Genomic DNA, 55779 nt, shown 5'->3' with positions numbered 1-55779 from the left:
CCGCCAGCGGGCCCGCGCCACCTCGTAGACGAACCCGAAGTCGAACGCCTCCACGACCCGGCGCCACAGCTCCACGTCGAGCCGCCCGTGCACGCGATGCCACTCGGCCTCCACCCGCACCGCCCAGGCCAGCCCCTCGGGCCCCAGATGGCCGGGCTCGCCGGTGGGCCCGGACTCGACGGCGAGGCGGGCGCGGGCGCGCAGCTCGTCGGCGCCCTCGGTGGTGCCGAGCTCGGCCAGCGCCCACAGCCCGATGGCGGCCAGCCGCAGGATCCACGCGTAGCCGTCGACCATCGGCGCCAGGACCGCCCGCACGTGGTCGAGCGCCGCCGCGGGGTCGCCGTGCCAGAGCGCGTGCTCGGCGGCCAGGCCACGGGAGATGTATCCGGCCAGCTCGTCGTACCAGAACGGTCGCACCCAGCTCAGCCGCGCCTCGACCGCGGGCAGATCCCGCGCCACCTCGATGAACAGCGCGAACGACGACAGCGTCGCCTCCGGCAGCGTGCCCACCCGGGTGCCGAAGCCGGACGCGACGGCCTCGGCCTGGTCCCACTCGCCGGCCGCGTAGTGGATCAGGAACCGCAGGAAGCGCAGGTCGGTGCCGTAGGTGCTCCACTTGAGCCCGGTCTCGGACGCCACGCGGACGCCGGTGTCGGCCACCTTGGCGGCCTTGGCCAGCATCCCCTGCTCGTAATGGAGGCGGGCGTGCAGGAAGTGGGCGCGCAGGTCCATCGCCAGGTCGCCGGAGCTCTCGGCGGAGGCGCTCTCGACCAGCTCGTGGGCCCTGGCCACATCGCCCTGGTGCTCCACGTAGGCGGCCAGCGTGAGGAGGGCGCCCACCTCGGCGTCCCTGGCACCGGCCGCGCGCGCGGTCTCCAGCGCCCGCGCGGTCAGGGCCTCGACCTCGCGGTGGCGGGGGCTCCACAGCAGGGAGCGGGCATGCGTGGCCAGGGCGCGGGCGAGCGCGGGCTGATCCTCTGCGCTCTCCACCGCGCGCTCCGCCGCCGCGATGGCGCCCGGCTGGTCGTCGGCTTCGTAGAGGTAATAGGCCAGGCGTTCGCTGACCTCGGACGTCTGCGGCAGGGCCTTGAGCTGGGTGATCGCACGATGCTTGTCGCCGCTGTCGGCCGCCGACACGGCGCTGCGGAGCGCCAGCGCGAACCGGCCCTCCCCGGCCAGCTCCGCCGCGCCCTCGACCCGGTCCCACAGACCGAGCACCTGGTCGTAGTGGCTGTGCGCCTCGGCCGGAGCCCCGAGCCGCTCGGCCAGGCGCCCCGCCTCGGCGGAGGCCGCCAGCGCCCCGGCCAGGTCGTGACCGGCGAGGTAGTGGTGGGCCAGCTCGGCGGGTGAGGTCAGCAGCTTGGCGAAGGCGGCGTGCAGCCGCGTGCGCTCGCCGGGCAGCAGGTCGGTGTAGACCGCCTCCTGCAGCAGGGCGTGGCGGAAGGTGTAGCCGTAGCCGTCGACCCTGAGCAGCCCGCGCGAGACGATCTCCCTGACCGCCTCCTCGAACTCCACCAGCGGCAGCCCCGACACCTCCCGCAGCAGCTCGTCCTCCACCCGGCGGCCCGCCACGGCGGCGGCCCGCAGCACCCGCTGCCCGGCCTCCGACAGCAGCTCGACCCTGGACATCAGCAGGCTGGCCAGCCCGTCGGGCAGGCTGTCGCCCTCGGCCATCGCCGCGAACAGCTCCTCGGCGTAGAACGGGTTGCCGTCGGCGCGGGACACGATGAGGCCGAGCGCCTGGGCGCCCACCTCACCCATGGTGGCGACATAGTCGGACATGTCGCCGGAGCCCAGCGGCTTCAGCTCCACGCCCATCACCGTGGGCAGCCGCCGCAGCTCGGCCAGCACGGACCGGAGCGGGTGGCGGCGGTGGAGGTCGTCGGTGCGGTAGGTGCCGACCACGCAGACCCGCTCGCTCTGCACCATGCGGCTGAGGAAGACCAGCAGGTCACGGGTGGACCGGTCGGCCCAGTGCAGGTCCTCGATCACGAACAGCACCGGCTGCACGTCGGCCAGCAACCCCAGCAGCGAGCCGAACAGCCGCTGCTGCGTGAGCCCCGCCGAGGGGGCGCTCTCCACGCCCGGCAGCAGCTGGCCCAGCATGGGATGGGCGGCGGCGGCCTCGCGCACGGCCGGCTCGGCACCGCGCAGCGCGTCGGCCAGCGGCAGGTAGGGCAGCGCGTCGCCCAGCTCGGCGCACTGGCCGACCAGCACGTGGAAACCGCGCTCGCGGGCCTCTGACACCAGCTCCGAGATCAGCCGGGTCTTGCCGATGCCCGCGTCTCCGCCGACGAGCGCCACCCCGGCCGTGCCCTCGGCTGCCGACTGCAGCACCCGCACCAGTCCGGACAGCTCTGCAGAGCGCCCGACGAGAAGACCGTTCACGCCAGAAACTATGCCACGCCCCACTGACATCCCATTGGTCCAGGAAATTGGACCAAGATTGGCCCTCATCTACATACCAAAGGCATTTTACGCTGCTGTTTCGTGATTCAGCCAACGACTTTCGCCCTCTTCATCACGGCCTCGCTCGCCCTGGTGCTCATCCCCGGCCCGAACCACCTCTACATCACCGCCAGGGGCCTCGCCCAGGGCCGGGCGGCGGGCCTGGCCAGCGCGTTCGGCGTGGAGACCGGCACGCTCGTGCACATCGCGGCCGCCGCCGCGGGCCTGTCGTACGTGATCTCGCAGTCGGCGACGCTGTTCGCGGTCGTCAAGTGGGCCGGCGTCGCGTACCTCGTCTATCTCGGCATCCGCGCGTTCACCGGCAAGGAGACGGAGGGCGTGGCGCCGCCGCCCCAGCCGCTGCGCAAGGTCTTCCTCGAAGGCGTGCTGGTCAACGTGCTGAACCCCAAGGTGGCGCTGTTCTTCCTGGCGTTCCTGCCGCACTTCGTGCGCCCGGAGGCGGGCTCGCCCGCGCTCCAGGTGGTGCTGTTCGGACTGACGCTGCTGCTCCTGGGGCTGATCTCCGACGTCGTGTACGCCTGCACCGCCGGCGCCCTCGGCACCCGGCTCGCCGCCCGGGCCAGGACCCTCCGGTACGTCAGCGGCTTCGTCTACCTGGGACTGGGAGTGGCCACGGCCTTCGCCGGGAGAAAATGACCCTATGGCGCCGAGGAAACAGCAGGAGATCTTCGATGCGACGTTGCGGCTGGTGGCGGAGAAGGGCTACGACGGGCTGACCGTCGAAGGGGTCGCCGAGCACTCGGGCGTCAACAAGACGACGATCTACCGCTGGTGGCCGTCCAAGGCCGCGCTGCTGGGGGCGGCGCTGGTGGAGGCCGACGTGCTGGGTTTCGAGGCGCCGGACACGGGGAGCCTGCGCGGTGACCTGGTCGCGCTGGTCGAGGGGGTGCGGCGGCTGCTCACCGAGCCGCCGTCCAGCGACATCGCCGTAGCCGCGCTGGCCGCCGCCGTCCGCCATCCCGAGCTGGACGCGCGCCGCTTCTTCGCCGACCGCTTCGCGCGGGAGCGGGAGATCTTCGAGCGTGCGGTACGGCGGGGCGAGCTGAAGGGGTCGGTGGACCCGATGCTGATCGTCGACCTGCTGGCCGGGGCCGTGTGGATGCGGGCGGTCTTCCGGGGCCTGCCCGTCGCCGACGACTTCCCCACGGCGACCGTCTCGGCCCTCCTGGACGGGCTACAACGCTTCTGAGAGCGCGGCCGGGATGCGGTCCAGCACGGGGTGGGGCACCAGCCCGTACGCGTAGAAGTCCACGGCGAGCGCGCCCGCCGCCTTCGCACCCCGGGCCTTGGCCACCAGCCGGTCCGTCGAGTCGCTGTCCGGGTAGCCGGGCCGCAGCACCGCCCGCACCTCCCGGTCCTTGCCCACCGACCGCAGGTAGGCGCCCACGTCGTCGGCCACCCGAGCCGCGTCCCGCGCGTACGCCAGCACCCCGAAGGCCGGGACGAGGTCACCCAGCGCCACCAGGTCGACCCCGAGCTGCCAGGCGTCGTGCGCCGCGAGCCCGGGTGTGGGCAGCCCGTCCGTGTAGCCCTTGACCGCGCCGGTCGAGTCGATGAACACCAGCTTGGAGCCCTCGTCGGACACCGCCGAGGCCACCTCGGACACCAGCGTGGTGACGGTCTCGGACCGGGCCCGCGCGTAGGCCACGACGTCGGGCCCCGCGTAGGCGGTGAGCGCGGCCCGGGTCACCTCCCCCTGCGCGGGCGGGTCGCCGTCGAACACGCCGCCCACGATCCTGGCGCACTCGTCGCGCGCCACCTCGGCGTTCACGCCCAGGTCGGTGGCGCGGCGCATGCAGTAGTCGCAGAAGCAGAGCGCGAACAGGTACGCGTCCATCGGCCCCAGCGGCACGAACGAGCGCTGCGGCTTGAGCGGCCTGAAGTGCAGCGACTCCGCCACCACGCTGTCGACCCCGAGCCTGGCCACCGCCCGGGCCAGCGCGACCGCGTATTCGCGCACGTCGGGGTGGGCGGGGCACAGGTCGGTGAGGGAGCCGCGGTCGCCGAAGCAGTCGCGTACGGTCACGTCCGGATGCTTCGTGCCGAGCGTGGCGTTGCGCAGGAAGACCGTCCATCCGTGGAGCTTCATGGACCGCTTCGCACAAGCCTCGCGAAGACCGTCGAGGGCGTTCAGATAGCCGGGCACGGGAGACAGGCGGAGCCCGGCGAACAGATCGGACGGCGGGGGGAAGTGCGCCCCGTCGTGGCGGATGGTCAGCCGGGACAGTCCGTGCGGGGTGACGTCGCGGGAGGCGTGGTGCACGGCGCCGACGGTGATGCCGCTCACGCCGTACGCGCTGATCCTGTCGAGCACCCGCTCGACGCCCTCGCCGCGCAGGTCCTCGACGAAGACGTACACCGAACTGTCCACAAGCAGACCTTAAGCGCTCTTGTGAGCGACGAAGTCGATCTCCACCAGGATGCCCAACAGCTGGGATCCTACGGTGGTGCGCACGGGGAACGGCTGGCTGAAATAGGACTTGTAAACCTCGTTGTAGGCGGCGAAGTCGCGCTCGAGGTGCTGCAGGTGGACCGTGGACTTGATCACGTCGTCGAAGCCGAGACCGTGGGCGGCCAGGATGGCGCCGAGGTTGCGCATGACCTGGTGCGTCTGGGTGGCCACGTCGTCGCCGACGATCTCACCGGTCTGCGGGTCGAGCGGGCCCATGCCGGAGGTGTAGACGAAGTCCCCCACCACGAGACCCTGCGAGTAGGCGCCGATCGGGGCGGCGCCTTCGGTGGTCCTGAGCTCCTTTTTCACCGTGTCTCCCTAGAAATTGGTGGTTATCTGGCCAACGACACGGTAGTCCTGGTCCACCAGGGGCAGCACGCGCCACTTGTCGAACGCGGTGCAGGGATGGGAGATGCCGAAGGCCAGCAGGTCACCGGGCTTGAGACCGTCGGCGCGCACGACCGTCTGCTGGTCCTGCATCTTCACGATCGTGACGCCGTCGCGGCGCGGGATGGGCAACCCCTCGTCGTAGGGCGCGTCGCGCTTGCCCATGCCCACGATCGCCAGCCCGGGCTCGGGCGTGGACAGCACGTGCGCCCAGACCTCCAGCGCCGGGCGCAGCTCCCCTTCGATGCGGTTGAACGGGGTGCGCTCGCGGTAGTAGCCGTCGTCGTGGGTGACGTACGCGCCGCTGCGCAGCAGGATCCTGGCCTGGGTGGTGACGAGCTCGCGGCCGATCACGTCGAACCACTGGCTGCCGCCCACGGTCAGGATCGGGTTCTTGAGGCGGACATACTCGACGGCCTCCTGCAGCAAGTACAGATATTTCCGGACCTCGTCGGCGGTCTTCAGCGCGCCCTCGTACCCGGCGACCCCGGCCAGCTCGACGCCTGGGACCCCCTGCACGTACGACACCAGGCTCAGCAGCTGCTCCAGGGACCGGCACCCGGCTCGTCCGCCTTCGTGCCCCAGCTCCACCAACACCCGGAACGGCCGGGACGCGGCATGCCGAGCGAGAATGTCCACTCCGGCCTCGGAGTCCACGAAGCTCAGGAGCTCGAACGCGGGATCCCGCTCCAGCTCGCCCGCGGCCCAGTCGAGCCCCGCCGGGTCCACGAGCTGGTTGGCCACCAGGATCCGGCCCACCCCGAACCCGCGGACCACCCGCGCCTGGCGCGGCGTCGCGACGGTGAGCCCCCAGGCGCCCGCTTCGAGCTGAAGCGCGGCGATCTCAGCGGACATGTGCGTCTTGGCGTGCGGCGCCAGCTCCATGCCATGATCGCGGACGAAGGCCGCCATCGTCTCGATGTTGTGCTCCAGCGCGTCCCGGTGCACGACCATGAGGGGGAGTTCGAGTCCACCCGCGAAGACCTGCTGCCCGAGCACAATGCCCCTTTCGTCCGCGTCCGACCCTATCTCAGACCTTCGCCGCAATCATGGACGGAGCGCACGCCCCGGAGTGGCGCCGGTCAGCTCTCCCCCGGCCAGTACGCGTACCCCCGACACGAGCACGTCGTCGACTCCGGCCGCGAGCGTGCGCGGCGCCTCGTAGGTCGCCCGGTCGCCCACCGCCGCCGGGTCGAACACCACCACGTCGGCCGCGAACCCGCCCCGCACCAGCCCCCGGTCCGTCAGCCCGAAGCGCCTGGCCGGGTGGGAGGCCAGGTGCACCACGGCCTGCTCCCAGGTCCAGTCGGACAGCTCCCGCACGTGCCGGCCGAGGAACCTGGCGAACGCCCCGAAACCCCGCGGATGCGGATGGCCGCCCACATAGATGCCGTCGGAGCCGCCGGTGTGCGAGGGGTGCCGGAGCATCCTGCGTACCGACTCCTCCCCTTCCGGGCCCTCGTCGGGGCGGGCGGACACGACGCCCGCCTCCAGCCGCGTCTCCGTCAGGAGACGGCGGCAGAACTCGGCGGGCGCCGACCCGTCCCGTTCGGCCGCCGCCACGATGGTCAGGCCCTCGGCCCACTCCATCCCCGGGGCATGCGAGACGGTCAGCCGCGGCCAGACGGCGTCGAGCGTCGGCCACCAGCCGTCCAGCTCGTCGGACGCGATCATCTCCAGCGCCCGGTCGGTCTCGGCGCCCGGCACGGAGCCGGGCAGCACGACCATCGCCAGGATCGTGTTGCCGCGCAGGTAGGGATAGGTGTCGAAGGTGAGGTCCACGCCCTTGCCGAGCGCCTCCTCGACCAGCGGCAGCAGCACGTCCGCGGGGCCGTGCAGGTGGGAGACGTGCACGGCGGCGCCGGAGCGCTCGGCGATGTCGATGACCTCGGTCATGCCCACGCCGGCCTGAGGGCCGTACGCGCGCATGTGGGTGACGTACGGGAGGCCGCCGAGCGGGGCGCACAGGGCGGCCAGCTCCTCGGCGGTGGCGTAGCGGCCGGGGAGGTATTCGAGGCCGGTCGACAGGCCCACCGCCCCCTCCGACAGGCCCCGCTCGACGTGCCCCAGCATGGCCGCCAGGTGGTCGCGGGAGGGCGGCTCGGGCGAGGGCCCCATGACGTCGTAGCGGATGGTGCCGTGCGGGAGGAGGTACGCGGTGTTCAGCGCCACGGCGCGGTCGTAGCCGCCGAGCAGCTCGCCGACCGTCAGCGGCCCATCGGCGGCGAGCGGGCCGTCGAGCGGCCCGTTGACGGCGGCGAAGTAGCGGGAGGCGTAGGCGACGGTGGCGGCCGAGCCCGGGGCGAAGGACAGGCCGTCCTGCCCCAGCACGAACGTGGTCACCCCCTGCCGCAGCGCCGCCCGCTGGACCGCCGGGTCGAACACGGCCGCGTCGCCGTGGGCGTGACAGTCGACGAAGCCGGGCGCGACGAACCGCCCCGTCGCGTCGATCACGGTCTCCGCCCCGGCGCCGCCCAGCCTCCCGATCGCCGCGATCTTGCCGTCCGCGACCGCGACGTCCGCCCGGTACGGCGGGGCGCCCGTCCCGTCGAGCACCCGGCCGCCGTTGATGACTACGTCGAACCTCACACCAAGATTCAATCAGAGCCGCGCGAATACGCCGGAGGGCATTCCACGGACTTGACGATCGGCCGGGCGGCCAGCACGGCGCGAGCCCGGGCCCGGTCGAGGTTCCAGCCGTTCCAGGGGTCGGGGCGGGACAGGCCGTTGGCCGCGACCACGTCGGCCAGCACGCAGCTGCGCTGCGGCTCCGGCAGCTTGTCCAGCGCCGGTACGGCCTCCGCGCCGAGGTCGCCCAGGTAGTCGGAGTCCAGCTTGGTCACGCCGCGCACCTCGACCTGCGTGTGGGCGACCTGGAGATCGGGGTTCACGATGGCGAACGCGCCCAGGCCCAGCCCGGTGACCAGCACGACCGTACGCGGCAGCCAGCCGGAGCCGCGGCCCAGGAGCCGAGCCGCCCCCGCCAGCAGCACCAGCGCGAACAGCGTTCCCAGCCACCACACCGTGGCCTGCACGGACAGGCGCAACCTGGACAGGCCGTACGCCTCGGTGTAGAGGTTCATGCGGTGCAGGGCGGAGGCCAGCACCACCATGGTCAGCCCGCACAGCACGCCGAGCAGCACGGCCAGCAGCCAGCGTTCGCGCCGCTCGACCTTGAGCATCCCGCTGGCGACCGCCACGATGCCCAGCACGAACACGCTGACCACCACGAGCTGGAAGAACCCCTGCCTGGCGTACTCGGCATAGGTGAGCCCGGCCGTCTTCAGCACCCAGGTGTTGCCGCCGAACAGCGCCGTGATCTGCACCGCCACGAACGAGGCGAACAGCAGGTTCACCGCCGTGAGAGGCACGATCCAGACACTCCTGCTCACCGTGAACTTCGGCTCCGGCCCCACGGGGTCGACCACCGGCCTGAGCGCGACCAGCACCACGGCGGCCAGCAGGACGGCGAACAGCCCGAACAGGAAGATCCGCACCGGCGCCGACTCCGCCCAGTCCGGCGCGGTCGTCAGCCGTTCCAGGAAGGAGGCGAACACCGCGTCCGCCGAGGCGAACAGCAGCCCGAACACCAGGAGCAGCACCGCCGTGATGCCCAGCGCGGCCAGCATCGGCATGAAGCGCCGCCTGGCGGTCAGCTTCTTCAGCGGCTGGGCCAGGAACCACGGCACCGGGCCGAGCGCCAGCATCACGGACACGCCGCCCCGGATCACGCCGAGCCACCCGGCCCCGGCTCCCGACACGGCCAGCGCGCCCAGACCGGCCCCCGCCACGAGCAGGAGCGCGACCAGCCAGTCCGCGTCGCGCACCGCCGCCATCGAGATCAGGAAGTACGCCGTCAGCCCGAACGCCACCGTCCACGGCGTCATCCGCCGCAACACGGCAGGCAGCGCGGCCGCGCCCAGAACCATGGCGACCAGCACGATCCCCAGCCCGACCTGCGCCTCGGGCAACGCCACCGCCGCGAACACCCCGGCCCCGGCCGCCGCGGGCAGCAGCCAGCGGGGCGAGTCGGGCAGCTCGGGCCTGGGGAAGAGGGGCGGCGGCACGTAGGGCGGCGGCGGCCCTCCCTGACTCCGGTGCGGCGCCGCAACCTGCGGGCTCCCCTGGCCCGCCGCCGACTGGGCCGCCGACTGGGCCGCCGACTGGTACGCCGCGACCTGCGCCGACTGGTAGGCCGCCACGGCCGCCCGGCGTCCGGACCCGGCCCCCATCCCCGCGCCGACCGCGCCCATGAGCGCGGTGCACATGACGAGCGTGACGAGGGCCATCCCGTCGCTGACGGTCACACTGACGAGCACGGCGGCGAACAGGCCGATCAGGAACCCGACCAGCACCCCGATGACCGCACTCCCGATCATCCTGACGAACGCGCTGCCCGCCGGCACCCCGGCACCACGCCCAGTGCCCCCCGCGACAACGCCACCACCGGACGCACCCACACCCGCCGCGAGCCCAGCACCCCCGCCACCGGCGAACGCGCCCGCACCCGTTGCGAACCCCGTGGACGCGCCCGCACCCACCGCGAACCCCGCGGACGCGCCCGCTCCGGTTGCGAACCCTGAGGGCACCCCCACCCCTGCCGCCGGCCCAGGCGCGACGACGGCGCCCGTCTCGCTCTCGGCGGCGGGGCGGCCGGGCGTAGCGACCGTGGCCAGGGCTACGAGAGCCGCGACTCCGGCGGCGTCACGGGACCCTTCACCTGAAGCCGCACCGCCCTCGACCGCGTCGGCCGCCGGGCCCACCACCTCGGCGCCGTCCCCAGCCGAGGCGGTGACCCCAGCCGAGGCGGTGACCACCAACTCCGCGGCGCGATCGCGGGTCTCGGGACCCGCCGTCGTCGGGGCAGCGGCGTCCAGAGCCTCCGGCAGCTGCTCGGTCCCCGTGCCCCGCTCACCGCCCTCCAGCGGCACATCCGCCATCGTCGTCCTCCCTGGTAAATCGACCACCATGCGGCATCCCGCACAGTCGTCGATGCGAATGGAGCCCCCGTGCAGCTCGACGATCTCCTTCACGATGGCCAGCCCCAGCCCGGCGCCCCCGGAGTCGGCCGCCCGCCCGGCGTCGAGCCGGGAGAAGCGCTCGAACACGCGTCCCCTGGCCGCGACCGGGATCCCCGGCCCCTGGTCGGCGACGGCCAGCAGCACCCCGGCCCCCTTCGCCGCGACGGTCACGGTCACCACCCCGTCCGAGGGGCTGTGCCGTACCGCGTTGTCGAGGAGGTTCGCCAGGACCTGCGCGAGCAGGTCGGGGTCGGCGCGCACCACCAGGTCGGCGGGGACCGACGCCCGGATCGCGACGTCGTCGCGGGCCAGCGCCCCCTCGCGCACCGCCTGCTCGACCAGCGGCGCCAGTTCGACGGCCTCGGGCTCGATCAGGCGTACGCCGGAGTCCAGCCGCGACAGGTCCAGGAGCTGGGCCACGAGGCGGCCGAGGCGTTCGGTCTGGGCGAGCGCGGTCCGCATGGTGACGGGGTCGGGGGCGGAGACGCCGTCCACGACGTTCTCCAGGACCGCGCGCAGGCCGGTGATGGGGGTGCGGAGCTCGTGGCTGACGTTCGCGATGAGCTCGCGCCGCTGCCGGTCCACCTCGCCGAGGTCGGCGGCCATCGCGTTGAACGCCCTGGCCAGCTCCCCGACCTCGTCACGCGACGTGGCGGTCACGCGCAGCCCGTACAGGCCCTTGGCGATCGTCTGGGCGGCGCTGGCCATCTGGCGCAGCGGCTTGGTCATCCCCGTGGCCAGCAGCTGCACCATGATCAACGCCAGGACCACGGCGACCGCGATGCGTAACTCGCGGGACAGGCCCGAGTTGAGCCCGACCTCGTTCACCACGAACGCGGTCCCCACAGCCAGCACGATCACGATGCCGAGCTTGACCTTGATGCGGCCGAGGAAGTCGAGCGGCCTCATCGCCGCACCAGGGCGTAGCCGACGCCGTGCACCGTGCGCACCACGTCGGAGCCCAGCTTGCGGCGCAGCGCCCGGACGTGGCTGTCGACGGTCCTGGTCGCCGCCGCCTCCGAGAAGCCCCACACGTCCGACAGCAGCCGGTCCCGCTCGAACACCTGTCCGGGGCGCTCCGCCAACCGGCGCAGCAGGTCGAACTCCGTCCTGGTGAGCTGCGCCTCCGCGCCCCCGACGAACACCCGGCGGGCCGCGGTGTCGATCTCGACCTCGCCGACCCTGATCACCGTGTCCTCGGCCGCGAGCTGGGCCGCCCGCTCGACCCTGCGCAGCAGCGCGTGGATCCTGGCAACGAGCTCGCGCATGCTGAACGGCTTGGCCAGGTAGTCGTCCGCCCCCACGCCGAGCCCGACCAGGACGTCGGTCTCCTCGCCGAGCGCGGTCAGCATGAGCACGGGCACCGGCCTGGCCGCCTGCATCCGGCGGCACACCTCCAACCCGTCGAGCCCCGGCAGCAGCCGGTCGAGGATCACCAGGTCCGGTTCCGCCTTGCCGTACTGGATCAGGGCATCCTGCCCGTCGCCGGCCACCCTGACGTCGAAGCCCTCGGCGGCCAGCCGGTTCCGTACGGCCAGCGCGATCGTCTGATCGTCCTCGACCACGAGGATGCGTCGCTGCTCTGCCACGTACGAAAGCCTAGAAGCGGCCTGTGCAGACGACACTCCTAAATTTGTGCACATACAGTGCAGACTTGGCTGGTGAACACAGCCGGATACCTCCGCCGCATCGGCCTGCCCAGCCTCCTCAACGCCCCCACCAGCGCAGATAACCTGCGGGCGCTCCACACCGCGCACCTCGAGAAGGTGCCGTACGAGGCGCTGGAGATCTGGCTCGATCGCCCCACCACCGTCGATCCCGTCGAGTCCGCCGAGCGCATCATCGGAGGGCGCGGCGGCTACTGCTACCACCTCAACGGCGCGTTCTCCGAGCTGATCAGGTCGCTGGGGTACGACGTGACCAGGCACGTCGGCGGGGTCCAGAACCGCGGCGACGAGCCCGGCATCACCGCCAACCACCTGGTGCTCACCGTGCGCGGCCTGCCGTCGCAGGACAATCCGGGCGGTGCGTGGCTGACCGACCTCGGGCTCGGGGACGGGTTCCACGAGCCGCTGCCGCTGGTCGAGGGCACGTACGAGCAGGGGCCGTTCACGTACGTCCTGCGCCCGTCGGAGGTCGCTCCGGGCGGCTGGCGGTTCGAGCACGATCCGAGCGGCTCGTTCGAGGGCATGGACTTCGGCCCGGCCCCGACGGACATGTCGGCGTTCGTCGATATGCACCGGCATTTGACGACGTCGCCGACGTCCGGGTTCGTGCGCATCGCGACCGTCCAGCGACGGGACGCGTACGGCGTGGACAGCCTGCGCGGGCTCCAGCTGAAGCGCATCGGCGGCCGGACGCTCTCGGTGACCTTGGACAACGCCCGCGACTACTACGCGGCGCTGGCGGACATCTTCCTGCTCCCGCTCACCGACGTGAGCGGGCCGGAGAAGGAGAAGCTCTGGCGCAGACTGTACGAGGCGCATGAGGCCTGGCTGGCCAGTGACGCGACGTGACGGCCTTGCGCTATCGTGCACCTCGACATGGGTGAGACCCGGAAGCTGGCCGGTCGCTACCGGCTGCTGAATCCCCTGGCCGCGGGCTCTGTCCGGCTGGCCTTCGACGAGTCGGAGCACCGCGATGTCACGGTCAGGGAGCTGCGGGTCCCGGCCGAGCTGCGCGACGCCGCCCTGGAGGAGGCCCGCCGGGCATCCGGGCTCCGGCACGCCTCGATCGTGCGGGTGCTCGACGTGGTGATCGAGGACCAGACGCCGTGGCTGGTCATGGAGTTCGTGTCGGGGGCGTCGCTGGAGCAGACCGTACGCGCCCGCCGCCCGCTGCCGGTCGCGCAGGCGGCCAGGGTCGGCGTCTGCGTCCTGTCCGCCCTGACGACGGCTCACGAGGCGGGGATCGTGCACGGGCGCGTTGAGCCCGGCAACGTCCTGCTCACCCCGACGGGCCGGGCGGTGCTCACCGGCTTCGGCTTCCCCAGCCTCAGCATGCTGCCCTCCGCGGACCTGTGGGCCCTGGCCGCCACGCTGCATTTCGCGGTGGAGGGCCGCCCGCCGGGGCAGGTGCCCGCGGAGGGCGCGGACCCGCTCAGGACGCTGATCAGAGCCATGCTCCACCCGGCGGGAGCGCCGGCGACGGACGTGATCCGCGAGACCCTGGAGCTCCTGGCCGTGAGCCGCCCGCTGGACGTGATCATCGGGTTGTTCGGGCCGCTGCCGATCCCCGTGGTGGCCGCGATGGGGCTCGCGCTGATCGAGCAGCTCCAGGCCGGGGAGGCGTTCCACGGCGGGATCCAGCCCGGCAACGTTCTCATCGACGACCGGGGCCGGGCCCACCTGACCCCGCTGCTGAGGTCGGGAACGCTCCCGGCCTACACGGCCCCGGAGGCCTCCGCCACCCTGGCCGCCGATCTGTGGTCCCTGGGCGCCACGCTCTTCACCGCCGTCGAGGGCGTGCCGCCCTCGCCCGGCGCGCCGCTGACCAGAGCGGGGGCGCTGGGTCAGGTGTTGTTCCGTCTTTTGTCAGGTAATCCGTTGGAACGTCCCACTCCGGATGAGCTCCGCCGCGACCTCCGGTTGGTACGACGCACCCGTTGAGATACATCGCGATTGGAACCAAGCGATGGGCTCACTCGTTGGACAGGGGACGCAGAATGTAGGAGAGGCGGGGCACGCGCTCCGTGTTCGGAAGCAGCTCGGAGGAAGTTGAGTATGTCGCCAATCCAGAAGTACGCCATTGGCGCAGGCGCCGCGGTTCTGCTCTCGCTGATCTTCTTCGGGACCGGATGGATCACCCTGCTGGTCATCCTCGGCGTGATCGCCGCCCCTGTGGTCGGTTACCTGATGCTGGACCCGTCGCAGCGCGAGCGGCTCAAGAGGGCCCGCAGGCGCGGCATCGGCCGCTGAACTCCGCGCGGCGGGGGCCGTGACACGGCCTCCACCGCGCGCTCAGGCGTCCGCTGCGGGCTCAGGCGTCCGCCGCGCGCTCAGGCCTCCGCCGTCGCCGCCGCCTGCTCCGTCTGCACGCGCTGGGTCACCCGGCGCTCGATGTAGAACGACAGGAACGGCACCGTGCCCCCGACCATGACGCCGAGCATGTACTGCCACGTCCAGCGCGCCTTCATACCCAGGTTCATGACCGCGACCAGGTAGAGCATGTAGAGCCCGCCGTGGATGGGCGCGATGACCTTCGACAGCGTCGGGTCGCCGAAGCCGTAACGCACCACCATGGCCACGCAGAGCACGAGCAGCATGCAGCCGACCACGTACGCGAGCACCCGGAAGGGCTTCAGAGCCGATTCCACGATTAACCTTCCAGAGCCATCTCAGGGGACTTGGCACGGTCCCGATCGCTTCGTACGGCATCGCGTACGAAGTGGAACCACATGAATACGGCGAATCCTGCGAAGATCCACCAGTTGGCGGCATATGCCAGGTTACGCCAGGTCAGCGTGCCTCCCACCACCGGCGGCTGGATCTCGACCTGCGCCAGCGAGCCGGACGGCGGCTGCGCCACGACGAAGCCGGCGCGTACCTGCTGACCGCTCCACAGGTTGACCAGCTCGCCCGTGGACACCGTCTGCACCTGACCGGCGGGCAGACCCTCCGCGCGCCGCTGCACGCTGTCGGTGCCCTGCTGCGGCCGCAGCCGCCCGGCCACCGTGACCTTGCCCTGCGGCACCGCGGAGACCGCCGGGTCGTCCGCCTTGGCGGTCCAGCCCCGTACCACCGGCATCAGCGTGCCGTCGTCGAGCCGGAGCGGCGTGAGCACCCAGTAGCCGCGATCGCGCGAGACGTTGCCGCCGGGGGCGTCGACGTCGGCCCGCCGGTCGGCGACCAGGAGTTGGCGGCCCGCCTCGTAGACCCCCTCCGCCGTGACCTTGCGGCCCACGTGCTCACCGCTCAGCTGCGGGCCCACCTGGGCGAGCGTGCCGACCGCGACGGGCCCGGGATCGGTGGAGGCGTGCGGCTTTCCCGAATCCTGGAAAACGCCGAGCTGCCAGCGCCCGAGCAGGATGAACGCGACGAGGACCCCGATCGTGAGCAGGTGCAACCCCATGAGACGGGGGGAGAACAGGGTCCGCAGCATGTTTCAAAGCTATCCGCCGGGTGGGGTGGTCCCCTAATCAGCCCATGCCTACCGATACCAACAAACAGTGCAAACGACACAGGCGCTCACGCTAGGCTGCTGGCCATGTCTGACCAGCATATCGACCCTTCGGGCAACACTCAGCAGTTCAAGGCTTTCGCTCAGCGCCGCGAGCAGGAAGCCGCCGCCACCCCCAAGAAGTCCCCCGTCGTGCCGATCATCGCGGTCGTCGTCGCGATCGTGATCGTCGGCGTCGCCGCCTTCCTCCTGCTGAAGTAACCCCAGATCTGATCGAACCGCCGCGGGGGCCGTGGCGGTTTCTCGCCGTTCACGCAACCATCCCTTCGGCCCGCCCAACGACGCGCGGGCCCTCGGCCACCCCGCCTCCCCTGCCGACGCCAATCCGGCCCGCGAGGTGGATGCCTCCCAAGGACCTCTGCCGAGGCGCAGCACCCCACAGGCAAGAGCCGCCACGCCACGTGCCCGCCCGCGCAGGAACGCGCCACGGCCACCGAACAAGCGAACGGCCGCTTGGGGGCGGTGAGGCTGGAGACGCCCAGGGGGCGGGATAGCGGCAAGGACCAGAGCGGGCGTACGAGCGGTGGGGCACGCGAGCGGAGCCGAGCGGGCGCGGGGGGCTGGGAGTGCGCCGAGGGCCGGGAAGCGCGCTGCGGGTGCGGATGGCGGGACGGGCGCGGGTAGCGGGGTGAAGGGCGGAGGGCGTGAGAGGGGGTCGCTCTGGACCTCGGTGAGGCGGGTTATTACATTGGATTGAGCGTCCAATAAGCGCCACCCCGGGAGGTCAGATGCCAGGGTTAGCGATCATCGGGTCCGGGTTCGCCGGGATCGGCATGGCCATCAAGCTCAAAGAGGCGGGGTATCACGACTTCGTCATCCTGGAGAAGGCCGCCGACCTGGGCGGCACCTGGCGGGACAACACCTACCCCGGCTGCGCGTGCGACGTCCCCTCGCACATGTACTCCTACTCGTACGAGCTGAACCCGGGCTGGTCCCGCATGTTCTCCCCACAGGAGGAGATCTGGGACTATATGCGCTCGTGCGCCGACAAGTACGGCGTGACCCCGCACATCCGGTACGGCAAGCGCGTCGTCGCGCTCGAGTACGACGACGGCCGGCGCGATTGGTCGGTCACCACGGATGACGGGGCGACGTTGCGGGTGAACGCGGTCGTGTCGGCCATCGGCGCCCTACATATACCGAAATTTCCCGAAATTTCGGGGTGCGAGTCCTTCGCCGGACCCGCCTTCCACTCCGCCGAGTGGGACCACTCGATCGACCTGACCGGCAAGCGCGTGGCCGTCATCGGCACCGGCGCCTCCGCCATCCAGTTCGTCCCCCAGATCGCGCCTGCCGCGAGCCACCTGACGGTCTTCCAGCGCACTCCCCCATGGATCCACCCCAAGCCGGACTTCGCCATCACCCCCGCCACCCGCCGGATCCTCGGCCTGCCCGGCCTGGCCAGGACCATGCGCAACGCCATCTACTGGGCCCTGGAGACGCGGGCGCTCGGCTTCACCGTCGACCCGCGCCTGATGAAGGCCCACGAGAAGCTGGCCCTCAGGCATCTCGAAGCCCAGGTCCCCGACCCGGACCTGCGCCGCAGGCTCACCCCCGGCTACCTGATCGGCTGCAAGCGCATCCTCATCTCCAGCGACTACTATCCCGCCCTCACCAGGGACAACGTCGAGCTGGTGACCCACGGCATCACCGAGATCAGGCCGCGCTCGATCGTGGACTCCTCCGGCGCCGAGCACGAGGTCGACGCGATCGTCTACGGCACCGGCTTCAAGGTCGTGGACGCGCTGCAGGAGCAGCACATCGTCGGCAAGGGCGGCCGCAAGCTCCAGGACGCCTGGCAGGACGGCATCGAGACCTACTACGGCATCGCCACGTCCGGCTTCCCGAACCTGTTCTTCCTGCTCGGCCCCAACACGGGCCTCGGGCACAACTCGGTCGTGTTCATGATCGAGTCGCAGGTCCGCTACATCATCGACTGCCTGCGCCTGCTGTCGAGGACGCAGGCCAGGGCCGTGGACGTCAAGCCGGGCGCCCAGCGGGCGTTCGCCCGCCGCCTGCGCGAACGGCTCGACCCCCTCGTCTGGAACGCGGGCGGCTGCGACTCCTGGTATCTGGACGAGCACGGAGTGAACCGGACGATCTGGCCGGGCTTCACCTTCGAGTACTGGGCGCGCACGAGAAGGGTCAAACCCAGCGCGTACGAGCTCATCTACTGAGGAAACACGCAGAACTCGTTGCCCTCCGGGTCGGCCAGCGTCACCCAGTCGTCGTACGTGGCCAGCAGCGTGGCACCCAGCCCGCGCAGCCGGTCGATCTCGGCGTCGAGGTCGTCGGCGCTCAGGTCGAGGTGGAGCCGGTTCTTGACGACCTTGCGCTCGGGCACGTGCTGGAACCACAGCCGCGGCGGCCCGCCCTCGACCAGCACCGTGGGGTCGTCCTCGGGGTCCTCGATGCCCTCGCCGCGCAGCCGCGCCAGCTCGGCCTCGTCGTACGGCGCCACGGCGTAACCGTCGAGCGCCGCCGCCCAGAACCTGGCCAGCGACGCCGGGCGGCGGCAGTCGACCACCACGTCACGCAGCCGGGCCACCGGGCTTCCTCGCCTCGATGAGGAACCTGGAGGAATGCGCCACGAACGGACCCTCCGCCTCGATCCGGTCGTGCAGCTCGCGCAGCCGGTCCGCGTACCGCTCGACCGAGAAGCCCGGCACGATCCAGATCACCTTCCGCAGGAAGTAGATCACCGCCCCCACGTCGCAGAACTCCATCCGCAGCCGCTCGAACCGCAGGTCCACGACCTCGAGCCCGGCCGACTCGGACGCGGCCCTGGCCTGGTCGGGGTCACGGGAGGAGCCGTCGTGGGGGCCCATGAAGTAGTGCGTGAGCTCCGCGACGCTCCACGGCCCGACCTGCTGCGAGAAGTAGGCGCCGCCGGGGCGCAGCACGCGGGCGATCTCCTCCCACCAGGTCTCCACCGGATGGCGGCTGGTGACCAGGTCGAAGACGCCGTCCCGGAACGGCAGGCGCGGATCGTCGTCGTCGGCCACCACCCACGCCCCGCGCGGGCGCAGCCGCGAGGCGGCCAGCTTGAGGTTGGGCGGCCAGGACTCGGTGGCCACGGTCACCGCCGGCAGCGTGGGCACGCCGGCCAGGATCTCGCCCCCGCCGGTCTGAACGTCGAGCGCGGCCTCGGCCCCGGCCATCCGCTCGCCGAGCAGCCTGGCATACCCCCAGGAGGGCCGCTCCTCGCTGGCCCGGCCGTCGAGCCAGGAGAAGTCCCAGCCGTCCACGGAGACCGTGGCGGCCTCCTGGACGAGGTCGTCGTACGTACGGCTCATTCTTCGACCTTGTCAGCGGCCCCACCGGACGTTCAACCAAATTTCGTCATACGCTCCGCATCACGCGCAGCGGCCGCGTACCGCCACCCGGTCGATGCCGAATCCGCTCCGCATCACGCGCAGCGGCCGCGTACCGCCGCGCGGTCGATGCCGAGGTGGTCGATCAGCCCCGCGACCGGGTCGGGCCGCCCCTGCGCCAGCAGGGCGAGCACCAGCTGCCGGGGCGCCTCGACCGCCCTGGTCTTCATCGTCGTGGCCTTGATGGCCTGGTTGATGGTGGCGCGGGCGCTCGACGTCAGCGCGGTGCCGGGCACCTGCGGGTGCTTGCGCGGCGTCCGCGGCAGCAGGTCCCCGACCTCCAGGCCGAGCATGCGCAGCGCCGCCCGGTCGAGCTCGTCGAGCGCGGCCCGCGCGCCCGCCACGTCCACGCCGAGGGCGCGGGCGAGGTCCGCGTCGTGCAGGACGCCGAGCAGCAGGTGCTCGGTGCCCAGCCGCCGGTCGCCCCGCTGCCTGGCCTCGTCGAACGCGGCCTTGACGATCACGCCGAACCGGCTCTTCTCAAAGCCGAACATCGCGAACCCCTCACTTCCCGTATTTGGCGTGCACCGACTGCCGTGACATGCCGAGCGCGTCGCCGATCTGCTCCCAGGTCCAGCCCTGCTCCCTGGCCAGCGCCACCGACACCGCCTCGACCTGCTCGGCCAGCCGGTGCAGCGCGCCCACCGCCCGCAGGCCCAAGGCCGGGTCGTTCGACCTGATCCGTTCGGAGAGCTCTGTTACGTCCACCCTGTCAGGCTAGATTGACAGCCGCCGATGTGTCAATCTAGCCTGACAGCCATGGATGACGTGTTGATCGTGGGGGCGGGACCCGTGGGGCTCATGCTCGCGTGCGAGCTGGGCCTGGCGGGAGTCCGCCCGATCGTGCTGGACAAGAGGCCGGAACCGAGCGAGCTGCCCAGGGCCAACGGCCTGGGCGGGCAGATCGTCGACCTGCTCGACCACCGCGGCCTGCTGGAGCGCTTCAGCGCGGGCAGCCCGTTCGCCGGGCGGCCGCCCGGGTTCCCGTTCGGCTCGGTGCCGCTGCGCTTCGCGGGGGCGGCCGACCTACCGTTACGGCTGCTGATGATCCAGCAGCCGCGGATGGAGCAGCTGCTCGCCGAGCGCGCCAAGGAGCTCGGAGCCGAGATCAGGCGGGGGTGCGAGGCGCTCTCCCTGGCCCAGGACGAGGAGGGGGTGACACTGGAGCTCACGGACGGCACGCGGATGCGGGCCCGCTACGTCGTGGGCTGCGACGGCGGGCGCAGCAGCGTACGGCGGGAGGCCGGGATCGGCTTCCCCGGCACGACCGACGACGAGGTGCTGCGCCTCGGGCACTTCGCGACCGGCGCGGACACGGGCGTCTTCGAGGCACTGGAGACCGACGGCCTGGCGCCCGGCTGGAACCGCACCCCGAACGGCCGCCTGCTGCTCACCGCGCTCCAGCACGGCGTGCTGATCGCCGGTGTACGCGAAAAGGGGGCTCCCGGCGACGGCCCCGTGACCCCGGAGGACTTCCGGGCGGCCGTGCGCCGCGTGCTGGGCCGGGACCTGCCGTTGGGCGAGCCGATCTGGCTGTCCAGCACGGTCGCGCAGGCGCGGCTGGCCGAGCGGTACCGGGCGGGGAGGGTGTTCCTGGCCGGGGACGCCGCGCACCTGTTCCCCGCGGGCGGCTCGGCGCTCAACGTCGGCATGACGGACGCGGCCAACCTCGGCTGGAAACTGGCCGCCGCGCTCCTGGGGCGGGCCTCCGACGGGCTCCTGGACACGTACGAGTCCGAGCGGCGGCCGGTCGCCGAGCGCGCCCTCATGCAGACGCGGGCACAGGCGGTGCTCGACCGGCTGGAGGGCGAGGACGGGGCGGCGCTGCGGGAGCTGCTCACCGAGGTGCTCGCCTTCGAGGAGCCGCTGCGGCACGTGGCCGGGCTGCTGCACGACTCCGGCGTCCGGTACGGCCCGGCGGCGCACCCGCTGGTGGGCCGGTTCGTCCCGGATCTGACGCTGGCCGGCGGGCGGCGGGTGGCCGAGCTCATGCGCGAGGGCCGGCCCGTGCTGCTCGACCTGGGCGGCGGCGCGACGCTGGACGACGACTGGATCGACGTGGTCAGGGCCCGCGCCGACCACCCGCCCGCCGACGCGCTGCTGATCCGCCCCGACGGCTACGTCGCCTGGGCGGGCACCGAAGGGGTCGCGGAGGCGGCCCAGGAGTGGTTCGGGCTCACAGCCAACCGGGCTTGACCAGGCCTGACTCGTAGGCGATCACCACGAGCTGGGCGCGGTCGCGGGCGTGCAGCTTCATCATGGCGCGGCTCACGTGCGTCTTGGCCGTCGCCGGTGACATGAACAGCTTGGCCGCGATCTCGTCGTTCGTCATGCCGGTCCCGACCAGGCCGAGCACCTCGCGTTCGCGCTCGGTGAGCTGGTCGAGCCCGTCGGCGGCGACCGGCTCCTTGGCCCGGGAGGCGTACTCGGCGATCAGCCGGCGCGTCACGCTCGGCGACAGCAGCGCCTCCCCCGCCGCCACCACCCGGACGGCCTGGATCAGCTCGGCCGGCTCGGTGTCCTTGACCAGGAAGCCGCTGGCCCCGCCGCGCAGCGCCTCGAAGACGTACTCGTCCAGCTCGAACGTCGTCAGGATGATGATGTGCGGCCCCTGCGGCATCTGCCGGGTGGCGGTCAGGCCGTCCATGCCGGGCATGCGGATGTCCATCAGCACCACGTCCGGCTGGTGTTCGCCCGCCAGCCGGACCGCCTCGGCGCCATCGGAGGCCTCGGCCACCACGGTCATGTCCGGCTGGGCGTCGAGCAGCGCCTTGAAGCCCGCCCGGACCAGCGCCTGGTCGTCGGCCAGCAGCACCTTGATCATGAGGTCTCCTCGGGTAGTGGCAGCCGGGCCTCGACCTGGAACCCCGTGCCGGACGGCCCGGCGACCAGCGTGCCGCCCAGCGCGGAGGCCCGCTCGCGCATGCCGGGAATGCCGTTGCCGCTGCCCGCCTCGGACAGCACGGGGGCGGTCGTCGCGCCGGAGTCCGTGACGTGGATGGCCAGCTCCTGCTCGCCGTACTCCAGGCGCACGCTCACCGACGAGCCGGGCGCGTACCTGGCGGCGTTGGTCAGCGACTCCTGCACGATCCGGTACGCGGCCCGCTCCACCTGCGGCGGCAACGGCCGCGAGCCGACGCGTTTGAGCGTCACGTCCATGCCCGAGCGCTCGATCAGGTCGTCGAGGCGGTCGAGCCCGGCCGTGGGGGAACGGGGCGCCCCTTCGCGAAGGACGTTCAGGACCGAGCGCATCTCGCCCAGAACCTCCTTGGACGCCGTCTTGATGGTGGCCAGAGCGGTCTTGGCGTGGTCAGGGTTGTCGTCGATGAGGTGCAGCGCGGTGGACGCCTGCACGTGGATGAGCGAGATGTTGTGCGCGAGCACGTCGTGCAGCTCCTGCGCCATGGTCAGCCGCTCCTCGCTGGCCTGCCGCCTGGCCTCCTCCTCGGCGACGCGCTCACGCTCGGCCCGGCGCTCCCTGACGATCCTGACCAGTTCGGCCACGACCATGAGCAGCATGATGAACGTGAGGATCCACACGCTGTGGAAGAGGTCGCGGTTGCCGATCAGCCAGGCGTAGGTGAGGAACGACAGCACCGTCATCCCCGCCATGAACCAGGCCATCGCCCGCTTGCCCCGCGTGACCAGCAGGAACAGCAGGATCGCGGGGCTGATGAAGCTGGGGCCGTAGGCGTACCCGCCGGCCAGGTAGAGGTCGCACGCGCCGAGCGCGGCGGCGGTCGTGAGCAGCGGGAAACGGCGGTGCAGCAGGATCGCCAGCGGCCCGATCAGCAGCAGCCCGTACGCGTAAGGGTCGAGCGGCTCCCTGAGAAACCGCTGCCCCCAGGACGCCCCCTTGGCGATGACGAACTGGGCGGCCGCCACGATGAGGGCGAGATAAGGATCGAATCCGAACTTTCCTCGCACGACCCCTACGCTAGATCAGCGCTCTGACCTGCGCATCATCCCAGCGTGTGAGGGGGCCCTACCGCGACGGGCGTACGTGGGCCATCGTAGGGACCATGCGCCGAGTGATCGTCCCCGCAGCAGCAGTCCTCATCACGCTCGTGTCGGCCCCGCCCGCGCTGGCCGGGCCACAGCAGAAGGTACCGGTCGCGGAGGGGTACGGCGGCGCCGTCGCCACCGTCGACCTCGACGCGAGCAAGGCCGCCATCGCCGTGCTCAGGAGGGGAGGCAACGCCGTCGACGCCGCCGTCGCCGCGGGCGCGGTGCTGGGCGTCACAGAGCCGTACTCCGCGGGCCTGGCCGGCGGCGGCTTCATGGTGTACTACGACGCCAGGCAGCGCAAGGTCTTCACGATCGACGGCCGTGAGACCGCCCCGCAGGCCATGACCTCGACCACGTTAGAAGGCATCCCGTTCGAGGAAGGCGTCACCAGCGGCCTGTCGGCGGGCATTCCCGGCACGGTCGCGAACTGGGACCTGGCCCTCCGCAAATTCGGCACGATCTCCCTCAAAGAGGCCCTCCAGCCCGCCATCGACGTGGCTTCCAAGGGCTTCGTCGTCGACCAGACCTTCCACCAGCAGACCGCCGACAACGCGGCCCGGTTCAAGGACATCACCTCCACGGCCAAGCTCTACCTCCCCAACGGGGCCCCGCCGCCCGTCGGCTCGGTGTTCAGGAACCCCGAGCTGGCGGCCACGTACCGCGAGCTCGGCAAGCGCGGCCCCGGCTGGCTGTACGGCGGCCGGCTCGGCCAGGAGATCGTGGCCACCGTCAAGCAGCCGCCGGTCACCCCCGGCAGCACCCGCAACGTCCGGCCGGGCCTGATGGAGCTGTCCGACCTGCGGGCCTACCGGGCGCTCCTGCGCGAGCCCACCAAGATCTCCTACAAGGGCAAGGACGTGTACGGCATGGCGCCCCCGTCCTCCGGCGGCTCGACGGTCGGCGAGGCGCTCAACATCCTTGAGGCCCTTCCTCAGGTGGGCCTGCACGAATACCTGGAGGCGTCGAGGCTGGCCTTCGCCGACCGCGGCAAGTACGTCGGCGACATTCCCGGCGTGCCGCTCAAGGAGCTGCTGTCCGACGGCTTCGCCAAGGAGCGGGCCTGCCTGATCGGCGACCGAGCGACGGCCCACCCGGCGGCCCCCGGCAGCCCGGACGGCTCGTACGAGCCCTGCGCCCAACCCACCGGCACCGCCACCCCGATCGCGGACGAAGGCCCCGAGACCACCCATCTCGTCATCGCCGACCGCTGGGGCAACGTGATCGCCTACAACCTGACCATCGAGTCCACCGGCGGCAACGGCATCGTGGTGCCCGGACGCGGCGTAATGCTCAACAACGAGCTGACCGACTTCACGTTCGGCCCGGCGCCCGGCGACCCGAACCTGCCCGGCCCCGGCAAGCGCCCCCGCTCGTCGATGTCGCCGACGCTGGTGTTCGAGCACGGCAGGCCCGTGCTGGCGGTCGGCTCGCCGGGCGGCTCGACCATCATCACGACCGTGCTGCAGATCCTGGTCAACCGGTACGAGTTCGGGATGCGCCTGCCGGACGCGCTCGCCGCGCCGCGCGCCACGCAGCGCAACACCGCGCAGACCCAGGCCGAGCAGGCGTTCCTGGACAAGTACCGGACCGAGCTGGAGGCCAAGGGGCACAGCTTCGCGCTCAACCCGGAGATCGGGGCGGCGACGGCGCTGGAGTTCGTCGGCCGGGGCCGGATCCAGGCCGTCGCCGAGCCTGTCCGCCGCGGCGGCGGCAGCGCGCTGGTGGTGGCTCCCTAGAAGTCGCCCACGTGGTCCTTCGCCCATTCGGCGAAGGACCGCGCGGGCCGGCCCGTCACCTCCTCGACCGTGTTCGTCAGGACGGGTGGCGGGCCGTCGAGCATCTGGGCGTAGCCGTCGAGCAGCGCGTCCACGAACGAGTCGGGGAAGGAGTCGTCGGCCAGCAGCCGCTGCCGCTCCTCCTCCCTGGAGAGCTCCTGCCAGCGCAGCGGGCGCCCGAGCGCGTCGCCGAGGATCCGCACCTGCTCGACCTGGGTCAGCACCTGCGGCCCCGTCAGCGCGTAGCGGGCCCCGTCGTGGCCGTCCGTGGTCAGCGCCCGTACGGCCACGGCGGCGATGTCGCGCTCGTGCAGCATCGCCATCGGCAGCGCGCCGAACGCGCCGCGCACCACGTCTCCCGAGCGGATCTGGTCGCGCCACCAGAACGCGTTCGCGGCGAACGTGCTGGGCCAGAGCATGGTCCAGGCCAGGCCCGACTGCTCGACGCGCTGTTCGAGCTCGTTGTGCGAAAGGCCGACGGACGAGTCGGGCTGGTCGCGTACCGCGCCCGAGGAGAGCAGGACGACGCGGCGGGCATGTCGCCTGATCGTGCCGACCACTGCGGGGGCGAGGTCCGCGGTGTGGAAGGGCCAGATGAGGAAGACCGACTCGACGCCGTCCAGGCACCGGTCGATGGTTTCGTGGTCGCCCTTGACCACCTCGACGGCCGCCGGCAGGGCCGCCCAGGAGGGGTCACGGGTCATGGCGCGTACGGGCTGGCCGGCCTCGACGAGCTGGTGGACGACCTGGCGGCCGACGTTTCCGGTGGCTCCTGTGACGAGAATCATGGGTCCAAGGTTGGCCCGCGGGCCGAAGCTGCCCCAATTTTTCACGATATTTCGGTGGCTTTCCTCCAGAGGATTAGCCTGAACGGATGGAATCCGCCGAACTCGACGGCGTGGACCGCGGTCTGGTGCACGCGCTCCAGCTCGACGGCCGCGCCCCCTTCGCCAGGATCGCCGACGTGCTCGGCGTCTCCGAGCAGACCGTCGCCCGCCGCTACCGCAGGCTCACGGCGGCCGGCGTGATCAGGGTGGTGGGCGGCCTCGACGGCGCGCTCCTCGGCTACACGCCGTGGACCATCCGCGTACGCTGCACGCCCGACGCGGGCACCGCCATCGCCGAGGCCCTGGCCAGGAGGCCCGACACGTACTGGGTGCACCTGCTGTCCGGCGGCACCGAGATCTCGTGCTTCGCCCAGTCGCCCGACACGGTCCTGCTGGAGAAGCTGCCCCGGACCAGCCGCGTCCTGTCCATGACCGCGCATTCGCTCCTGCGCGGCTTCGCCCTGCCCGACGGCTGGCGGGGCCTGGCCTGGCTCACCGCGGAGCAGGCCGACCTGGTGCGCCCCGAGCCGCGTACCGGATCGGACGGCTCGTCCTCCAGGAGGAGGACCACCGCCTCCTGGACGTGCTGGCCAGGGACGGCCGGGCCGGGTACACGGAGCTGGCCAGGGCCACCGGCTGGTCGGAGGCCACGGCCAAGCGCCGGCTGCGCCAGTTGCGCGGGTCCGGCGCGCTCACCATCCAGCTCGACTACTCCCCCAGGCTGCTCGGCTACCGCGCCGAGGCCCGGCTCTGGATGGCCGTGCGCCCCTCCGAGCTGCTCCACGTGGCCGGGACCCTCGCGGGCCACCCCGAGATCTCCTTCGCCAGCGTCATCACCGGCCCGACCAACCTCCTCGCCACCGCCATCTGCCGCGACAACGCCGACCTGTACCGCTACCTCACCGAACGGGTGAGCGCCCTGGACGCCGTCCAGACGCTGGAGACCGCCCCCGTCCTCCGGACGGTCAAACGCACCGGCGCACTACCCCCACAGGCGTACGGGCGACCCGCGTGAACACTCCCCCGGGCTGACTCCGAACAGGGCCTGACGTGCGATTCGGCCCGCCCCTCCGACCGGCACGCTGAAAGGCATCACGTCAAGGAGGAGACATGCACAGCTTCTGGCCGATCATCCCGTTCTTCTGGGGCCTGTTCTGGGTCGCCGTCGTCGCGCTGGCCATCACGGCCCGGCACAAGGGCTGGTGGGGGCCGCGCCACGCGCACGTCGCGGCCGCCGCGTCGCCTACCGCCGGGGCGGAACGGATCCTCGCCGAGCGGTACGCCCGCGGCGAGATGGGCGAGGACGAGTACTTCGAGAAGGTGTCCGTTCTCAAAGGCTGGACATCCTAAACATCACTAAGGGTGCAATTACTGTCACTGGCCGCATTCAGGGACCGGCGTTACGGTTCGTGTACCGGATACATAGAGAGCGGGGACAGGTATGCGATCCGTCGCCAGGTTCTGCGGCCAGTGCAGCTGCGGGTGCCCCGAGCTGTTCGTCGACGAAACGGCGCCCGTCGAGCGCCAGGTGGTCATCACCGACGACTTCGGGCAGCGCGTGGAGATGAGCCTCGACCAGTTCGGCTCGATCGTCGAGGCCGCCAAGAGCGGGTCTCTGGACAGTCTGGCGCTCGCCCGCTGAGCGCCGTCACCCTGCTGGCCGGCGGAGTCGCCGCCGGGCTGGTGGCGGGGACGGCCTCGTGCACCGCGGCGCAGGGCAGCCTGCTCATGGGCCTGGTCGATCACTGCCACGGGCGCGATCCCGCGCTGGTCGGCTGGTTCCTGGCGGGGCGGCTGGCCTCGTACACCACGGCCGGAGCGCTGCTCGGGCTGCTCGGCTCGGCCGTCAGCCTCCCGCCCGCGGCCCGCGCGGTGCTGCTCGTCGCGGCCGGGCTCACGGTGATCGTCTTCGCCGTCCGGCTGATGCGGCGCGGTCACTGTGCGGCCAAGCCCGAGGCCGGCGCCCCCTCGCGCTACAAGGCGCCGCTGCTGGGCGCGGCCACCATCCTGGTGCCCTGCGGCGTGACCCTCGGCATGGAGATGATCGCGATCTCCAGCGGCTCCCCGGTGGCGGGGGCGGCGGCCATGGCGGGGTTCGTGCTCGGCACCGCTCCGGCGTTCGCGCTGCTCGGGTACGTGCTGCGGCGCGTCTCCCACACCCGGCTGGCCCGGCTCGCCGCGGTCGTGGCCGTCGCCGCCGGGCTCTGGACCGTCGGCGCCGGGCTCACCCTGGGCGGCTGGATCGGCGGCGCGCCGCCGGCCGCGTCCAGGCCCCTGCCCGCCGCGCCGGGCCCCGGCGAGCAGATCGTGACGGTCTGGGCGACCCGCGAGGGCTATCGGCCGGCCGTCGTGGCGGCCCGCGCCGGAGCGCCGGTCGAGGTGGTGTTCAAGCTGGTCGACCGGGGGTGCACCGGCACGGTCACGATCGGCGGGCGCGACGTCGCGCTGCCGGCCACCGTACGCCTGCCGCCGCAGCCGAAGGGCGCGCTGCGGTACGTGTGCGGGATGGGCATGTACACGGGCTTCATCGACTTCTCGTGACGCCATGTCGGCGATTACCGTTCGTGATCACGCGATCACGTGCCACGCTGGTCGCCATGGCCTGGCAAGGAGAGGTCGCGGCGCCGTCCGTACCGGCGCCGCGCGTGGGAGACGAGCCCGAGCTGCTGGCCGCCGCGGGAGCCGGCGACGCGCAGGCCGCGCACCGGCTCGGCAAGCTCTATGCCCAGCACGGCGACCGCGCGGCCGCCAAGCACTGGTGGGAGCGGGCGGCCGAGGGCGGCAACCTGGACAGCGCGTACAACCTGGGCGTCTGGCACGAGATGCACGGCAGCCTGGTGGATGCCGTCAGCTGGTACGAGCTCGCGGCCGGCGCCGGCGACGCCGAGGCGGCGAGCAACCTGGCGACGCTCCTGCTGGAGCAGCGCGGAGACCCCGACAGGGCCCGGCGCTGGTACGAGGTCGCCGCCCACGGCGGCTCCAGCACCGCGGCCCGCAGGCTGGCGCTGATGTGCGAGGACGCCGGCGAGCTGGCGGCGGCCCGCGAGTGGCACCGCACGGCGGCCGCGGAAGGCGACATGGCCTCGGCACACGACCTGGGCTTCCTGGCCTACGCGACGGGCGACGACGAGGAGACCGTGCGCTGGTGGGAGTACGCGGCCAGGGGCGGCCACCCGGACTCGGCGTACTGCATGGGCCTCTACCTGCACGCCAGCCGCGACCCCGAGGGCGCGGAGGCCTACTACCGGCTGGCCGCCAAGAGCGAGCATCCGGGCGCCGCCTCCCAGCTCGGCGAGATCGCGCTGTCCACGGGCGACCTGCGGATCGCCCGCGCCTGGTTCGAGCAGGCCGCCGGCGCCGGGCGCGGCTACGACCAGCGGATGGCCGGGTTCGTCTGCGTCGAGCTGAGGGACTGCGCGGCGGCCAGCCACTGGTTCGGCCGGGCGGCGGCCGGCGGGGACGCCGAGGCGGCCTTCAACTACGGCCTGCTGCTGATCGCCGAGTTCGGCGACCTGGCGGGCGGGCAGCACTGGTTCCGGCAGGCGGCGCGGGCCGGGCACCGCGGGGCCGCCGTCGAGCTGGGCGGGCTGCTGTCGGTGGCCGGCGAGCTGGGCGAGGCCCAGGAATGGCTGTCCGATCCGCCGCCGCCCACGTGGGGGCGGCACGCCGAGCCGGAGCTGGCCGCCAGGGCCGAGCTGGCCGCGGCGGCCACCGGCCGCAGGGGCGGCGCCGCGCTGGACGTGGGCGACCTGACCGAGGTGCTCGGCACGTGGGATCTGGTGACCCGGCCGCTGCACGACCACTCCGACGTGATCGGGTGGCTGGTGGGGCGCAGCGGGCTGCACCCGAGCGCGATCGAGCACCTGGCGTCGGTGCGCGGCACGCTGCTGCGTCCCGGGACCGCGCCGTGGCCGAGCTGCGGCGAGATCGAGTATGTGCTGGCCACGGCCCGTGACCTGCGCAAGCGCCTGGGCGTGCGCTGATCGGCGCACGCCCGGGCGCTCCTCGTCACACCAGTTCGGTCACCGGGGTGAACGGCAGGCCGAGCGCCTCGGCCACCGGCCCGTTGGTGAGCAGGCCGTCGTGCGTGTTGAGCCCGCCCGCGAGGCCGGCGTCCGTCCTGAGCGCCTCGCGCCAGCCGAGGTCGGCCAGCTTGACCGCGTACGGGAGGGTCGCGTTCGTCAGGGCGTACGTGGAGGTGTTGGCCACGGAGCCCGGCATGTTGGCCACGCAGTAGAAGACCGACTCGTGCACCTTGTACGTCGGCTCGGCGTGCGTGGTCGGGCGCGAGTCCTCGAAGCAGCCGCCCTGGTCGATGGCGATGTCGACGAGCACGGAGCCCGGCTTCATGCGCGAGACCAGGTCGTTGGAGACCAGCGTCGGGGCCTTGGCGCCGGGGATCAGCACCGCGCCGATGACCAGGTCGGCCTGCAGGACCTCCTGCTCGATCGCGTACGACGTCGAGACCAGCGTCTTGAGCCGGCCCTGGTAGATGGCGTCGATGAAGCGCAGGCGGTCGATGTTCGTGTCGAGCACGGTGACGTCGGCGCCCATGCCGACGGCGATCTGCGCGGCGTTGAGGCCGGAGACCCCGCCGCCGATCACGACCACCTTGGCCGGGGCCACGCCGGGCACGCCGCCCGGCAGGACGCCGCGGCCGCCATTGAAGCGCATCAGGTTGTAGGCGCCCACCTGCGGCGCGAGGCGGCCGGCGACCTCGGACATCGGGGCGAGCAGCGGCAGCGCGTTGCCCACCTGGACGGTCTCGTACGCGATGCCGGTCGTCCTGGCCTTCAGCAGCGCGTCCGTGCAGGGGCGCGAGGCGGCCAGGTGCAGGTACGTGAAGAGCACGAGGCCCTCACGCAGCCGGTGGTACTCCTCGGCGATGGGCTCCTTGACCTTGAGCACCATCTCCGCTTCGCCCCATACGGCGTCGGCACCGTCGAGGATCTTCGCCCCCGCCGAGAGATATTCCTCGTCCGGGATGTGCGAGCCCAGGCCCGCACCCCGCTGGACCAGGACGTCGTGGCCGTGGCGCACCAGCTCGTGAACTCCGGCGGGCGTGGCGGCGACGCGATATTCATGGTTCTTGACCTCGGCAGGGACGCCGATCTTCATGGTTGATCCTTTCGCGAAACCGGCACGCCGTCGTACCGGACTGAGGGGTGGTTCTGTCGGGCCTCTACAGACGCGTCCACGCTTCGGTGAGCACGCCACGGAGTATCGACCCGATCTCGGCGAACTCCTCGGGCCCCGCGATCAGCGGGGGCGCCAGCTGGATGACCGGATCGCCGCGGTCGTCGGCGCGGCAGTAGAGGCCCGCGTCGAACAGCGCCTTGGACAGGAAGCCGCGCAGCAGCCGCTCCGACTCGTCGGCGGAGAACGTCTCCTTGGTGGCCTTGTCCTTGACCAGCTCGATGCCCCAGAAGTAGCCCGAGCCGCGCACGTCGCCGACGATCGGCAGGTCGCGCAGGCCGTCGAGGGTCTCCTTGAACAGCGGCTCGTTCCTGGAGACGTGGCCGAGCAGGTCCTCGCGCTCGAAGATGTCGAGGTTGGCCAGCGCCACGGCCGACGAGACCGGGTGGCCGCCGAAGGTGTAGCCGTGGGCGAACATGGCGTCGCCGCCCTTGAACGGCTCGAACAGCCGCTCGTGCGCGATCATGGCGCCGATGGGCGAGTAGCCGCTGGTCATGCCCTTGGCGCAGGTGATGATGTCCGGCACGTAGTCGAACTTCTGGCCGCCGAACATCGTGCCGAGCCGGCCGAAGGCGCAGATGACCTCGTCGGAGACGAGCAGCACGTCGTACTCGTCGCAGATCTCGCGCAGGCGCTGCCAGTAGCCGGGAGGGGGCGGGAAGCAGCCGCCGGCGTTCTGGACGGGCTCGGCGAAGACGGCGGCGACGGTGTCGGGGCCCTCCATCTCGATGGCGCGGGCCACGCGCTCGGCCGCCCAGAAGCCGTACTCCTCGGGCGTCATGCCCTTGACACCGGTGATCTCGTCGGCGCGGTAGTGGTTGGTGTTGGGGACCCGGACCGAGCCGGGCACCAGCGGCTCGAACATCTGCTTGAACGCGGGGATGCCGGTGATCGACAGCGCGCCCTGCGGGGTGCCGTGGTAGGCGATCTGGCGGCTGATGACCTTGTGCTTGAGCGGCTTGCCGATGAGCTTGTAGTACTGCTTGGCCAGCTTCCAGGCGGTCTCGACCGCCTCACCGCCGCCGGTGGTGAAGAAGACGCGGTTGAGCTCGCCGGGCGTGTACGAGGCCAGCCGCTGGGCCAGCTCGGCGGCCTTCGGGTGGGCGTAGGACCACAGTGGGAAGAACGCCAGCTCCTGAGCCTGCTTGGCGGCGGCCTCGGCCAGCTCCTGGCGTCCGTGGCCGACCTGGACCACGAAGAGTCCGGCCAGCCCGTCGAGGTAGCGCTTGCCGTGGATGTCGTAGACGTAGGACCCCTCACCGCGCACGATGGTCGGGATCTCGGACTGCTGATAGGCACTGTGCCTGGTGAAGTGCAACCACAGGTTGTCCTGCGCGGCCTTCAGGACGTCGTTTTCCGGCTGCGTCATGGTTATCTTCCCTCGTGTCTCAACTCCCCACAGTCTGCATGCTCACCTGGGGATTTGCCAAGCGAATCGGTCGTAGCAATATGCAAGAAAATCGATATCCGCAGATCGACTATGTAACGGCGACGAAATCCGCATGTAGATTGGCGCGCGGGTCACCAGCGCCGCTTTGGCGTTCTCGCACGTGGAACGTTGTGTGATCCAATGAGACCAACATGTTGAGACCAGCCAGAACCTTCTGATAACGACCCCCGGGGGACCTTTCCGTGACTCCTGACCAGATTGAGAGCGCCGTCGCCGCCGCGATGCCCCAGGCCGTCGAGGAGCTGAGGCGGCTGGCCGCCATACCCTCCGTGGCCTTCCCCGGGCATCCGGAGGAGCCGGTCTTCGCCGCCGCCGCGATGACGGAGGAGCTGCTGCGCTCCGTGGGCCTGCCGCGTGTCCAGCAGGTGCCGGTCGAAGGCAGCTTCCCGGCGATCTTCGGCGAGGCCCCCGCGCCGCCCGGCGCGCCCACGGTCCTGCTGTACGCGCACTACGACGTGCAGCCCGCGGGCGACCCGGCCGCGTGGCGCACTCCGCCGTTCGAGCCGACCTTGATCGACGGCAAGCTGTACGGGCGGGGCTGCGCGGACGACAAGTCCGGCATCCTCTCCCACATCACCGCCCTGCGCGCCTTCCAGGGCCGCTTCCCCGTGGGCATCAAGGTCATCATCGAGGGCCAGGAGGAGTACGCGGGCGAGCGCCTGGAGGCGTTCGTCGAGCGCAACCCCGGCCTGCTGCGGGCCGACGCCATCGTGGTGGCCGACACCGGCAACCCGCGGGTCGGCGACCCGGCGGTCACGACCTCGCTGCGCGGCATGGCGGCGTTCACCATCGAGGCGCGCACGCTGCGGGAGCCGGTGCACAGCGGCTCGTTCGGCGGCGCGGCCCCCGACGCGCTGGCCGCCCTCATGCGCATGCTGACCTCGCTGCACGACGACAACGGCGACATCCGCGTGCCCGGCCTGCCGCGCGGCACCTTCCTCGGGCAGGGGCCGTCGGAGGAAGAGTTCAGGAAGACGGCCGGCGTCCTCGACGGTGTCTCGCTGGTGGGCTCGGGCTCGCTGGCCGACCGGCTCTGGGCGTCGTACGCGATCACGGTGACGGGCCTGGACGTGCCGACGGTCTCGGGCGCGGTGAACGCGGTCCAGCCCGCCGCGCGGGCCCGCGTGACCGTCCGGGTCCCTCCGGCGGGCGACCCGAAGGCGACGGTGAACGCCGTGGTCGAGTTCCTGCGCAAGGTGGCGCCGTGGGGCGTCCAGGTGTCCTTCACGGACCTGACGGTGGGCTCGGGCTTCCAGGCGGACTCGGGCGGCAAGGCCCGCGCCGCCCTCAACCGGGCCATGGAGCGCGCCTTCGGCCGCCCGCCCAGGGACGTGGGCGCCGGAGGCTCGATCCCCCTGGTCAACACGCTCCTGAAGCAGTTCCCCGCAGCGGAGATCCTGCTGTTCGGGGCGGAGGACGAGGACGCGGCCATCCACGCGCCCAACGAGCGGGTGGACCTTGAGGAGCTACGGCGGGTGGCGACGACGGAGGCCCTGTTCCTCCACGAGCTCAGCCTCCCCACCGCGCTCGGGGTGTAGTGACAAGTTGAGGGGCCCCCACCAGGCTGGTGGGGGCCCCTCAGCAGTACTGACACTGATGGCCTCCGCTATATCACTCAGCTATAATGTCAACTGACAATAATGAGTGGAGGCGCTGTGACAGAGCAGGACGCAGGGCGGCAACGGCTGGTCGATCTCACCGTGCTCGCCCTGCTCTCCGAGGCGCCTCGGCACGCCTACGACATGAACACGCAGATCCAGCTGCGCAGGAAGACGTTCGTCTCCGGTCTCCCCCGCAGCCTCTACCGCGCCGTCGACCGCCTGCACAAGACCGGGCTCATCGAGCCCGCGGAGACCACCCGGGTCGGCAACCGGCCCGAGCGCACGGTCTACCGCCTGACCGACGACGGCCGCAGGGAGTTCTTCCTGCGGCTGAGCAACCTGCTCTCCACCCCCGGCGGCGAGCACGGCGGGTTTTCGGCGGCCATGTCGTTCATCGCCCATCTCGACCCGGACAGCGCCGCGGAAACCCTCCGGCTGCGGGCCGTCACGCTGGAAGGGCGCATCGCCAGGCTCGCCGCCGAGGCGGAGCTGGCCGCGCATCACGTCCAGCGTGTCTCCCTGCTCGAGTCCGAGCATCTGCTGACCGTCTCGCGCGCCGAGCTGGACTGGATCCGCGGGGTCATCGCCGACCTGCGGTCCGGGGAGCTGGCGTGGGACCTCAGCAAGATGATCAAAGAGGCGGAAGGCGAGAGCGCGCCCCTTGACCACCTCAACGTGGTCAAGGAGGTATGAGCCGAGGTCCGCAGGCGTTCGCACACCTCTCGAAGGAGTCGCGTCGTTGATGCCCGTCTTACCGCTCACCGCTGTCGGCCTGCGATCAACCGACCATGTCGGGCGCAAGGCCGCCGTCCTCGGCGACCTGATGGCCGCCGGATTCCCCGTCCCCGACGGCCATGTGGTCACAGCCGACGCCCTTGGCCAGGCGCTGCGCGCCAACGGACTGGATGATCACGCCTCCTCCGACCAGGTGCGGGAGGCCGCCCTGCCGGAGGACCTGTCCGAGGCCTTGAGGAGGGTGGCCGCGGAGTACGGCGACGTGCCGCTCGCCGTACGTTCGTCCGCGACCGCCGAGGATCTGGGCGACAGGTCCTTCGCCGGCCAGTACGAGTCGATCCTCGGCGTCGTGGGCGCCGAGGCGCTGATCGAGGCCGTCTCGGCCGGCTGGAGCTCCGCGTTCACCGAGCGGGTCGACGTCTACCAGCGAGCACGCGGGCTCGGTGGCAGCCGCAGGATGGCCGTGCTGATCCAGCGGATGGTGCCCGCGGCGGCGGCCGGGGTCGCCTTCAGCGCCAACCCGGTGACAGGAGCCCGGGACGAGGTCGTCATCAGCGCCGTGGCCGGACTCGGCGACGCGCTCGTGTCCGGCGCGGTCACCCCGGCCGAGTGGTCGGTCCGGGGCGACGCGGCCACCTGCGTCTCGGCCGCCGGCGAAGCCATCGACGCCGCCCTCGCCGTGCAGGTGGCCGAGCTCGCGCGCAGGGCGGCGGCGCACTACGGCGAGCCGCAGGACATCGAGTGGGCGACGGACGGGGACATGCTGTGGCTGCTCCAGTCGCGGCCGATCACCGCGCTGCCGGAGCCGGCGCCCGAGCCCGTGCCCATCCCCGTCGAGGTGCCGGACGGGCTGTGGAGCCGGGTCTCCCACTGGTCCACGCCGATCTCGCCCTTGCAGCGCTCGCTCGCCCTGCCCGTGCTCAACGCGAGCACCGGGCAGATGCTCGCCTACGGCCTGGCGGAACGCATCGAGTTTCGCGAGATCGGCGGATGGGTGTACATCAGCTTCACCGTGCCGACGCGGCCGGAGGCCATCAAGGCGAAGCTGCGCGGGATCGCCCGCAAGGCCGAACGGGACGAGCCCGGCTCGATCATCGCGGAGTGGTACGAGAGCCAGCAGCCCGACCTGGATCTCCGGCTCGCCGGCCTGCGCGGGTGCGCGCTCGCCGAGATCGGCGACGACGAGCTGATCGACCACGTACGCCAGGCCCGCACCCTGGCCGCCGAGGCCCAGGAGCTGCACTTCCGCACCGCGGGGGCGGCGCAGTTCGTCTGGGGGGAGTTCGGCCTGGCGTGCGAGCGGCTGCTCGGCTGGACACCGGTCCAGGTGCTCCAACTGCTGGTCGGGCTGCCGGGCAAGACCACCGAGCCGACCTTCCGCCTGTCCGAGCTCGCGCGGGTGGCCGCCGGGCTGCCCGACGACGGCTGGAGCGCGGACCTGGACTTCGCCAAGGCCTTCGACCGATACCTGCACGAGTACGGCCACCGTACGCTGGGCGCCGATCTCACCCAGCCGACGCTGGCCGAGCAGCCCGAGCTGGTCACGCGTCTGATCCGTGACCAGCTCGCCACGGGCTACGACCCGCGGGCGGAGATGTCGCACCAGCAGGCCTCGCGCGACGCGGCGCTGGCCGAGGCGCGAGCCCGGCCGGCGGGCGAGACCGAGCGGTTCGACCGGTTGCTCGGCCGCGCCCAGCGGGCCTACCCGATCCGCGACGACGGCGCCTACTACGCCAACGCGGGCTGGGCGATGGTCCGGCGCGGCATGCTGGAGCTGGGCCGCCGGCTCGCGGCGCGGGGCCTGCTCGACACGCGTGACCACGTGTTCTTCCTCGAATGGGACGAGGCCATCGCGGCGCTGAAGGCGGGCTCCCCTGTGGGCGAGCTCGTCACCCGCCGCAGAGGCATGCGTGCGTGGGCCGAGCAGCACCCCGGCCCGCCCGTCCATGGCGCGTTCCCCGTGGGGGCGGGCGGCGGGCAACCGCACCTGACCGAGGAGCTTCGGCATGCGTCCGAGGTCGCGGGGTGGGTGTGGCAGGCGACCCGCACGGACAACGTGCCGGTCGGCGGCCAGGACGGGCTGCGTGGCATCGGCGCCTCGCCCGGCCGCTACACCGGGGTGGTCCGCGTGATCACCTCCGAAGCGGAGTTCGGCAAGCTGCGCCTGGGCGACGTGTTGGTCTGCCCCGAGACCACCCCGCAGTGGGCCGTGCTCTTCCCCAGCGTGGGCGCGCTGGTCACGGACACGGGAGGGTTGCTGTCACATCCGGCGATCATCGCGCGCGAGTACCGCGTCCCCGCGGTGCTGGCCACGCGCGAGGCCACCGTACGGCTGCGCGACGGCGAGACCGTCACCGTGGACGGCAACGCCGGGACGGTCGAAAGAAGCTAGCGGCATGCGTGTCGGTGGGGTACCGACGTCGACCTGGCCGCGGCTGCCCGTGTAGGTCTTGCGGAGGTCGGCGGTCTGGATGGCGGGTGCCGCGACGCTAGTCGTCCCCGCTCGACCGCAATGCTCGCCGTACGCGACGCATGTAGATCCCGGACGACACGGCGAGCAGTACCAGGATGCCGACGAGGACCACGGTCGCCCGGGAGAAGGCGAGGTCCGGGGGGAGAGCGAGGACGAAGGTGATCCGCGCGGCCGCCTCGACCAGCAGGCCGACGGCCCAGTACACGGTCATGACGTAGACGGCGCGACGGAACTGCGGCACCTGCCAGCGGCGTGCGAAGAACGCCTCGGCCTCGGGAGTGCCGCCGACCTTACGCATGAACAGGTAGATCATCGGGCGGCGGACGGCCACGGAGCCGAGCAGGATCAGGCCGAACCCGCCGCTGAAGACGGCCTCCCTGGCCACGGCGATGCCCGGCCTGCCGGTGATGAGCGCGGCGCAGATGCCGAAGCTCAGGACGAGCAGGACGAGGACCGCCAGTCCGTCCACTCGCCGGGTCCGCGCCAGCTGCACCGCGAACCGTACGAGCGGCACGACCGCGGCCACGATGAGCGCGTTGATCAGGCTCCAGCCGAGGACGTTGTGCCCGACCGCGTAGATCGCGTACGGGACCACGGCGTCGACGACGATCGCCGGTAACAGGGATCGGATGAGCCTGCGGAAATCAGGCCGTACCGATGGCGGAGTGTGGTTCATGGGACTCTTTCGGTAGATGTCACTTATCTATAATGTCACTTGTCATTATAGACGGGCGTCCATATCAAGAAAGAGGGGTCGAGCGGGCTACCAGCGATCGACGAGCCGCTGTCACCTCTAAGATCCGTTCCATGCGTTCCGCGATCTTAGGCGGCCTCGCCGCCTCTTTCCTGCTGGTCGCCACGGCTCCCGCCGTGGCCGCCGCCCCCGCCAAGCCGCTGACCTCGGATCAGTTGAGCGAGGCCCTGATCACGCCCGGCGACCTGGGCGAGCAGTACACGGAGAACCCGAAGCACATCCGTGAGGCGCTGGACTCCGAGTCGGCGCACACGAAGAAGTGCCGGAGCGCCATCAAGGCGCTGAAGCCCATTCTCACGAGCAAGGCGGCGGCCTTCATCGACGAGGAGGGCAAGCCGTCCGGCGTCAAGCAGTTCCTGATCAGCGGGACTCCCGCGCGGCTGGCCCGCTGGGAGCCCGTGGGCAAGGTCATGGTCCGCGACTGCGCCGGGGTCAAGGCGAACTCCGGCTCCTCCAAGGCCGGCATCACCAAGCTCTCCATCGGCAAGTTCGGCACCTGGACCTACGGGATCAGGCACCGCAAGACGATCCCCGCCCTGAACTCCAAGCCGAGTTTCGCGGCGGACGTCTTGCTCATCGGGACCGGGAACAGCGTCATGCTGCTGGTGAGCGACGGGTTCTTCGGGACGTTCGACCCGGGCCTGAGCAAGCGGGCGGCGAAGGTGGCCATGCGGAAGCTGCAGGACGCCCAGGCGACCGCCGCCGAGTAGAGAAGGATGGTTCCGGCGTGTCGGGGGCGCCGGGTTCAGCCGATCACCGTAGCCGGTCGATCAGCGTGACCAGTCGATCAGCGCCAGGAGGCGGTCGGACTGGGCGCGGTCCGCGGCGGTCAGTGCGATGCCTCTGACCAGGGTCAGCAGGTCGCGTACGTCGAGATCCGCCCGTACGGCGCCGGCCCGCTTGGCCGCGTCCAGCAGGCCCGAGGCCGTGGCGAGCATGGACGCGTGCCACTGCGCCACCAGCGCGGTGGCGCCGCTGTCGCCGGTGACCGCCAGGGCCAGGTCGCGCTTGGAGGCGATGTGGTCCATGAAGAGCCGCAGCCATTCGTGCAGCGCCTGCGCCGGCGACCCGGCGGCCGACAGGGTCTGGCCGCGGGCGCACAGCTGGGCGACCTCGTCCGCGTAGACGGCGACCAGCAGATCCGTACGGGTGGGGAAATGTCGGTACATGGTGGCATTGCCGACCCCGGCCCGGCGGGCCACGTCGTCGAGCGGCGCGTCGGTGCCGCGTTCGGCGAAGACCTGCGCGGCCGCGGCCAGCAGCCGGTCGTAGTTGCGCTGCGCATCCGCCCGGCGAGGACGCGATCCCATCCGTCTCCTTGCTAAGTGGGGAACTCCCCATCTAGTCTAGTCACGCCAACTAAACGGGGAGTTCCCCACTTAATCCGGGAGGCAGACATGGCAGCGACGGCCGGTGAAGTGCATCAGCGCATCGTCGAGCTCTACGGAGCCGGGCGGATCGACGAGGGGCTGGCGCTCGTCGACCCCGGCGTGATCGACCACCGAGGCGGCTCGGACGGCGACCACCACGGGCTGGCGGCGTGGAGGGAGAAGTGGGAACAGGCCCTGTCCGGCGGGACGGGCTTTCATGACATGTCCGTCACGGTGGAGCAGAACATCTCCACCGATGACCTGTCGACCAACGTCTACCTCAGCCGCGGCACGCACACCGCCTCGGGGCGTCGCTACGAAGTGCGAGGAATGGACATGATCCGCGTCCGGGACGGCAGGATCGTCGAGCACTGGGCCATCAGGGACTCGGTGGCCATGCGCCACCAGCTCGGCCCGGATCAGTGATACCGGTGCACCAGCCGCAGGCCCGCCTCCACCAGCACCCAGCCCAGGCGCACCTCCACGGCGCGGACCACCGAACCACCCGGGCGACGGCGCTCCACACCGGGCCGCAGCTCACCCCCCTGAGCTCGCCGCCGCATGTCGGCCCCCAGCTCACCCACTCGGGCTCTCCGCCACCTGGCGGCCCTCAGCTCGCCCGCGCGGGCGTGCCGCCGCGCGTCGGCCCGCAGCTCACGGGCTCGCGCCCGCTCCACGAACAGATACAACTCCGGATACATCACACCCTCCTCGGTCAGGTCCGGAACGGGAAGCCGTACGCGTGCACCGCCACGTTCTCGCGACCCTCGACGTCACCCGCTTCGCGAGCGGCATTCCCGTGCGCCCGCCACTTCCCGACGACCTCGTTGATCTCGTCGCCCAACCGGCGCAGCTCCTCAGCGGTCAGCGGGAGCAGGAACTCGGAGCTGTAGGCCGCGTTGCGCCACTCGCCGGGCCAGGCCGACTGGGTGTCGAGGAAGCTCTCGTACATCTCGTTCTGCTGGCGGGCGTGCATCCGCGACACCGCGGCGTGGACGGCGGCGCGCTCCGGCGCGTCGCGGAAGTCCTCGTCCCGGGTGCTGATGCCGGCGTCGGCCGACTGCCACCAGCGCTCGCGCGCGTCGCCGCCGCGCGCCTGCGCCTCCTCGATGAGGCCGTGCGTGGCCAGCTTGCGCAGGTGGTAGCTGACCAGCGAGACGGCCTCGTCGACCTGGTCGGCGAGCTGGGAGGCGGTCGCGGCGCCCGTCACCCTGAGCGCGCGGTAGAGCTTCATGCGCAGCGGATGCCCCAACGCCTTGAGCGTGTCGAGGTCCTTGATCCGACGATTCTCCTCGGTGGCCATGGAACCACCATAGAAGCGAAAGAAAATTTGCGCAAATAAATTTTTGTATCAAGGGGTAGGGTGAGGGGCATGGCGACGTTCGCACTGATCCACGGGGGCGGCGGGTCCGCGTGGGACTGGCATCTGCTGGAGCCCGAGCTGCGCGACCGCGGGCACGACACCGTGGCGGTGAGCCTGCCGGTCGAGGACGAGTCCGCCGGCCTGCTCGACCACGCCGACGCGGTGGTGGAGGCGGTCGAGGGCCGGCGCGACCTGGTCGTCGTGGCGCACTCGTGGGGCGGCTTCGTCGGGCCGCTCGTCTGCGCCCGCACGCCGGCCGACCTCCTGGTGCTGGTCACGGCCATGATCCCGGCCCCCGGCGAGCCGCCGTCCGACTGGTGGGGCAACACGGGGTTCGGCTCGAAGGACATGTCCGACCCGATCGGCCTGTTCCTGCACGACGTGCCCGGAGACGTGGCCGAAGAGCTGCTGACCAGGTCGCGGGACCACGCGGACAAGGCCATGGGAGAGCCGTGGCCGCTCGACGCGTGGCCCGACGTGCCGACGAGATTCCTGCTGTGCCGGGACGACCGGTTCTTCACGCCCGATTTCATGCGCGGGGTCGTACGCGACCGGCTCGGCATCACGCCCGACGAGATCGACGGCAGCCACGCCCCCATGCTGGCCCGGCCGAAGGAGCTGGCCGACCGCCTGGAGGGCTACCTCACCGGCAGGTCATAGACGCGGCGCACGCTGCTGCCGAGCCGGGCCACGTTCGCCCCGTACACGTGGATCGACAGCCCCACCTCGTCGCTGGTGTTGCGGACCTTGTGGATGTCGCCGGGCGGCGCGAACCCGCTCACCTCGCCGGGCCGGTTGTCGACCCGCCCGATCTCGACCAGATGATCGCCCATGTCGCGGTAGAGGGTCTCGTGCTCGATCCCGCTGACGATGCCGAACGCGCACCATGACACGTGGTCGTGGATCTGCGTCTCCTGGCCGGGACGCCACACGACGCTCACGATGGAGAAGTCCTCCTCGCAGTGGAGCGGGCGGGACACGTAGCCGTCGGGCGAGCCCTCGCGTTCGCGCGGTGTGAGGATGTCGAGCCCGGGAAGCCGGCCGCGCAGCAGGTCCGCGACGGCGAACGCGGTCTCGGCGCGACCGAGCCGCCGCGCCACGATCTCGGAGATCCCGGTCACGAGCGCGTCCAGGCCGGGCCGCGCGGCGGTGGTGGCGGCCATATTCATGGTGTCCCCCTAGGGAAAGCAGACAATCATCCTTCCCCTTCTACGGTGCTACACCGCAACCGATAGGTCCAACAGAAGTTATCTGGCCCATTCATAGATATGATCGATGAATGCTGGATGTCGTGCGCCTTCGCGTTCTCGTCGCGGTCGCCCGTAAGGGCTCGCTGACCGCCGCCGCCAAGGAGCTCCACTACTCGCAGCCCTCGGTCAGCCACCACCTGGCCCGGCTGGAGGCGGAGACCGGGGCCCGGCTCCTCCAGCGCGTCGGGCGCGGCGTCAGGCTCACGGAGGCGGGCCGGCTGCTCGCCGAGCGGGCCGCCGAGATCATCGGCCGTCTCGACGCCACCGCCGACGAGCTCGCCGCGCACGTGGGGCTGCGTTCGGGGCGCGTACGGCTGGCCGCGTTCCCCTCGGCGCTGGGCACGTTCATCCCGAAGGCCGCGGGGCTGCTGTCGGCCGCTCATCCAGGGCTGCGCCTGCAGCTCACCGAGATCGAGCCGCCGGAGGCGCTCAGGCTGCTGCGGTCCGGGCGGGTGGACGTGGCCGTGATCTTCCGGTACGACGACACCGCGCCCGAGGACGACGACATCCGCATGATCCACCTCCTCGACGACCCCAGCTACCTGGTGGCCAGGGGTCCGGCGGGCGGACTGGCCGACCACGCGGGCTCGGCCTGGATCGCGGGATGCGACCGGTGCAGGAGCCATTTGCTGGACATCTGCGAGAAGGCGGGATTCACCCCGCAGATCTCGTTCACCAGCGACGACATCGTGGCCGTGCAGGCCCTGGTGGCGGCGGGGCTGGGCCTGACCATGCTGCCGGGGCTGGCGCTGCGGGCCCACCGCAACCCGGACGTGCAGGTGGCCGAGGTGCCCGGCTCGACCCGGCACGTGTACGCCGCCGTCTACGGCGAGCCGCCCCACCCACCGGCCACGGAGGCGCTGCTGGCGGCGCTGCGGGAAAGTCTTTTGACGCCGCCTCTACGATGACCCCATGCCGGAAATTTCGACTCTCGCGCTCTTCTGTGTGTTCACTCTGGGCCTGCTCGTGGTCCCCGGACCGGCGGTCCTCTACATCGTCACCCGGAGCGTCACCCAGGGCCGCGCCGCGGGCGTGATCTCGGTGCTCGGCGTGCACACGGGCTCGCTCGTCCACATCGCGGCGGCGGCGCTGGGCATCAGCGCGCTGCTGGCGGCCTCGGCCACGGCGTTCACCATTGTGAAGTACGTGGGCGTGGCCTACCTGCTCTGGCTCGGCGTACGCAAGCTGATGCAGCGCGAAGAGGGCGAGCAGGTGCTGGAGCTGCGGGTGCAGTCGAAGCGGCGGCTGTTCTGGGAGGGCTTCGTGGTGAACGTCCTCAACCCCAAGACGGCCCTCTTCTTCCTGACGTTCCTGCCGCAGCTCACCGACCCGGAAGCAGGGCCCGTCGGCCCGCAGATCCTGGTGTTCGGGGCGCTGTGGCTGGTGCTGGGGATCGCATCTGACGGCGCGTACGCAATGCTCTCGTCGGCATTGGCGGGCCGGCTGCGCGGGTCCGCCCGTGCGCGCCGCCGCCTGAACGTGGGCAGCGGGCTGGTCTACCTTGGGCTGGCGGCCTGGCTCACAACCGAGAAGGCCTGACAAGCCAGGAAATTTCTGGCTCATAGTGCGATAGTGAGATCAGATCAGGGGGACGGCACGTCGGGACGTAGCTAAGAGGCGGACCTCATGGACACGCCACCGCACCGCCTCGGGCTCGAACGGGTCGTCGAGGTCTACTCGGGTCACGACGACCTCGTCGGCGTGACCGGCTCCGGCTATGCGATCGGCGCCGATCTGGTGCTGACCTCCGGCCTGGTGGTGGCCCACGGCCTGCCGTGCCAGGTACGCGCGGCCGATTCGGGCCACTGGGCCGAGGCCGAGCAGGTATGGCGCGGGCGGGCGGGCGCGGTGCTCCTGCGGGTCGCCGGAGCCCCCTGGGCCGGCGTCCCCGGCATCGAACACGTCCGCTGGGCCAGGGTCGCCGCCTCCTCCGGCGCGGCAACGGGCTTCAGGGTGCGCTGCGTGGCCAGAGGGTTCCCGTGGCTGGGGCGGCGGGCCGGGATCCGGGACGCGGAGACCGTGACGGGCCTGGTCGACGCCCCCACCGGCGCGGTGTCGAAGGTCCTGGCGGTCAGCGTGCTGAGCCCCGGGCCCGAGTCGCCGCCCGGTGCGCTCACGCGAGGCCTGGCGGGCGCGGTCCTGCTCGCCGAGCCGGCCGGGCAGATCATCGGCGTGGTCGCCGCCGGCCCGTCCGGGACCGCACCGCACGAGCTGGACGCGCTGCCCGCGACCGCGTTGCTGGGCGACGAACGGTTCTGCGAGCTGGCGGGCGTGGCGCCCGGCCGGATGGAGACCGTGGCGGAGGACGACCCCTCGGTGATCCTCGCCGACCTCCTGACCCCCGCCCGCGAGAGGCTGCCCCAGGACTGCTCGGACTGGACGCTGCTGATGGCGCGGCACGCGGTGGTGCCGTTCCTGGGGAGGGACGAGCAGCTGGCGGACCTGCGTTCGTGGGCCGCCGAACCGGCCGCCCTGTCGATCGCGGTGCTGACCGGCCGGAGCGGCACGGGCAAGACGAGGCTGGCGGGCGAGCTCTGCGCGGAGCTGGCCGAGGCCGGATGGGACACCGGATTCCTGCCGCTGGACTCCGCCGGCGGCCCGCTGACCGGCCGGGCCCTGGAGGCGTTACGCCCGACCCTGCTCGTGGTAGACCATCCTGACCCGTCCCCGCCCCTGGTGGGCGAGCTGGTGCGGCGCCTGGCCAAGCACGGGCGCAACCCCCGCGTACGGCTCCTGCTGCTGGCCCGCGAGCTCGGCGAGGCGGACTGGTGGCGGCGGCTCGACACGGCGGCCGGCGGCTGGCTGAGACGGCTCACCTCCACGACGGTCCAGCTCAACGCCCACCCGCTCACCCTGGCGGAGCGCACGGACCACGCGCTCGCCGCCATGAAGGCCTTCGCCCCCAGCCGGGCCGCGCTGCCCGCCCCGCCACGCCTCGACGACCCGGAGTACGGCCTCCCGCTCCACGTCCACCTGGCGGCCCTGCTCCGGCTGTACGACGACGAGCACCCCACGCCCTCCCGCGACGGCGAACCGCCCGCGCACGCACGCGACCGCGACGCCGACCTGCGCACGCAGCCGATGCGGCCGCACGGAGACGGCCTGCTCCACCGGTTCCTGGCGCGGGAGAGCGACCAGTGGGCGCGGGTGTGGCCCGCCGAGCACGAACGCGTGGACGACGTGACGGCACGCCAGGCCGTGGCGGTGCTCACGCTCACCGCGCCGGCGCCTGCCGAGCTGCCGGGCCTGCTGACGGCCGTACCCGGACTGCGTGGCGGGACCGGGCTCCACGGGCACACCACGAACGCGGCCCGCTGGCTGGGGACCGTCTTCCCGAGCGGCGAGCTGGGCCCCGACCTGGTCGCCGAGGAGCTCCTGGCCGAGACGGAGGGCCTGGACGAGCTCGTGCTCGCCCTCCACGATCACGAGGGCCGCACGGTCCACCACCTCGTCCACCTGCTGCACGTTCTGCGGCTGTCCGCCGACCGGGCGCGGGTCGGGTCGGCGCTGCGCTCCCTGGTCGGGGCCAGGATCGGCGCGATGGTCACCGAGGCCGCCGCGAACCCCGCCACCCGGCTCGGGGACCTGCTCAACGCCGCCCTCACGCTGTTCCCCGCCGACCGGGAGCTCGCCGAGGCCGCGTCCGGCCTGCTGGAGAGCGGGCGGGGCGCGGCGCTGGGGCTGCGGGCGTTGCACGTCACCCTCGGCGAGCTGGCCGTACGGCACCGCCGGGCGGGCGGCGAGCGGATCGCGCAGGCCGCGGGGTTGACCTGGCTGTCCGGGCGGCTGGTGGCCGTCGGGCGGGTCGGCGAGGCGGTCGTGGCGGCGGCGGAGGCCGTCGAGATCTACGCGGCCGCTCCCCCGTACGAGGCGGCGGCCGGCCGGGCGGAGGCGCTGTTCAGCCTGGGGGCGTGCCTGCTGCTGGCGGGCGAGGCCGGCTCGGCGCTCAAGCCCGCGCAGGAGGCGGCGGCCAGGTTCCGCATCCTGGCCGAGGAGGACCCTGGGTACGCGGCGGAGGCGGCGCGGGCGCACCACAATGTCGCGTGCGCGCTGCTGGAGCTCGGGCGGCTGGACGAGGCCGTGGCGGCGTTCGAGGCGGCGGGCGGCGACGCCGGCACCGCAGCCCACCTGGCGGCGCTCGCCTCCGCACCCCCGCGGTCGGGGCCGTCCGTCACCTCATGGCCGGGGCCCGAACCGACCACGCGACCACGCGTGCGCCCCCACTCGACCTTTTCGCCTTCGCCGGATCCTGGGGCCGCGTTCCGGCCGGACGACACGCCGCCGATGAGGTTGCTCGCCGCCCCGGCCCTCACGCCACCTCCCGGAGCGCTCCCCGTCCCGACCGTCGCGCCGCCTCACGGCGCGCTCCCCGTCGCGGCCGTGGGGCCGCCTAAGGGGACGGCCGAGCCGGTGCCGGTGCCCGGGCCGCTGGTGCCGTTCGAGGAGGCGGACGGCGGCGCGCTGCCCGAGCTGGCCGCCTGCCTCGCCGTCGCCATCACCGCGGCCGTCAAGAGCGTGGCCCCCACGAACACGGATCTGGCCCACCACCTCCGTCTCCTGGCCGCCTGGCTCGAAGGGCGGGGCAGGCCGGCCGACGCGGTCGTCCCCGCTTCGGAGGCCGTCGTACGGCTGCGCGGCCTCGCCGCCCAGGAGCCCGGCCTGCGGTCCATGCTCGCCGACGCCGTCGGGCTGCTGGCCGCGCTCCATGCCCGGCTGGACGACCTGGACGCCGCCGTTCGGTCCGCCGCCGAAGCCGTACGCAACCTGCGTGCCCTGGTCACCCTGGAGCCCGACGAGCACGGTCATGCCTTGACCGGGCAGCTGCTGGAGCTGGGCGAGCTGCTGCTGGTCGACGACCGGCCCGAGGCGGCGCTGGGGCCGTTGCAGGAGGCCATGAGCGTGGCGGCCGACCGGCGCCCGGCCACGGAGGCGCGGGCCAGGCGGCTGCTCGGCCTGTGCCTGGACGAGCTCGGGCGGCCCGCCGACGGCCGGGCGCAGCTGGAGCTCGCCGCCGAACTGTACGACGGGCTGAGCCCCGAGGACCTGACGGCCGAGAACGGCTTCCCCGCGCGGCACGCGTCCGAGGCACGGACGCGAGCACGACGACCGGAGCCGGCGGCGGGCCGCGTGGGTGGGCGGCCGTGGCAGCCGGAACCGGAGGCCGACCGCATGGGTGGCCGGCCGTGGCTGCCGGAACCGGCCGCCGTTCGCGTGGGTGGGCGGCCGTGGCTGCTGGAGCTGGTCACCTCGCGGCCGGAGGAGGCCGTGGTCAGCGCGGAGCGGCGGCTGGTGGAGTGCCGGCAGGCCGCCGAGGCGGGCGGCACGCCGGAGATCCACGCCTACATCTCCGCGCAGGCCGTGCTCGCCCGGGCCTGGACGGACGTGGGGCGGGCCGGGGACGGGCTCGTGCTCGCGACGCAGGCCGCCGAGCTGCTGAGCCGCCACCCCGTACCAGACGCGCCGCAGCGCGAGCCCGGCCCGGAGCGGCCGCACGCGATCGCCGTGGGGATGGTGGCGGCGGCGCTCGGCAGGGCACTCGTGAGCCTGGGACGGACCGAGGAGGCCAGGCCGCACCTGCGCACCGCCGTCGAGTCCTACGAGCCGATGGCCGAGACGAGCGTCGTGTTCCGCACGGAGCTGGCCGAGCTGCTGATCCTGGAGACGGCCGCGCTACCCCGGGCCGGCGCGGAGGCTGCCGCCGACCGGCTCGTCGAGCTCTACGACGGGCTCGTCTCGGAAGGGCTCGCGGCCGCCTCCGCCCTCGCCGGGGCGCTGTGCCTGCAGGGCGGCGCCCGCCTCGCCGGGCAGGACGTCGAAGGCGCACTCCGGTCGGCCACCCGGGCCCTCGATGTCATGACGCCGGCGGACGACCGGGTGCTCGCCGCCGCCTGCCTGGAGCTCGCCGGCCTGTGCCTGGCCGAGCTGCACGATCCCGGCGCGGCCGGGCCGAAGCTGGCCGAGGGCGTCGAGCTGATGGCCGACCCGCCGCCGGAGCTCGCCGGCGTGCACCTGCCGGCCCTCGCGCGGCTGGCCAGGATGCGGGTCGAGGAGGAAGGACCGGCCGCGGGCAGCGCCCTCTACCGCCGGATGCTCGACACGCGGCCGCTTCCCGGGACGGATGTGCTCGGAACGCTCATCGAGGAGGTCTCCGGCTTCCCGGGCGACCCGTCCGAGCTGCTTGCGTCGCTCGCGTCCTTCACGGACGCGCTGGAGCGGGAGGTGCCGCTGAGCGGCGGTGGCGGCGCCGAGGTGCACGACCGGTACGGGCGCTTCCTGACGCGGCTCGGCGCAGCCGCGAAGAAAGGCACAGCGCAGAAAGGCACAGGGCAGGAAGGCACGGCGCAGGAAGACGCGGCGGTGCTGTGCGCGGAGCTGGCCGTCCGGGTCTATCGAGGGCTGGCCGCCTTCTCCGGCGACCACCGCGGACGGCTCGGCCTGGCGCTGGCCTCGCTCGCCCGGCACGGCCAGGCCGATCCCGCCGTCCTGGAGCAGGCCGTCCACCTCCTCGCCGGGCAGCCGGGCGACGTGCTGGCGGACGTCCTCAACCGCTACGCCGTCCTGCTGCTCGAACAGGGCCGCCCCGTGGAGGCGCTGGCGCACTGCGAGCGGGCCGCCGACCTCTGCGACGAGCTGGACGACCCGGCCCTGGCCGGCGTCACGTACGCCCGGCTCGGCGCCGCCCTGGCCATGCTCGAACGCCCCCAGGCCGCCCTGGAGGCGATCACCTGGTCCCTGGCCGAGCTGGACCGGGCCCCGGAAGCCGGGCCGGAGCTGCGTCGCGTCCGGGCTCAGGCGATCCAGGTGCGCGGGCGGGCGCTGCGGGCCGCCGGCAGGGAGCAGGAGGCGCTGGCGCACCTCATGGAGGCGTTGCGGCTCTACACGGACCTGTCGGAGCAGCGGGAGGCCGCCGAGACCGCCGCGGTGATCGCCGACGACCTGCTGACCGCCGGGCGGCCGGAGGAGGCCGCCGAGTACGCCGGGATCGCCGCCGCCGGACAGCCGCCGGGCACGCTCAAGCACACCCTGGCTACCCAGCGGCTCGTACGGTGCCACATGATGCGCGGCGAGCTCGCCGAGGCCAACGCCCTCGTCGAGGAGCTGATCCCGCGGGCCCGGCGGTCGCCGGACGATCTCACGTACCGGGCCGTCCTCGCCGACTCCCTGGCGCAGAGCTCCGAGCTGCTGCCCCTGCTCGGGCTGGACGAGGGGACCGAGGCCGAGGCCAGGGCCCGGGAGGCCATCGGCATCTACGACGAGCTGCTGACCACCGGCGTGAACGCGCAGGCCCTGCACACCAGCCGGGCGGGCGCCTGCCTCACGATGGCGTCCGCGCTCAGGATGCGGGGCCTGGCCGCCGAGGCGATCCAGCCGCTGCGGGAGGCGGTGGCGGCGCTGGAGCGGTTCGGCCCGGGAAGCACCGTGGAGCAGCGCTCCGGCCAGGGGAACCCGACGCAGCGCGAGCTGCTCTCAAGGGCGATGCTCATGCTGGGCGACGCCCTCATGGAGGCGGGCCGGGCGCTGGAGGCGGGGCTCGTCTTCCACCGCGCCACGCAGGTGACCCGGGACGAGCTGTCCAGGGCCGTGGCGCACGCCCGGCTCGGCCTGTGCCAGCAGGAGCTGGGCAGGGACGACGCCGCCGACGCCGCGCTGCGCGTCTCAGCGGGGCTGCTGCGGGACCTGACGGCCCACGACGGCGTCCCCGACCTGCTCCGCGACGTGCTGCGGGGCAGGCTGACGCTGCTGGAGAAGACGGGCAGGCGCGACGAGACGGCGGCGATCGAGGAGGAACTGCAGCGGCTCTAGGCGTCGTTGGCCTGGACCGTCTCGCGGGCCCACCGGTAGTCGGCCTTCCCGGCCGGCGAGCGCACCATCTCCTCCACGAACGCATACGTACGAGGCACCTTGTACCCCGACAGCAGCGTCCTGCAGTGCGCGTCCAGCTCCTCGGCCGTGACCTCCACACCCGGCCGCGGCTCCACCACGGCCGCGACCCTGTTCCCCCACCGCTCGTCCGGCACCCCGGTCACCACCGCGTCGAACACCGACGGATGCCCCTTGAGCACCGCCTCGACCTCCTCGGGGAACACCTTCTCCCCGCCGGTGTTGATGCACTGCGAGCCGCGGCCGAACACGTTCACGGTCCCGTCGGTGTCCACGGTCGCCAGGTCGCCGGTCAGCAGCCAGCGGGTGCCGTCCGCGTCGGTGACGAACGTGCGGGCCGTCTTGTCGGGGTCGTTGTAGTAGCCGAACGCCACCCGCCCGGCCCTGGCGACGGTCCCGAGCTGCCCGGAGCCGGGCTCGACGGGCCGGTGCCGCTCGTCGAGTACGGCCAGCTTGACCACGGAGTTCGGCTGGTAGCGCAGGCCCTTCTCCGGCGAGGACCCGGCCACGCCGGACGCGGTGAAGCCGGACTCGGTGGAGCCGAAGTTGTCCAGGATCCCGATGTTCGGGAGTGCCTTCTGGAGCCGGTCGCGTACCGCGCCCGACAGGATCGCCCCGGTCGAGCTGACCACGAACAGCGACGAGACGTCGTAACCGCCCTTCTCCAGCGCCTCGGCCAGGGGCCTGGCCATGGCGTCGCCGGTGATGTTCATGGTGAACACGCGCTCGCGCTCGACCGCCCGCCACACGTCCTCGGCGTCGAACTTGCGCACGTACACCATGGTCGCGCCCATCCACCAGGCGATGAACGTGGCCATCTGCGCGGCCCCGTGCATCAGCGGCGGCGCGGCCATCATGACCATCGGCCCGGCCTTGACGGCCTCGTCGATCACCTCGCGCGGGGTGGCGCGCGGCTCGCCGTACGGGTTGCCGCCGCCGAAGGCCATGAACAGGTCCTCGACGCGCCACATCGCCCCCTTGGGCATGCCCGTGGTGCCGCCGGTGTAGATGATGTAGACGTCGTTGCCCGAGCGCGCCGGGAAACCGCGCTCCGGCCGGCCGCGCTCCAGAGCGGTCTCGTACGGCACCGCCGCGCCGATCGCCGACGGCCCGCCCACCGAGATCAGGTGCTCCAGCAGCGGCGCCCGGTCCGCCACGGCGGCCACCCGTGCGTCGAACTCCACGTCGTAGACCAGCGCCCGGATGTCGGCGTCGCGATAGAGGTAGAGCAGCTCGGACTCGACGTAGCGGTAGTTGACGTTGATCGGCACGGCCCGGATCTTCAGCGCGGCCAGCAGGCCCGCCACGTACTCGATGCCGTTGTAGAGGTGGAGGCCGACGTGCTCGCCGGGCTGGACGCCCAGGTCCATGAGGTAGTGGGCGAGCCGGTTCGACTCGGCCTCCAGCTCGGCGTAGGTGCGCCGGTCCGGGCCGCAGATGACGGCGGTCCTGTCCCCGATCGCGTCCGCGAGCCCTTCGAACAGGTCAGCGTGGTTGAACTCCATCAGGGTCTCTCCCGTCCGACGATCCACATCGCGAAGAACTGGGCTCCCCCGCCATAGGCGTGGCCGAGCGCCGTGCGGGCGCCGTCCACCTGGTGCTCGCCCGCCATCCCGCGCACCTGCAGCGCGGCCTCGGCGAACCTGATCAGTCCCGACGCCCCGATCGGGTTGCTCGACAGCACCCCGCCCGAGGCGTTCCACGGGGTGTCACCGTCGAGCGCCGTCGCGCCCGACTCGGTGAGCTTCCACCCCTCCCCGTCCGCCGCGAACCCCAGGTTCTCCAGCCACATCGGCTCGTACCAGGAGAACGGCACGTACGTCTCGGCCACGTCGATCTGCCGCCGCGGGTCGGTGATGCCGGCCTGGCGGTAGACGTCGGCCGCGCAGTCCTTGCCCGCCTGCGGGCTGACCGTGTCGCGCCCGGCGCGGAAGATCGGCTCGGAGCGCATGGCGGTGCCGTGCACCCAGGCCGGGGTGCCGGTGACCTTCGACTCTGACGACAGCACCATCGCGCAGGCGCCGTCGCTGGACGGGCAGGTCTCCAGGTAGCGGATCGGCTCCCACAACATCGGCGTGGACTCGACCATCTTCTGGTCGATGCCGGGGATCTTGAGGTGCGCGTACGGGTTCTTGAGCGCGTTGAGCCGGTCCTTGACCGCCACCAGCGTCCCGATGTGATCGGGCGCGCCCGATCTGCGCATGTACTCGCGGATGTGCGGCGCGAAGTAGCCGCCCGCCCCCACGACCAGCGACGCGTTGAACGGCAGGTGCGTGGACAGCGCCCAGGTGGCGTTCGACTCCGACTGCTTCTCGAAGGCCACCACCAGCACCCGGTCGTGCACGCCGCCCTGGATGAGGCTGGCGCCGACCAGCGCCGTGGAGCCGCCCACGCTGCCCGCCGTGTGCACCCGCATCATCGGCTTGCCCGCCGCGCCGAGGGCGTCCGCCAGGTACGACTCCGGCATCATCACGCCCTCGAACAGGTCCGGCGCCTTGCCGATGACCACGGCGTCGATGTCCTTGAACGACAGCCTGGCGTCCTCCAGCGCCCGCAGCGCCGCCTCGCGCACCAGCCCGGCGATCGACACGTCCCTGCGCTTGGTCGTGTAGTGCGTCTGCCCGACGCCGATGACCGCACAGCGGTTGCCCATGTCACGCCTCCAAAACGGTGACGAGGTTGTGCTGCAGGCAGGGCCCGCCCGCGGCGTGCCCGACGGTGCGGCTCGCGTCGCCGTCGAGGATGCGCCGCGCGGCCTCGCCGATGCGGATGAGGCCCGTCGCCATGACGGGGTTGGCGGCCAGCGGGCCGCCGGACGGGTTGATCACCGTTTCGCCGGGCAGTTCCAGCGCGCGGCGCAGGATGATCTCCTCGTGCGGGAACTGGGCGTGCAGCTCGGCCACCTCGACGGGTCCCTTGCCGACCCCGGCAGCCCGTGCGGCGTCGGCCGCAGAGGCCGACGCGGAGAGATCGCGCATGCCCAGGTAGTGGGGCTCGATGCGGTGGGCGATGCCCCTGATGTAGGCCGGGTTCGGGCACAGCTCCCCGGCCAGGTCACCAGCCGCGAGCACGATCGCCGCCGCGCCGTCCGTGATGGGCGGCACATCCGTCTTCTTGAGCGGTTGCACCGCGAAGTCCTCGCCGTCCGGATCGGGCAGGTCCAGCGCGTACGGGTTGGCCCGCCCGTCCGCCCGGCTCCTGCGGACGATCTCGTCGAGCTCCTTGCGGTCCGCGCCGACCGCGCCGGCCTGGAGCGCGGCGTAGGAGAGCAGGTCGAGGCCGAGCGGCGCCAGGTAGTAGGGGTCGAGCTGGATCGTCATGATCGTGTTCAGGTCGCCGAGCGACGACTTGCCGAACCCGTAGACCAGGGCCGAGTCGATGTCGCCGTGCTGGAGCCGGACCCACGCCTCGTACAGGGCCCAGGCGCCGTCCATCTCCACGTGGCTCTCCGAGATGGGCGGCCAGGCGCCCAGCGCGTCGAGGGCCGACACGAACGAGAACGGGGCGCCCGCGAGGTAGTCGCAGCTGCCGGAGCAGGTGAAGCCGAACCTCTTGAGCCCGGTGCGCTCCTTGACCTCGTCGATCACGGGCAGGATCAGCTCGGGCTCGGTCTGCCCGGCGTCGTGGTCGGTATGCCGGGTCTGGGCGAACGCGACGATCGCGACATCTCTCATGACAGCTCCACGTCGGGCTCGCCGGTGGGGGCGAACCAGCGGATGTTCGACATTGACGCCGTACGCTCGCTCTCCGGCACCCAGACCGCCCTGACCCGCATGCCCTGGCGCACCTCGTGAGCGGGTACGTCCCCGATGAGCGTGATCATGGGGATATCGGCGTTGTCGAGCAGGATGTACGCCGACACGAACGGCACCTGCGGGGCCCGGGGATCGGGCAGGTTGTTGATGGCGAACGTGGTGATCGTGCCGGTGTCGGGCAGTTCGAGCGTCTCCGCGATGCCGCTTCCGCATTCGGGGCAGGACTGGCGGTAGGGCACGTACACCTTGTCGCAGGTCTCGCACCGCCCGCCGAGGAAGACGCCGCGCCGGACACCCTCCAGGAAGACGCGGAGCGCGCCGCCCGCCTGGAGGCGGTATTCGGCGCGCACGTTGGAGACGATCTTCGTGACCTCGGGGGCGAAATGGGAGATGTCGCGGATGTGGCCGGTGGGCCGGTCGCTCCAGACCGGCCAGACGCGCGCACCCACGGCCAGCGCCTTGGCGTTGCCCGCGTCCACGGCGTGGAGCAGCGCGGTGTCGGCGCCGTCCAGCTTGATCAGCGCCCAGGCGAAGGGGCGGTCGAGCGGGTGGCCTTCGAGCGGCTCGTCCACCCACGCCCAGGTGGTGACCGTGCCGGCCGGGCCGACCTCGACGTACTCGGCGGTCACCGGCTCGCCGGTCGCGGGGTCGTACTCCAGGGGCGGCACGAGCACCTTGCCCTCGTTCGTCCGCACCCCGACGATGCGCCGGCCGCGCAACTCGCTCAGGAACCGGCCGATCACGGGGCCTGTGGTTCTCGTGTAGCCGCCCGGGAACTCCAGGACGTGCTGGGCGACCAGCGGATCAGATGGCACGGTCTCGTCCCTCCCAGTACGGGGCGCGGAGCTTGCGTTTGAGCAGCTTGCCGTTGGGCTCTCGGGGCATCTCGGCGATGAAGTCGACGCTCTTGGGCCACTTCATCCTGGACAGGCGGCCCTCCAGCGAGGCCAGCAGCTCGCGGGCCAGCTCGGGGCCGGGCTCGATGCCCGGCGCGGGCTCCACCACGGCCTTGATCTGCTCGCCCCACTCCTCGTCCGGGATGCCGAACACGGCCACGTCCGCCACCTTCGGGTGGATCATGAGCTCGTTCTCGATCTCGGCGGGGTAGATGTTCGCCCCGCCGGAGATGATCATGTCGGCCTTGCGGTCGCAGAGGAAGAGGAAGCCGTCCTCGTCCAGGTATCCGATGTCCCCGACGGTGAAGTACTCCTTGAGCCGGTTCGCGGCGGTCTTGGCGGGGTCGCCCTTGTACTCGAACGGGACGCCCATCATCTTCATGTAGATCGTCCCGGCGGTGCCGGTCGGCACGGACTCGCCCTGATCGTCGGCGATCAGCAGCTCGCTGATGGGCCAGGCGTTGCCGACCGTGCCCGGATGCGCCTTCCAGTCCTCGGGCGTGGCCAGGGTGCCGCCGCCTTCGGTGGCCGCGTAGTACTCGTACACGCAGTCGCCCCACCACTCGAGCATCGCCCACTTGACCGGGACCGGACAGGGGGCGGCGGCGTGGATCATCCACTTGAGCGAGGACAGGTCGTACCTGGTCCGGGTCTCCTCCGGCAGCGCGAGCAGCCGCTTGAAGTGGGTCGGGACGAGGTGGGAGTTCGTGACGCCGTGGCGCTCGCAGAGCCGGAGCAGCTCTTCGGCGTCCCACTTGTCCATGTAGACGAGGGTGTGTCCCATGTGCAGCGCGGTGCCGCCGAACTGGGTGACCGCGGTGTGGTAGTTCGGGGAGGTGACCAGGTGGGCGTTGGGGCGGCCCGGGGTGATGCCGAACAGTCCGAGCAGGAACGTCATGAGCTCGGCGGAGTCGTCCGGATCGAGGCCGTTCAGCCGGCGCTTGACCCCTTTGGGCTTGCCGGTCGTGCCCGAGGTGTAGTGCATGGTGGCGCCCGCGGTGCGGTCCTCGGGCGCGGTGTCCGGCTGGCCGTCGGTCAGCTCGCTCACCTGGCGGAAGCCATCGGTCTTGCTCTCCGCGACGAGGAAGCGGCGGTGCGGCTCGATGGCCTCGGCCGCCCTGGCGCCCTCCTCGATGTAGCGGGGGTGCACGAAGAACGCCTTGGCCTCGCTGTCGGAGACGATGTACGCGATCTCAGGGCCGGTCAGATGCCAGTTGACCGGGGTGTAGTACCAGCCGGCCTGCATGGCGGCGAGATAGAGCACGAGCCCGTCGGCACCGTTCGGCACCAGGCCGCAGATGCCGTCGCCGGGCTGGAGCCCGAGCCCGCGTAAGCCGTGGACGAGGCGGTTGGCCCGGGCGAGCAGATCGCCCGCGCGATGCTCCGTGCCGTCGGGGTCCACGGCCGCGATCCACTCGGGATCCGCCTGCGCGAGCCTCCAGAAACCGAGCGTGCCCATCTGCACTCCCTCGTGGCGCGAGCAAAAACAGGAACCTGTTCTCGTTTGCTGTTGGGAGCGTATCCTGGGGCCGAAGTTCGTAGCAAGCGCTTGATTAGACACTTC

General features: G+C 72.1%; 52 protein-coding genes and 1 pseudogene (1 of these 53 only partly in view). 24 read left to right on the top strand and 29 right to left on the bottom strand.

What is annotated here, in order from left to right; genetic code table 11:
* Window positions 1–2388, bottom strand: the 5' portion of a protein-coding gene (locus tag ABZX61_RS02865; protein ID WP_355190983.1) for an AAA family ATPase. The gene continues 369 nt to the left of window position 1, outside the view; 2388 of the gene's 2757 nt are visible here — the first part of the coding sequence; its start codon is at window positions 2386–2388; the stop codon falls past the left edge of the window.
* A gap of 102 nt (window positions 2389–2490) precedes the next feature.
* Between ABZX61_RS02865 and ABZX61_RS02860 the strand changes: the two genes are divergently transcribed.
* Window positions 2491–3105 (top strand): LysE family translocator, encoded by a 615-nt coding sequence (locus ABZX61_RS02860; protein WP_350728526.1) that lies wholly within the window; start codon window positions 2491–2493, stop codon window positions 3103–3105.
* Window positions 3106–3109: 4 nt separating this feature from the next.
* Window positions 3110–3658 carry a TetR/AcrR family transcriptional regulator gene (locus tag ABZX61_RS02855; RefSeq protein ID WP_355190981.1) on the top strand — a complete coding sequence of 183 codons (549 nt, stop codon included), beginning with the start codon at window positions 3110–3112 and terminating at the stop codon, window positions 3656–3658.
* Here ABZX61_RS02855 and ABZX61_RS02850 read toward each other — a convergent pair.
* The 6 genes from ABZX61_RS02850 to ABZX61_RS02825 are packed head-to-tail and all read right to left on the bottom strand — an operon-like array spanning window position 3644 to window position 11894.
* A complete protein-coding gene (locus ABZX61_RS02850; protein ID WP_355190979.1) occupies window positions 3644–4840 on the bottom strand; it encodes a hypothetical protein in 1197 nt (398 codons plus the stop codon). The two genes, ABZX61_RS02855 and ABZX61_RS02850, sit on opposite strands and share 15 nt — an antisense overlap.
* Window positions 4841–4849: 9 nt before the next feature.
* Window positions 4850–5230: a Rid family detoxifying hydrolase gene (locus tag ABZX61_RS02845; protein ID WP_185071114.1), complete on the bottom strand. Its 381-nt coding sequence runs from the start codon at window positions 5228–5230 to the stop codon at window positions 4850–4852.
* 9 nt (window positions 5231–5239) lie between these two features.
* On the bottom strand, window positions 5240–6307 hold the full coding sequence (locus ABZX61_RS02840; RefSeq protein WP_355190977.1) for an alanine racemase: 1068 nt from the start codon (window positions 6305–6307) through the stop codon (window positions 5240–5242).
* Window positions 6308–6355: 48 nt separating this feature from the next.
* A complete protein-coding gene (locus ABZX61_RS02835) occupies window positions 6356–7897 on the bottom strand; it encodes a D-aminoacylase (protein WP_355190975.1) in 1542 nt (513 codons plus the stop codon).
* A gap of 8 nt (window positions 7898–7905) precedes the next feature.
* Window positions 7906–11238 carry a DUF4153 domain-containing protein gene (locus tag ABZX61_RS02830; RefSeq protein ID WP_355190973.1) on the bottom strand — a complete coding sequence of 1111 codons (3333 nt, stop codon included), beginning with the start codon at window positions 11236–11238 and terminating at the stop codon, window positions 7906–7908.
* Window positions 11235–11894, bottom strand: a complete 660-nt coding sequence (locus tag ABZX61_RS02825; protein ID WP_350728657.1) for a response regulator transcription factor — start codon at window positions 11892–11894, stop codon at window positions 11235–11237. The genes ABZX61_RS02830 and ABZX61_RS02825 overlap by 4 nt, the downstream gene beginning before the upstream one ends.
* Window positions 11895–11990: 96 nt before the next feature.
* On the opposite strand from ABZX61_RS02825, the gene ABZX61_RS02820 reads away from it, so the two are divergent.
* The 3 genes from ABZX61_RS02820 to ABZX61_RS02810 all read left to right on the top strand — a co-directional run bounded on the left by ABZX61_RS02820 (window position 11991) and on the right by ABZX61_RS02810 (window position 14246).
* Complete coding sequence (locus ABZX61_RS02820) at window positions 11991–12845, top strand: arylamine N-acetyltransferase (RefSeq protein WP_350728520.1); 855 nt, start codon at window positions 11991–11993, stop codon at window positions 12843–12845.
* Window positions 12846–12872: 27 nt separating this feature from the next.
* Complete coding sequence (locus ABZX61_RS02815; protein ID WP_350728519.1) at window positions 12873–13937, top strand: protein kinase; 1065 nt, start codon at window positions 12873–12875, stop codon at window positions 13935–13937.
* A gap of 114 nt (window positions 13938–14051) precedes the next feature.
* The gene (locus tag ABZX61_RS02810) at window positions 14052–14246 is read left to right on the top strand and encodes a hypothetical protein (protein ID WP_350728518.1); all 195 of its coding nucleotides are present in this window, start codon (window positions 14052–14054) and stop codon (window positions 14244–14246) included.
* Window positions 14247–14326: 80 nt separating this feature from the next.
* Here ABZX61_RS02810 and ABZX61_RS02805 read toward each other — a convergent pair whose 3' ends face one another.
* Together ABZX61_RS02805 and ABZX61_RS02800 are read right to left on the bottom strand one after the other, a co-directional pair.
* Window positions 14327–14644 (bottom strand): DUF3817 domain-containing protein, encoded by a 318-nt coding sequence (locus tag ABZX61_RS02805; RefSeq protein ID WP_350728517.1) that lies wholly within the window; start codon window positions 14642–14644, stop codon window positions 14327–14329.
* A gap of 2 nt (window positions 14645–14646) precedes the next feature.
* The gene (locus tag ABZX61_RS02800; protein ID WP_355190970.1) at window positions 14647–15429 is read right to left on the bottom strand and encodes an SURF1 family protein; all 783 of its coding nucleotides are present in this window, start codon (window positions 15427–15429) and stop codon (window positions 14647–14649) included.
* Window positions 15430–15534: 105 nt separating this feature from the next.
* Here ABZX61_RS02800 and ABZX61_RS02795 point away from each other — a divergent pair, with 105 nt between their 5' ends.
* Both ABZX61_RS02795 and ABZX61_RS02790 read left to right on the top strand, forming a co-directional pair.
* Window positions 15535–15708 (top strand): hypothetical protein, encoded by a 174-nt coding sequence (locus ABZX61_RS02795; RefSeq protein ID WP_355190968.1) that lies wholly within the window; start codon window positions 15535–15537, stop codon window positions 15706–15708.
* A gap of 527 nt (window positions 15709–16235) precedes the next feature.
* Window positions 16236–17684 (top strand): NAD(P)/FAD-dependent oxidoreductase, encoded by a 1449-nt coding sequence (locus tag ABZX61_RS02790; RefSeq protein ID WP_355190966.1) that lies wholly within the window; start codon window positions 16236–16238, stop codon window positions 17682–17684.
* Here ABZX61_RS02790 and ABZX61_RS02785 read toward each other — a convergent pair.
* The 4 genes from ABZX61_RS02785 to ABZX61_RS02770 all read right to left on the bottom strand — a co-directional run bounded on the left by ABZX61_RS02785 (window position 17678) and on the right by ABZX61_RS02770 (window position 19589).
* Entirely contained in the window at window positions 17678–18055 is a 378-nt protein-coding gene (locus ABZX61_RS02785; RefSeq protein ID WP_355190964.1) for a VOC family protein, read from the bottom strand. The two genes, ABZX61_RS02790 and ABZX61_RS02785, sit on opposite strands and share 7 nt — an antisense overlap.
* Complete coding sequence (locus ABZX61_RS02780; protein WP_350728512.1) at window positions 18039–18803, bottom strand: class I SAM-dependent methyltransferase; 765 nt, start codon at window positions 18801–18803, stop codon at window positions 18039–18041. The genes ABZX61_RS02785 and ABZX61_RS02780 overlap by 17 nt, the downstream gene beginning before the upstream one ends.
* 113 nt (window positions 18804–18916) lie before the next feature.
* The gene (locus ABZX61_RS02775; protein WP_355190962.1) at window positions 18917–19375 is read right to left on the bottom strand and encodes a Clp protease N-terminal domain-containing protein; all 459 of its coding nucleotides are present in this window, start codon (window positions 19373–19375) and stop codon (window positions 18917–18919) included.
* 10 nt (window positions 19376–19385) lie between these two features.
* Window positions 19386–19589 carry a helix-turn-helix domain-containing protein gene (locus tag ABZX61_RS02770; RefSeq protein WP_185071099.1) on the bottom strand — a complete coding sequence of 68 codons (204 nt, stop codon included), beginning with the start codon at window positions 19587–19589 and terminating at the stop codon, window positions 19386–19388.
* Window positions 19590–19640: 51 nt separating this feature from the next.
* On the opposite strand from ABZX61_RS02770, the gene ABZX61_RS02765 reads away from it, so the two are divergent.
* Complete coding sequence (locus ABZX61_RS02765) at window positions 19641–21077, top strand: FAD-dependent monooxygenase (protein ID WP_355190960.1); 1437 nt, start codon at window positions 19641–19643, stop codon at window positions 21075–21077.
* Here ABZX61_RS02765 and ABZX61_RS02760 read toward each other — a convergent pair.
* Window positions 21058–21705 (bottom strand): response regulator transcription factor, encoded by a 648-nt coding sequence (locus tag ABZX61_RS02760; RefSeq protein WP_350728509.1) that lies wholly within the window; start codon window positions 21703–21705, stop codon window positions 21058–21060. The genes ABZX61_RS02765 and ABZX61_RS02760 overlap by 20 nt on opposite strands.
* A complete protein-coding gene (locus ABZX61_RS02755; protein WP_355190958.1) occupies window positions 21702–22808 on the bottom strand; it encodes a histidine kinase in 1107 nt (368 codons plus the stop codon). The genes ABZX61_RS02760 and ABZX61_RS02755 overlap by 4 nt, the downstream gene beginning before the upstream one ends.
* Window positions 22809–22903: 95 nt before the next feature.
* Between ABZX61_RS02755 and ggt the strand changes: the two genes are divergently transcribed.
* Window positions 22904–24625: a gamma-glutamyltransferase gene (ggt, locus tag ABZX61_RS02750; protein WP_355190956.1), complete on the top strand. Its 1722-nt coding sequence runs from the start codon at window positions 22904–22906 to the stop codon at window positions 24623–24625.
* On the opposite strand, the gene ABZX61_RS02745 is transcribed toward ggt, so the two are convergent.
* Window positions 24622–25452, bottom strand: a complete 831-nt coding sequence (locus ABZX61_RS02745; RefSeq protein WP_355190954.1) for an NAD(P)H-binding protein — start codon at window positions 25450–25452, stop codon at window positions 24622–24624. The genes ggt and ABZX61_RS02745 overlap by 4 nt on opposite strands.
* A gap of 86 nt (window positions 25453–25538) precedes the next feature.
* On the opposite strand from ABZX61_RS02745, the pseudogene ABZX61_RS02740 reads away from it, so the two are divergent.
* Window positions 25539–25637 (top strand): annotated as a pseudogene (locus ABZX61_RS02740) (AsnC family protein); the annotation flags it as partial.
* Window positions 25638–25729: 92 nt separating this feature from the next.
* Here the strand turns inward: ABZX61_RS02740 and ABZX61_RS02735 are convergent.
* The gene (locus ABZX61_RS02735) at window positions 25730–26062 is read right to left on the bottom strand and encodes a hypothetical protein (RefSeq protein WP_355190952.1); all 333 of its coding nucleotides are present in this window, start codon (window positions 26060–26062) and stop codon (window positions 25730–25732) included.
* A 12-nt stretch (window positions 26063–26074) separates the two neighbouring features.
* Between ABZX61_RS02735 and ABZX61_RS02730 the strand changes: the two genes are divergently transcribed.
* The 5 genes from ABZX61_RS02730 to ABZX61_RS02710 all read left to right on the top strand — a co-directional run bounded on the left by ABZX61_RS02730 (window position 26075) and on the right by ABZX61_RS02710 (window position 29474).
* Entirely contained in the window at window positions 26075–26506 is a 432-nt protein-coding gene (locus ABZX61_RS02730; RefSeq protein WP_355190950.1) for an Lrp/AsnC family transcriptional regulator, read from the top strand.
* A gap of 95 nt (window positions 26507–26601) precedes the next feature.
* A complete protein-coding gene (locus ABZX61_RS02725; RefSeq protein ID WP_355190948.1) occupies window positions 26602–26841 on the top strand; it encodes an SHOCT domain-containing protein in 240 nt (79 codons plus the stop codon).
* Between the two features lie 91 nt (window positions 26842–26932).
* Complete coding sequence (locus ABZX61_RS02720) at window positions 26933–27133, top strand: hypothetical protein (RefSeq protein ID WP_350728503.1); 201 nt, start codon at window positions 26933–26935, stop codon at window positions 27131–27133.
* Between the two features lie 41 nt (window positions 27134–27174).
* The gene (locus tag ABZX61_RS02715) at window positions 27175–28032 is read left to right on the top strand and encodes a sulfite exporter TauE/SafE family protein (protein WP_355190946.1); all 858 of its coding nucleotides are present in this window, start codon (window positions 27175–27177) and stop codon (window positions 28030–28032) included.
* Window positions 28033–28088: 56 nt separating this feature from the next.
* Window positions 28089–29474 (top strand): tetratricopeptide repeat protein, encoded by a 1386-nt coding sequence (locus ABZX61_RS02710; protein ID WP_355190944.1) that lies wholly within the window; start codon window positions 28089–28091, stop codon window positions 29472–29474.
* A gap of 25 nt (window positions 29475–29499) precedes the next feature.
* On the opposite strand, the gene ald is transcribed toward ABZX61_RS02710, so the two are convergent.
* Both ald and ABZX61_RS02700 read right to left on the bottom strand, forming a co-directional pair.
* Window positions 29500–30609 (bottom strand): alanine dehydrogenase, encoded by a 1110-nt coding sequence (ald, locus tag ABZX61_RS02705; RefSeq protein ID WP_350728500.1) that lies wholly within the window; start codon window positions 30607–30609, stop codon window positions 29500–29502.
* A gap of 64 nt (window positions 30610–30673) precedes the next feature.
* Window positions 30674–32056 (bottom strand): aspartate aminotransferase family protein, encoded by a 1383-nt coding sequence (locus ABZX61_RS02700; protein ID WP_355190942.1) that lies wholly within the window; start codon window positions 32054–32056, stop codon window positions 30674–30676.
* Between the two features lie 263 nt (window positions 32057–32319).
* Here ABZX61_RS02700 and ABZX61_RS02695 point away from each other — a divergent pair, with 263 nt between their 5' ends.
* The 3 genes from ABZX61_RS02695 (at window position 32320) to ABZX61_RS02685 (ending at window position 36865) form a co-directional block, all read left to right on the top strand.
* Complete coding sequence (locus tag ABZX61_RS02695; RefSeq protein ID WP_355190940.1) at window positions 32320–33675, top strand: dipeptidase; 1356 nt, start codon at window positions 32320–32322, stop codon at window positions 33673–33675.
* A gap of 117 nt (window positions 33676–33792) precedes the next feature.
* Window positions 33793–34431, top strand: coding sequence for a helix-turn-helix transcriptional regulator (locus ABZX61_RS02690; RefSeq protein ID WP_355190938.1), 639 nt, complete (start codon window positions 33793–33795; stop codon window positions 34429–34431).
* Window positions 34432–34480: 49 nt separating this feature from the next.
* Window positions 34481–36865, top strand: a complete 2385-nt coding sequence (locus tag ABZX61_RS02685; protein ID WP_355190936.1) for a PEP/pyruvate-binding domain-containing protein — start codon at window positions 34481–34483, stop codon at window positions 36863–36865.
* Between the two features lie 97 nt (window positions 36866–36962).
* Here ABZX61_RS02685 and ABZX61_RS02680 read toward each other — a convergent pair whose 3' ends face one another.
* Window positions 36963–37622 (bottom strand): VC0807 family protein, encoded by a 660-nt coding sequence (locus ABZX61_RS02680; RefSeq protein WP_355190934.1) that lies wholly within the window; start codon window positions 37620–37622, stop codon window positions 36963–36965.
* 131 nt (window positions 37623–37753) lie between these two features.
* Here ABZX61_RS02680 and ABZX61_RS02675 point away from each other — a divergent pair, with 131 nt between their 5' ends.
* Window positions 37754–38410, top strand: coding sequence for a hypothetical protein (locus tag ABZX61_RS02675; protein WP_355190932.1), 657 nt, complete (start codon window positions 37754–37756; stop codon window positions 38408–38410).
* Between the two features lie 60 nt (window positions 38411–38470).
* On the opposite strand, the gene ABZX61_RS02670 is transcribed toward ABZX61_RS02675, so the two are convergent.
* The gene (locus ABZX61_RS02670) at window positions 38471–39010 is read right to left on the bottom strand and encodes a helix-turn-helix domain-containing protein (RefSeq protein WP_350728496.1); all 540 of its coding nucleotides are present in this window, start codon (window positions 39008–39010) and stop codon (window positions 38471–38473) included.
* 87 nt (window positions 39011–39097) lie between these two features.
* Here ABZX61_RS02670 and ABZX61_RS02665 point away from each other — a divergent pair, with 87 nt between their 5' ends.
* A complete protein-coding gene (locus tag ABZX61_RS02665; RefSeq protein WP_350728495.1) occupies window positions 39098–39496 on the top strand; it encodes an ester cyclase in 399 nt (132 codons plus the stop codon).
* Here ABZX61_RS02665 and ABZX61_RS02660 read toward each other — a convergent pair.
* Both ABZX61_RS02660 and ABZX61_RS02655 read right to left on the bottom strand, forming a co-directional pair.
* A complete protein-coding gene (locus ABZX61_RS02660) occupies window positions 39490–39771 on the bottom strand; it encodes a hypothetical protein (protein ID WP_355190929.1) in 282 nt (93 codons plus the stop codon). The two genes, ABZX61_RS02665 and ABZX61_RS02660, sit on opposite strands and share 7 nt — an antisense overlap.
* Before the next feature lie 14 nt (window positions 39772–39785).
* Window positions 39786–40373, bottom strand: a complete 588-nt coding sequence (locus tag ABZX61_RS02655; protein ID WP_355190927.1) for a helix-turn-helix domain-containing protein — start codon at window positions 40371–40373, stop codon at window positions 39786–39788.
* 69 nt (window positions 40374–40442) lie between these two features.
* Here ABZX61_RS02655 and ABZX61_RS02650 point away from each other — a divergent pair, with 69 nt between their 5' ends.
* A complete protein-coding gene (locus ABZX61_RS02650; protein WP_355190925.1) occupies window positions 40443–41093 on the top strand; it encodes an alpha/beta hydrolase in 651 nt (216 codons plus the stop codon).
* Here ABZX61_RS02650 and ABZX61_RS02645 read toward each other — a convergent pair.
* Window positions 41072–41602 carry a cysteine dioxygenase family protein gene (locus ABZX61_RS02645; protein ID WP_355190923.1) on the bottom strand — a complete coding sequence of 177 codons (531 nt, stop codon included), beginning with the start codon at window positions 41600–41602 and terminating at the stop codon, window positions 41072–41074. The genes ABZX61_RS02650 and ABZX61_RS02645 overlap by 22 nt on opposite strands.
* A 110-nt stretch (window positions 41603–41712) precedes the next feature.
* On the opposite strand from ABZX61_RS02645, the gene ABZX61_RS02640 reads away from it, so the two are divergent.
* From ABZX61_RS02640 to ABZX61_RS02630, 3 genes are all read left to right on the top strand, one after another.
* A complete protein-coding gene (locus ABZX61_RS02640; protein WP_355190921.1) occupies window positions 41713–42591 on the top strand; it encodes a LysR family transcriptional regulator in 879 nt (292 codons plus the stop codon).
* Between the two features lie 4 nt (window positions 42592–42595).
* A complete protein-coding gene (locus ABZX61_RS02635; RefSeq protein WP_355190920.1) occupies window positions 42596–43222 on the top strand; it encodes a LysE family translocator in 627 nt (208 codons plus the stop codon).
* Between the two features lie 87 nt (window positions 43223–43309).
* Window positions 43310–49486, top strand: a complete 6177-nt coding sequence (locus ABZX61_RS02630) for a tetratricopeptide repeat protein (RefSeq protein WP_355190918.1) — start codon at window positions 43310–43312, stop codon at window positions 49484–49486.
* Here ABZX61_RS02630 and ABZX61_RS02625 read toward each other — a convergent pair.
* The 5 genes from ABZX61_RS02625 to ABZX61_RS02605 are packed head-to-tail and all read right to left on the bottom strand — an operon-like array spanning window position 49483 to window position 55674.
* Entirely contained in the window at window positions 49483–51069 is a 1587-nt protein-coding gene (locus ABZX61_RS02625; protein WP_355190916.1) for an acyl-CoA synthetase, read from the bottom strand. The genes ABZX61_RS02630 and ABZX61_RS02625 overlap by 4 nt on opposite strands.
* Window positions 51069–52217 (bottom strand): thiolase domain-containing protein, encoded by a 1149-nt coding sequence (locus tag ABZX61_RS02620; protein ID WP_355190914.1) that lies wholly within the window; start codon window positions 52215–52217, stop codon window positions 51069–51071. The genes ABZX61_RS02625 and ABZX61_RS02620 overlap by 1 nt, the downstream gene beginning before the upstream one ends.
* A 1-nt stretch (window position 52218) precedes the next feature.
* Window positions 52219–53238, bottom strand: coding sequence for a thiolase domain-containing protein (locus ABZX61_RS02615; protein ID WP_350728485.1), 1020 nt, complete (start codon window positions 53236–53238; stop codon window positions 52219–52221).
* A complete protein-coding gene (locus tag ABZX61_RS02610) occupies window positions 53235–54134 on the bottom strand; it encodes an OB-fold domain-containing protein (protein WP_350728484.1) in 900 nt (299 codons plus the stop codon). The genes ABZX61_RS02615 and ABZX61_RS02610 overlap by 4 nt, the downstream gene beginning before the upstream one ends.
* Window positions 54124–55674 (bottom strand): acyl-CoA synthetase, encoded by a 1551-nt coding sequence (locus ABZX61_RS02605; RefSeq protein ID WP_355190912.1) that lies wholly within the window; start codon window positions 55672–55674, stop codon window positions 54124–54126. Before ABZX61_RS02605 ends, ABZX61_RS02610 begins: the two co-directional genes overlap by 11 nt.
* Window positions 55675–55779 lie beyond the last annotated feature (105 nt).

Source organism: Nonomuraea sp. NPDC003709 (assembly GCF_040610775.1).
GTDB classification, from domain to species: domain Bacteria; phylum Actinomycetota; class Actinomycetes; order Streptosporangiales; family Streptosporangiaceae; genus Nonomuraea; species Nonomuraea angiospora_A.
This window is presented reverse-complemented; position numbering and strand designations above follow the sequence as displayed.

What these genes read in the sequence shown, in the direction of transcription:
- ABZX61_RS02830 (WP_355190973.1), bottom strand. Translation starts at nt 11,238, where the DNA reads ATGAGGCCGCTCGACTTCCTCGGCCGCATCAAGGTCAAGCTCGGCATC.
- ABZX61_RS02700 (WP_355190942.1), bottom strand. Translation starts at nt 32,056, where the DNA reads ATGACGCAGCCGGAAAACGACGTCCTGAAGGCCGCGCAGGACAACCTG.
- ABZX61_RS02645 (WP_355190923.1), bottom strand. Translation starts at nt 41,602, where the DNA reads ATGAATATGGCCGCCACCACCGCCGCGCGGCCCGGCCTGGACGCGCTC.
- ABZX61_RS02665 (WP_350728495.1), top strand. Translation starts at nt 39,098, where the DNA reads ATGGCAGCGACGGCCGGTGAAGTGCATCAGCGCATCGTCGAGCTCTAC.
- ald (WP_350728500.1), bottom strand. Translation starts at nt 30,609, where the DNA reads ATGAAGATCGGCGTCCCTGCCGAGGTCAAGAACCATGAATATCGCGTC.
- ABZX61_RS02605 (WP_355190912.1), bottom strand. Translation starts at nt 55,674, where the DNA reads ATGGGCACGCTCGGTTTCTGGAGGCTCGCGCAGGCGGATCCCGAGTGG.
- ABZX61_RS02725 (WP_355190948.1), top strand. Translation starts at nt 26,602, where the DNA reads ATGCACAGCTTCTGGCCGATCATCCCGTTCTTCTGGGGCCTGTTCTGG.
- ABZX61_RS02745 (WP_355190954.1), bottom strand. Translation starts at nt 25,452, where the DNA reads ATGATTCTCGTCACAGGAGCCACCGGAAACGTCGGCCGCCAGGTCGTC.
- ABZX61_RS02780 (WP_350728512.1), bottom strand. Translation starts at nt 18,803, where the DNA reads ATGAGCCGTACGTACGACGACCTCGTCCAGGAGGCCGCCACGGTCTCC.
- ABZX61_RS02615 (WP_350728485.1), bottom strand. Translation starts at nt 53,238, where the DNA reads ATGAGAGATGTCGCGATCGTCGCGTTCGCCCAGACCCGGCATACCGAC.
- ABZX61_RS02680 (WP_355190934.1), bottom strand. Translation starts at nt 37,622, where the DNA reads ATGAACCACACTCCGCCATCGGTACGGCCTGATTTCCGCAGGCTCATC.
- ABZX61_RS02790 (WP_355190966.1), top strand. Translation starts at nt 16,236, where the DNA reads ATGCCAGGGTTAGCGATCATCGGGTCCGGGTTCGCCGGGATCGGCATG.
- ABZX61_RS02720 (WP_350728503.1), top strand. Translation starts at nt 26,933, where the DNA reads ATGCGATCCGTCGCCAGGTTCTGCGGCCAGTGCAGCTGCGGGTGCCCC.
- ABZX61_RS02710 (WP_355190944.1), top strand. Translation starts at nt 28,089, where the DNA reads ATGGCCTGGCAAGGAGAGGTCGCGGCGCCGTCCGTACCGGCGCCGCGC.
- ABZX61_RS02650 (WP_355190925.1), top strand. Translation starts at nt 40,443, where the DNA reads ATGGCGACGTTCGCACTGATCCACGGGGGCGGCGGGTCCGCGTGGGAC.
- ABZX61_RS02630 (WP_355190918.1), top strand. Translation starts at nt 43,310, where the DNA reads ATGGACACGCCACCGCACCGCCTCGGGCTCGAACGGGTCGTCGAGGTC.
- ABZX61_RS02685 (WP_355190936.1), top strand. Translation starts at nt 34,481, where the DNA reads ATGCCCGTCTTACCGCTCACCGCTGTCGGCCTGCGATCAACCGACCAT.
- ABZX61_RS02625 (WP_355190916.1), bottom strand. Translation starts at nt 51,069, where the DNA reads ATGGAGTTCAACCACGCTGACCTGTTCGAAGGGCTCGCGGACGCGATC.
- ABZX61_RS02815 (WP_350728519.1), top strand. Translation starts at nt 12,873, where the DNA reads ATGGGTGAGACCCGGAAGCTGGCCGGTCGCTACCGGCTGCTGAATCCC.
- ABZX61_RS02675 (WP_355190932.1), top strand. Translation starts at nt 37,754, where the DNA reads ATGCGTTCCGCGATCTTAGGCGGCCTCGCCGCCTCTTTCCTGCTGGTC.
- ABZX61_RS02775 (WP_355190962.1), bottom strand. Translation starts at nt 19,375, where the DNA reads ATGTTCGGCTTTGAGAAGAGCCGGTTCGGCGTGATCGTCAAGGCCGCG.
- ABZX61_RS02765 (WP_355190960.1), top strand. Translation starts at nt 19,641, where the DNA reads ATGGATGACGTGTTGATCGTGGGGGCGGGACCCGTGGGGCTCATGCTC.
- ABZX61_RS02620 (WP_355190914.1), bottom strand. Translation starts at nt 52,217, where the DNA reads ATGGGCAACCGCTGTGCGGTCATCGGCGTCGGGCAGACGCACTACACG.
- ABZX61_RS02670 (WP_350728496.1), bottom strand. Translation starts at nt 39,010, where the DNA reads ATGGGATCGCGTCCTCGCCGGGCGGATGCGCAGCGCAACTACGACCGG.
- ABZX61_RS02855 (WP_355190981.1), top strand. Translation starts at nt 3,110, where the DNA reads ATGGCGCCGAGGAAACAGCAGGAGATCTTCGATGCGACGTTGCGGCTG.
- ABZX61_RS02795 (WP_355190968.1), top strand. Translation starts at nt 15,535, where the DNA reads ATGTCTGACCAGCATATCGACCCTTCGGGCAACACTCAGCAGTTCAAG.
- ABZX61_RS02660 (WP_355190929.1), bottom strand. Translation starts at nt 39,771, where the DNA reads ATGTATCCGGAGTTGTATCTGTTCGTGGAGCGGGCGCGAGCCCGTGAG.
- ABZX61_RS02655 (WP_355190927.1), bottom strand. Translation starts at nt 40,373, where the DNA reads ATGGCCACCGAGGAGAATCGTCGGATCAAGGACCTCGACACGCTCAAG.
- ABZX61_RS02800 (WP_355190970.1), bottom strand. Translation starts at nt 15,429, where the DNA reads ATGCTGCGGACCCTGTTCTCCCCCCGTCTCATGGGGTTGCACCTGCTC.
- ABZX61_RS02760 (WP_350728509.1), bottom strand. Translation starts at nt 21,705, where the DNA reads ATGATCAAGGTGCTGCTGGCCGACGACCAGGCGCTGGTCCGGGCGGGC.
- ABZX61_RS02810 (WP_350728518.1), top strand. Translation starts at nt 14,052, where the DNA reads ATGTCGCCAATCCAGAAGTACGCCATTGGCGCAGGCGCCGCGGTTCTG.
- ABZX61_RS02640 (WP_355190921.1), top strand. Translation starts at nt 41,713, where the DNA reads ATGCTGGATGTCGTGCGCCTTCGCGTTCTCGTCGCGGTCGCCCGTAAG.
- ggt (WP_355190956.1), top strand. Translation starts at nt 22,904, where the DNA reads ATGCGCCGAGTGATCGTCCCCGCAGCAGCAGTCCTCATCACGCTCGTG.
- ABZX61_RS02635 (WP_355190920.1), top strand. Translation starts at nt 42,596, where the DNA reads ATGCCGGAAATTTCGACTCTCGCGCTCTTCTGTGTGTTCACTCTGGGC.